The following is a 57,671-nucleotide window of genomic DNA, read 5'->3' on the forward strand; positions in this document are numbered from 1 at the left end:
CTAACCCCCATGACTTTGTTGCTTTTCATAGTAATTATTTCCAAGTGCTCGGTAAACATGGTTGGCTGGCGCTAATTTGCTTCCTTATGGTGTTTTATTCAAGTTGGAGATTAGCTAATCGAGTCATAAAATCGGTGCAAGATGAGCCTAGTTTGAAATGGGCTGAGCATATGTCTCGGATGCTTCAAGTATCTATCGTCGTCTATATGGTTGGTGGTGCTTTCTTGTCACTAGCATACTTCGATCTTCCTTATCATTTTGTTGTTAGTATCGTCGCCACAAAAATGATAGTCGATCGAGAACTAAAAAAACTGGCTGAAGAGCGCGGGCAAGTAGACGTTTTGCCAGCATGGCGGAAAAGGACTGTTTAAAGCATATGTTTACTTGGTTAATCAGTCGATTCTTATTCCCTTTGCACGAAAAATTAAAAGGTCACAGTTCACATAAACTAAAAAAGTCTTTAACGCTTACGCAGTTTAATTCTCCTGAGGATATCAAAGCGCAACAGGCTTATAGTCTTTATAAGTTTCTCAGAAAAATTACCAAGTCGACGCATTTTTATGGTTCCATCCGCAATGAACTTACATTATCTGACGAACAGCTTAAACATCTAGATATTCTCCAGCGATTTCCGATCGCGACTAAGTCGCTTATTCGTGACAACGAGGCGAGCTTTATTAGCAATAAAGCTAATGGCCTAAAATTTATGAAAACATCCGGTTCAAGCGGGCAACCTTTCAGGTTCGGATTGGGAATTGAACGCATCTCTCATGATATAGCAGCAAAATGGCGTTCAACGAACTGGTGGGGGGTCGATATCGGTGATAGAGAAGCTGTTATCTGGGGCTCTGATATTGAATTGGGTGGCCAGAGCCTTATTAAGCGATGTCGAGATGCCTTGTTTCGTTCAAAGTTATTTCCTGCTCAACATTTAGATGAAGCTGGTATCGAAAGACTCTTTGTTGACCTTCAAGATTTTAATCCCGTTATGATATATGCGTACCCATCAATCATGACATTGCTGGCAAATTATGCCAAAAAGCACGGTGTGTTATATCAAGGGCAAAGCCTCAAAGTCATCTTTTGTACGGCAGAGAAACTATATGAACATCAGCGGACTGTCATCCAAGAAGTTTTCGGTGTTCCGGTTGCTAATGGTTATGGCAGTAGAGATGCAGGTTTTATCGCACATGAGTGTCCTCAGGGTGGGATGCACATTAGTGCTGAAGATATTATTGTGGAAGTGGTAGATGAGGATGGCAAGCCTTGTCAGCCCGGAGAAATAGGTCGGTTGTTAGTAACACATACTCGAACGTCAGACTTTCCTATGGTGCGTTATGATACTGGTGATTTAGCTAAGCTAAGTACTACTCCCTGTGCTTGTGGACGAGGTTTGCCTTGTTTCGACGAAGTCGTGGGTCGATCAAATGATGTGCTGTATTCAGAGTTTGGTTCTGCTGTTCATGGCGCTTATATCGGAAATATTATCCGAGAAGATGATGCTATTTGCCAATTTCAGTTAATTCAAGAAAGTGCTATGCAATTTACTCTCTCTCTTGTTGCTTACCCTAACGCGTGCCCAGATATTGAAGAATTAATGAAAAAGCTGAAGACGATTTTAGGAGCTTCTGTCAATTTGGAGGTTAACTTACTGGCTAATATTGCAGCCGAACCTTCAGGTAAATACAAATATATTATCAATCGTGTTCAGAAGAATTCGGAGATTGAACAAAAGCAGCATTTGGAGATGGGCGAGTAAACTCTATGAGTAAAAAAAGGACTGAGGTTTGTATAACAATTGATACGGAGTTCAATATTGCTGGGCATTTCTCTGCACCACAAAAATACTTGCCAATATCTGATATTGCTGTGACTTGCCCTGTTGATGGAAAAGAGCAGGGCCTGGGTTTCTTGTTAGAGACTTTTGATCAGTTTGAGACAGATGCTACGTTTTTTTTAGAAACCGCTAATCATGCCTATTTTGGTGATGAACCTATGCAGAGCATAGCAAAGCGTATTCAGCAAGCTGATCATGATATTCAACTGCATGTTCATCCCGTTTGGTTGTCTTTTCTCAATCGAAATGACGAGGTATTGTTTCCTCGAAATGACAATTGCGCAGATAGATCATTTGACGATTTAAAGCGAGCATTTAGTTATTGTATCGAAATCTTTAAAAATTGGATTGGCTATAAGCCGCTGGCTTTGCGGACTGGCAGTCTTTGGGCAGACCTAAATGTCTATTCAGTTTTGGCTGAGCTTGAAATACCAATGGCGAGCAATTTAGGTTTGGGTATCTACACCCCCCCTGAACCAAGTCTTCAATTGATGGGTGGGCGGCATCGAATTAAAGGTGTAATGGAAATCCCGGTACTGACTTATCAAGATGCTAAGTTTGGTCGTAATCGACACCTTAAGTCTTTGCAAATAACGAGTTGTTCTTGGCCTGAAATGAAACGTATTCTATGGGCTGCACGCAAGCTTGGTGTGGAGCAAATTGTGGTGTTGACCCATCCTTTTGAATTTATCAAAAAAAGCGATTTTCGCTACACAAAAACAACAAATAACAAGTTGAATCAAAAGCGTTTGCAAAGGCTATGTGAGTTTATTCAAACCCATGATCAAGACTTTGTTTCGACCAACTTTAGTCAGTCAGCGAAAACTTGGACATCTACGGAAGTTGAGGATCCATTTGTTGCTATTCCTTCGATTTATAGTATTGGTCGTAAATTGGAAAATAAGCTTAATGACACCATTTGGTCGTATTAAGGTATAGGCCTGTGAGTATGAGTACGCAAGAAAGTAAGAATAAAATTATTGTCTACGGGGTTGATACTCAGATTGGCCTAGCTTTGATAAGAGAGTTGGGAGAACGCGGTTGCTGTGTTATTGCGATAGGAAAATCTGCCCATTCAATAGGATTAAAAAGCCGTTATGTTTCGGAAGGCTATGTACTAAAAGGTGATAATGACAAAGCTAAAGTTAACTTTTTAAATAGTGTGCATAACGACACGAAGGCAACTCATTTAATCTGCGTTTCTGAAGACGACATCTTATTCTTCAACCGTGTTAGGGCGGAAATCGCGCCAATCGTTCCCTTAGTCCCCGATTTACAATCAATAAACAAAGTGCTTTCCAAAGAATATACAGCTAATCAAGCTTTGCAGGTTGGTATTGATATTCCGAAAAGTTGGCAACTCAAGTCTGCGGCACAACTGAAAGATGTGCTACCTCAGTTACGTTTTCCTTTGATCCTTAAGTGGAGTAACCCCCACAGCGTTATGAGTGCTGCCAGAAAAGCAGGCTTAAAAATAGAAAAGCTTATATATTGTTATGATCAACAAGAGCTAGAAAAATGGGTGGTGTATTATGCCCCGCTTAACGATTGGCCGATGATTCAAGAGTATTGTAAGGGGCGAGGGTTAGGCCAGTTTTTCTATATGCACGAAGGAGAGGCACTTTTACGCTTTCAGCACATGAGAATCCATGAATGGCCTCCTGAAGGCGGCTATTCTACGCTATGCCAATCGATTTCCTTAGATAAGCATACTGAGCTTCAGAAAAAGTCTATTGAGCTTCTCAAGCGCATTAATTGGCGCGGTGTTGCTATGGTCGAGTACCGATTTGACCCTGATACGCAAAGAGCAGTTTTAATGGAAATTAATGGGCGATTTTGGGGCAGTTTTCCTTTGGCTTATCATTCTCGTATTCCTTTCGCTTGGTATACATATCAAATACAAGGGTTAAATAAGGTGCCAACGGCAGCGCATACCAACGAGGGGAACTTGCTCTGTCGGAATACGCTTGTAGATTTTAAACGTTTAAGCCGTATTATTTTTGCTCAAAATAAAATCAAAGATAAAAGCTTGCGATTTAATATATTTTCAGAACTAATGAGCTTTGTTTTTGGATTTTTTAACCCTTCGATGCGGTATTTTGTGTTCTCATTTAATGATCCTAAGCCTTTCGCTCAGGACATGAAAAATTTATTGTGCAAACTAGTTGGCCGCAGATAATGGAACAAGCAATGGTAGGTAAGACAGATAAACTAGCTCCCTTAGTTGGCGTGGTAATCCCTTTCTTTCAAAGGAAGGAAGGCCTCATCACTAAATGTGTGACCTCTATTTTACAACAGCGAGGATATGACAATTATCACGTTTTAGTTGTTGATGATGAATCGCCAATTTCCGCAGAGTCTGAGCTTAAAAGTCTACTGAATGAAACCAATAAAGTGACCATTCTTAAACAGCGTAACTCGGGACCTGGAGCTGCTCGAAATCGAGGCTTGGACAATTTACCTTCGGATACGAAATATGTCGCGTTTCTCGATTCTGACGATTGGTGGGAGCCTGACTTCTTAGTGCGAGCCGTTGAAGCTTTGGAAAAAGGTAATGATTTATTTTTTAGTGACAGCCAACGATATGGTTTTGATGAATCACGCTTTCAGTGGCAGGCGAGCAAAAACCTTAACTTAATCGCTAAGCAACACCAGTGCATAAACGAAGCGTCCAGCTTGTATAAGTTTAAAGGTGACTTTTTTAACTATGCACTCGTCAGAAGTAATATTATTAGCACTTCTGCGATGGTATATCGGCTGTCTTTAGCGCCTTCGCTGCGTTTTAACACTGAAATTTATAACGGACAAGATCGACTCTTTAAATTGTCTATCAGCCAGAGAACCAATGCTGTTGCATTCGCTTCCAAAGTTTTGGTTCAAGAGGGTGAAGGGATAAATATATTTGATAGTGCGAAATGGGGCACTCACAAATCGTTAGTATTAAATTCTAGTTATATAAAATTGTGTTGCACAATAATGGATAGCTTGAAACTAGAACCTGAGCACTTTGAGATTGTTAAGTCACAATTAGCAGAGTGTAGACAAGCAATGGTTTCTAGCACTTTACATCTATTGAAAACAAGACAGAAAGTTGATTGGGGATTGTATCGTAAAGCGTTTTCGAGCGATCCTAAGTTTGCATTGGCAATTATTCCAATAACATTGAAATTAGCATTTGGCCGTGTATAGCACTTGGCCGTGTATAGCACTTGGCCGTGTATAGTAAAGGTTGTCGTAACGACAGATGTATTTGATAGCAAAAGCCGGCAACCTAAAGTGTCACTATGGTATCGAGTATTGCACCGGTGAGCCTTAGTAGGCTCTTGAAAGTTCAAATTAAAGGGAGGTTTTTCGTATTTCTACTCGTAAACATATTGGCATAATGGGAATCGCAAACTTGCTGAATTTCGTATTGAATTTTGCGAGTGTCGTATTTGTTTCTCGTTTTCTGTCACCTGAAGAAATTGGTATATACTCAGTTTCCGTCGCTTTCGTTAGTTTCGCTTATGTTATTCGTGACTTTGGTGTTGATCAGTACTTAGTTCAGGTTAAGCAATTAGACGAGAGGGTAATTAGAGCGATATACGCGATATCAATATTGCTTTCGTGGTCGATAGGCATACTACTTATTTCTGCTAGCTATCCAATTTCGCGCTTTTATGAAAGTGAAGCGATGGCGACAGTTATTTTAATAGTATCTGTTAAGTTTTTTCTAATTCCTTTTTCTTCCCCTGTTATCTCAATGCTGCGCAGGGAATTAGAGTTTAAAAAAATCGCTATTATTAACGTGCTCACAACGTTAGTGCAAACGTTAAGTACTGTGTATTTTGCCTATAAAGGTGAAAGCTATTTAAGTATGGCTTGGGCTGCGGTGTTAGCGCAGGTATTCCAAATCGCCTTAGTAGCGTTTGTACATCAAGGTAAGAGTTTTTATTTCCCTAGCTTCAAAGGTTCAAAAGAAGTATTTAATTTTGGCTTTATAAGCATGCTGACCTCCTTTCTTGGCACCCTCTCTAACGCTGCGCCAGATATTATTTTAGGTAGAACTTTAGGATTTTCATCTGTCGCTATATTTAGTCGCTCGATTGGTTTGAAAAAGATGATTGTTGAACGGCTGCTTGGCTTGGTAAGGTCTGTGCACTTCCCAACGTTCGCGAAAGAAGTTAGAAATGGCAGAGATGGCGGCGAAATGTTATTACAAGCGACAGCTTATGTTTTATCGCTACTAGTGCCCGTTTTAATTGTGTTGTCCATCACATCAGAGCACCTGATATTATTTTTGTTCGGCGACCAATGGCAAGCTGCAACATATTTAGCGAGTTTAATTTGCCTTTTTAGTATTCTTGAAGCGCCGTATGCATTGCTAGGCTTTTCGCTAGTTGCCATTGGCCGAGTTAAAGAGCGCTTAAAAATGGTGAGCGTTGCTATTGTTCTTCGAATAGCAGTGTTGTCTACATCTTTTATTTATGGGCTTGAGCAAGTAGTAGAATTGTTGTTTTACTCTTATTTACTGACTTTCTTGTATTACCATTACATTGCATACAAAAACTTTGGTATTACGTTTAGAAAAGTGTTTCTTATAATTAGACCTGCGCTTCTTTTAATACCATTGAGTATTATTGGACCTATTTTCTTTAGCTTTTTTTGGGAAATTAAAGGTCCAATTGACTACCTTTTCTCACTTACCGGTTCGGGTGTGACTGCAATTACTGGTTGGTTACTTGGTGTGTATATAACAAACAATATCTATAAAAAAGAAGTAATTATTTTACTAGATGTAGCCAAGAATTTTTTCATGTCCACTAAAGCTCAGAGAAAAGCGTAAGTCTCTTTATGAAAACTTTACTTGTGATAGCGTATTACTACCCTCCACTAGGTGGAGCAGGCGTTCAAAGAACAACAAAGTTTATTAAATATATTCGTAAACTTGGTTGGCGGGTAATTGTATTGACGACTTCTGATCAATATTACCATGTAGTTGATAATTCTCTGGCAGAAGTAGAAAGCGAATCATTGCTGGTTTTCAGAACTCCGCCATTACGCAAATACAATGTTTTTCTTCGCTTACTTCGCAAAATACCGTTAGGTTGGCGACTAGCAGATTGGTTAAAGGGGCATATGGAGTTTCCCGATAACAGGGCACACTGGATTAAGCCTGCAGTATCGCTTGGCAAACAGCTAGTGAAGAACTATCAAGTTGATGCTGTTTACAGCACATCTTCGCCCTATAGCACTCATATGGTGGCGAAAGCACTAGCGGCCTGCTGCTCGACTCCTTGGGTAGCTGATTTTAGAGATCCCTGGATAGATATTCCAGAGTTGCAATATAAATATCAGTACTTGAACAAGAAAGCTGCTAAAGAGGAACACAAAGTAGCAAAGCTCGCAGATGCAGTTATCCTTAATACCGAAGAAACGCTGTCGTGTTTTATCGCCAAATACCCTGAGTTTAGTAACAAGTTTTGTTCTATTCCAAATGGCTATGATGAAAGTGATTTTGTAGGGCGTGAAGAGGTGTTGAATGAAAGGTATACGATAACGTATACAGGAAGCTTATACGGTAAAAGATCTGTAGGTAATTTGTTTAAAGCGATTAATATTATCGCCAATCGCCATCCTTCATTTATTGAAGATGCAAAGATATGTTTTTATGGTAATGTAAAAAACGCGTTAGCTGAAGCAGAGTTAAATGACGACTTAAAAAACATTATCTCGATAACACCGTATATTGAACATGAACATGTTATCGCTAAATTGCTTCAATCTCACTTACTATTGTTGTTTACGCACACAGATATTGTTGGTGAGTTGTGTATTCCAGGAAAGCTTTATGAATACGTAAGAGCTGCTCGGCCTGTTCTTGCATTCGGTGTTGGGAGTGGTATTAAAAGAGTGCTAGATGAGTCTAAATCAGGCCATATGGTTGCTCATGACGACATTGAACAAATTGTGAAAGAGATCGAGCAAAGTTACTTAGCATACAAAGCGAATAATCAATCTTATTTTTTGCTTAACAATCGTGCTCTCGTTCAAAAATATAGCCGCGAGAGTCTTGCTTCAGAGTTAGACGTTTTGTTAACTTCGAAAGTTCTAAAAGTGAAAGAAGGGATCTAAATTGTGGAGATATTCTCTAAAGTTGTCTTAAAGTTGAGCCTACTTTTTCTGAGCTTTTATACAGTGGCAGAAGAGTGTGGTGATGTTTTTGATCAGTATATACCCCCTAAAGATTATTCAACTGCGTCTAAAGCGGGTTTGGCTGTAGTAGAGCGTAGACACTTCACACGAAATGTTGAAATGCTTATCTCAGGCGAGAGCGGCACCATTATTGGCGACCTAAACTACACCCTTAACAAGTATCCTAATCATTATAGAGCTTTACTATCGCTCATTAATTACGATATTAAGACAGACGGGAAATTATCATCAAAGAATGGTTTTCCAGGAAGCGTTAGTTGTTATTTTGCCAGAGCTATCCAGTTTAGACCTCGAGATTCAAAAGTGAGGCAAATATATGGCATCTATATGTATAAAAATGGCAGATATAAAGAAGCGCTTAAAAAATTCCAAACAGCAGAGAAAATAGATAATAGTGCGGAAATTGAATATAACATTGCGCTAACATACATTGCTTTAAATGAACTGGATAATGCTAAAATTTATGCCAATCGGGCTTACAGCAATGGTTACCCTTTGCAAGGGCTAAGAACTAAACTTCTTCAACGTGGGATCGTTTTAGATTAATTGTCTATTAGGTTAGTTATCATAGATGTTCAGTAGGTCGCTTGTGATAGTTTCTCTGCTACTATCAATGATAGCTAACTCATTTTACAAACTGCCTTCAATTATTGATTGAATAGGCGAGAGTACTTCTTAACCGTATTGGCAGTTAGAAGGTGGTTTGACATTACCTTTTGATGCGCACACTTTGTAATGTTATCAAATTCACTTTTTCTCTCGATCATTTCTTTAATGGCTTCATATAAGCTATCTACGCTTCCTGGTGTGAACAGTATTCCTTCATTGTCATTAGAAACCAGCTCGCTAACTCCATTTACATCGGGACCAATAACAGGGGTCATACTTGCCATTGCTTCCATCATTGACAATGGAATACCTTCAGAGCGACTAGATAATACAAAAATATGAGAGGACTTTAAGTTTGATCTCGTTTCCTCTTGATTTAGAAAGCCCTTAAAGGTGACATGCTCTTCTATCTGTAGCTTGCGTGAAAGATGTTTTAGTTCGCTATGTAACTTACCGTCTCCAATTAATGAGAGCTTCAAATTCATGTTGTCATTGTGAATCAGTCTAGCGAGCGCTTCAAATAGTAAGTCATGTCCTTTAACAGGGTGAAGGCGAGCGACACAAACAATCTCAATAGCTTCTCCAGTCGATATAGGTTTGACCGTAAAATCTGAAAACAACGTTACATCGATGCCACAACGGCTTGTAACAACTTTATGTGAAGGCAAGCTATGTTTGTCTATGAGATATGCTCGATTAAAATCCGATACTGCAAAGACTGCTTTTGCATTCGTTGCCAAGTCCACATAGTTATCCGGAGGCCCAAAAAAAACATCGTAGCCATGAGTGGTTATAGAGTAATCAACTTTAGCAAAGGCGTTAATTGCATATGCAATTAGTGAAGAGTGCGCAGCATAGTGACAATGGATATGTGAAACAGAAGCCTTACTAATTTCATGCCAGTACACTAAAGCTTGCAGCTTATACCACCTTGGTAATCTCAACTTAATATAAGCTAACAACTTGAATGGATTTAAACAAAGCTTAGTTAACTCTATCAACTTGCGATATTTTTTAGGTGTATCAAGATAGGTAACAATCCCACTTTCAACTATCTGTTGCGCATTTTTGTGCAAAATACTATCTGGTTTTTCTAAGCTAAAAATTCTTACTTCACATCCTTGTTTTATGAGACACTCAATCTCGTCAGTAATAAAAGTTTCGCTAGAATTTGGAAACTTATTCAGAAGAAAAGTAATTCTTTCACCTTTAAACACAGCATTTGAGTACATATCTTAAAATCCCTTTGACGAAATTAACCTTCTTTTAGGAGGCGAAGCAGTCCCACTATGTATTAAGAAGTGGTTGATTATATTTTGCTTTTTGGGTGAAAATTAGTCGATTACATATTTGCTGTTTATAAAATATCTTATCCAAACAACAGATACAATAAAGTTAGCTGTACTTACATTTACCAGCTTTGTGGTATGTTGTTGAGCGCTACAGTATAAAAGTTAGGTATCTGGTGCTTTTAATTTATGTTTAATCTAGGAAATGCTTACGCCAAAGTTATATTGGCATTTTTTGTTGTTTAGTTTCTATAGAATTGATGTAAAGGGTACTGAAATAGAAAATAGATTGTGTTGCTGTAGCTGAAAAATTTGGCACATGTTTTCAAAACGCTATTTTCGTTTTTCATAGGTATGAATAATTTAGCGTTTATTTAAATAATCTGTTTCTATTTCGGCTAATAATGCCGGAAATATTAGTTGTTTGCTTTTTTGAGCAGTGTGGTTAGGGATAACAATAATTAGATGACAAATATTCACCCTCCAATAGCCTTAATCATAGGCCTTTGCAGCCATGGGCTAGCAATGGCGAGAGCACTTGCTAGCGCGGGCATTGAAGTTCATGCATTTGAAGCGAACTCAAAATTACCTGGTTCGGCTACTAATATTGCTAAGGTTCACTTTATCCGCAATATTAAATCAGATTCGCTGGTTGACGATCTTATACGCTTTAGAGCCGCGTTTGAACATTCTAGAGAAATAGTGCTATTTCCTACCAATGACAATAACGTAAAAATTATTGCTCAGCACATTACTCAGTTAAGCCCTCACTTTTTGTTGTCTTGGTGGGGGTGTGCTGATCAGGTACTGTCACTTTTACTCAAGAGCAATATTGAAACAAGGTGCAAAGAGGTTGGATTAAATTATCCACAGTCTTTTGTAGTGAGAGAAACATCAGATGTCGCTCAAGTTGGACAGAAATTTGAGTTTCCTATCATTGCAAAGCCTGTAAATCCTCAATCAGGCTTTAAGGCGATTAAATGTAAAGATATCAATGAACTCAGCCAATTACTGGAAACCTATCAAGCTGATTTACCCATTATTGTGCAGCACTGGATCTCGGGAACCGATGAAGATCTGTATTTTGGCGCTTTATACTTAGCTGATGGGGATGTTCAAACAGAGTTTGTCGGCAAGAAGCTTGAGTCATTCCCGCCTGCAATGGGGCAAACAACAGTCGCTGTAACTACCAATAACGATACAGTTATGGCAATCACTAAGTCATTTTTTGATGGCTTGAATATGTCAGGTCCTGTTTCACTAGAGTTAAAGAAAGATCGACAAGGAAGGTACTGGGTAATTGAGCCAACAGTTGGCCGCACAGATTTTTGGGTCGGGCTATGCATAGCGTCGGGGTGCAATTTACTGCTTGCAGAATATCAACATGCAACGGGGCAAGTTGTTTCAGATTTTTCCCCGAAAAAAAGCGTTATTTGGTTTGATAGCGAGCGAGATATAACCGCTTTCCCAAGACATCTTTCGATGTATATACCATTCTTCGGTAAAGGCTTTTCAACTGCCTTTTCATATTTGCAATATGGCGATTTAGCCCCTTTTAATGTTGCCGCAAAGAAATTAATTACTCGAGTTAAATATAAAATAGCTAAGCGGATCGGTTTCCAGCCTGAATTTAAGAATGTTTCTGACTATCACACCTTCGAAGTTAATAATGTAGATCTTTTGCCAGAAGACTTTAAGGATCTGTTGGATAGCCAATCAGAGTTAACGTTATTTAACAGCGCAGCATGGTATACCACCTTTTGCCAGCAAGTTGCAGACAAGCAGGGCGAAGTTAAATTTTACTGCATGGTTAATCAGCAAAACGAAGCTGTAGCAGTCATGCCGATGTGGCGTAATAAGAAAAAGTTAGCATTAACACTGAACATTAACGTTATAACTAGCTTAACTAATTATTATACCCCTTGTTACCGTATCGCTATTGATGAAAATAAAGTGCAAGCTAGCATCGCGTTAGAGTATCTGGTTGCTCAGCTTAATAGTATTAAGGAGTCTTGGCACTTAATTGACTTTTTCCCGTTGAAAAGCGATTTACTTGAAGCGATAGCAAATAACTCAAAGCGTAAGGGAAGTTATTTTTTTCCATATTGGATGACTAAGAATTATTACCAGTATATTAATGGGTCCTACCAAGATTACTTTACAGGGTTACCGAGCAGAGTAAAAAATACAATCAAGCGAAAGAAGAAACAGCTTGATAGTAAAACTGATTGGGATATCAAAATTGTTGATAGCAGCAAGGAAATTGAGTCTTATATTAATAAATACCATGCTGTTTATAACAATAGCTGGAAAAAGCATGAACCTTATCCAGAATTTATCAGTGCACTCATCCGTACTTCAGCTATTAATGGGCAACTGAGGCTAGGTGTTCTAACCATCGATAATGAGCCCGCAGCAACTCAATTGTGGTTGGTAGAAAACTCAAATGCATACATATACAAGCTGGCTTATGATAACAAATACAAAATGTTATCACCTGGCACAGTTTTAACGGCAGCTATGTTTGAGCGTGTGATTGATGTAGATAAGGTTGAAAAAATAGACTTTCTTACTGGCAATGATGCTTTCAAGAGAGACTGGATGTCGCAATCTAAAAATCTTTTTGGCATACAAATAATTAACCCTAAAAGCATAGTAGGGTGTTATCTTTTAGCAAAGAATAGGGCTTCGCAAATTAGAAAAAAGGTCTGTTCTTAGTCGTATCTAAAAATAAGTTAGAGAATAATAACTATGGCGTTAATTGATGAATTAAAAGAACTATTAAAAGAAACTTTACAGCTAGAGGAGGTTGAAAGCTGGGAGGCCGAAACGCAAGTATTAGGCGCTATTCCAGAATTTGATTCGATGGCAATTGTCACTACATTGACCATGATTGAAGATAACTACGGTATCTTAATCGAGGATGATGAGGTTAGTGCGGAAGTTTTTGAAACATTGGGCAGTATCGAGAGCTTTGTGCAGTCTAAATTATGATTGTAATAAACTTACTGTATAAATATATTGGATAACGGAAACATAATTAGTTTGGCAGAATTACACTAACCAACTTTCTTCACATATAAGTGTTTTTGCTTTTGTGTTAAGAGCACATAATGTTTGATCACTCATATTGTAGTTTTGCTATCAAACTAGAATGTGAGTGTTTGACGAGAAGTATTGCAATAAAGGGATTTTATGAACAATCAAATAGTTAATGTTGTACTTGTCCCAATTCTTTGTATTGCTGCATTCCTTACAAGTCAATTTTTACTTGGCAGTAATGCGTCAAATTTAGGATCAAATGAGGCTGTATATTTTGTTAATGCAATAAAACTAATAGATAACCAACTTTTCCTAAACGATTGGACAATCAGTAATACAAGCAATGCCTTTGGTTATATTTTCTCTATCTTCCTATCAATAATACTTTTCTTCAGTAATGATTTAGAAAGTGCGGCATTGATTGCTCGATTTATTCAGCAATCATTTGTAGTTTGTTGTTTTTTGTATCTTGCTCGAACCCTGAATGTCCCTCTAGTTATTGCTGGGGGAGCGTTGATATTTTTTATATTTGATCAAGACTTAGCAGCAGGTGCATGGGTATTTAGAGGTGCAGAACAAAAGGTATTTGCATACGGTTTTGTCTTTCTGAGCTTGGCCTTTGTAAATGAAAGCAAATTTAAATTGGCAGGTTTAGCCGCTGGTTTAGCATTTATTTCTCACGTCATTGTTGGTGGATGGTCTGCGTTAGTGCTTGGAGCTTTGCTTTTGTTTCGAGTGAAAAGAGAGAGTTGGCAGCCGTTACTTAAATTTGCTTATACCTCACTACCGTTTGCAGTATTTGTCGTTATTTTATTACTTTCTAACGGGCCAAGTGCCACCCATGCAGGCGCAGATACTATAGACGTTGCTCGCTCTCTAGTGGAGTTTAGAAATCCCCATCATTTAGATCCTTCTTTTTTTCTTGACCTTAAATCGCTTCTGATAATTTTTCTTTTGGGCGGTGCACTGCTTGCTCTTAAGTTTACCGCATCAAATACACAGTATCAGTCGTTCCAACTGTTGCTCTCATTCACTTTGGGGCTTTGGGTCATATTCATAATTGGAGTGGCAGCTAAGTATTTCAATATCTATGAGCTGCTAATCATTTATCCTTTTAGGCTTTTTGATTCTTTGTTTCTGCTTTTTAGTACCTTACTTATCGGCTATGTGCTTTATCAAATAATTTTTATAAGAGAGTTTATCAATAAGCGCTTGATTGCCATTAGTGCTGGAATAGTCTTATTGATATGGTCCCCTCTGGGTCTAAACAAGCTAAAGCTTTTGTACTGGAAAACACTCAGCCTTCAAAATAAGACTGATGTGGTAGATGTAAATTCACAATCCAAGGAAATGATGAATTGGATTAAGTTACACACAGACAAGCAAGACATCTTCATTGTTAACCCTTGTAAAGGGAATTTTTGGGTTGAATCCAATCGAGGCATGATAGTCAATTATAAACTCACGCCAGTGGGGGGAAATTACTCTGAGTGGCTTGCAAGACTAAAAGCTCTCAACAATGGTGAAGATTTCTCTTCTGTTGGCTTTAAAGTGTGTAGAGAAATTGACAATAACTATAACGAAATGTCTCATGATAAATTTATCGAACTAGCAAAAAGATATAGTGCAAAGTATTTATTACTAGACGAGGTGCGCACTGATTGGCATCAACAGCCAGATATCGTTTTTGGACGTAATGCCCTCTACAAGCTGCAGTAGGAAAATGGCTCAGTACTTGGGGTACAGATACTTTTGCAACACTGAAAAATTACAAAATTTTTTATTAAAATTGAATGTTTATGGTTTAAAAAGCACTTCATTAATTTGTAGTGTCGTTTATCAAATAATAAGGATTAGTACCTAAGGAAGCGCAGTGTTTAAAATATCTATTGTTGTACCCGTTTTTGGCTCTCCAGACTCACTTCGCCCATTGTATGAAAGGGTTGCTAAGGTCATGACTAGCAATAATTGGGCGTATGAACTGATTATGGTTAATGATAGTTGTCCACACAATTCATGGCAGCACATTCGCGCCCTATGTGACCATGACCAAAGTGTTAAAGGCGTTAATCTGAGTAGAAACTTTGGTCAGCACTATGCCATATCTGCCGGGTTGGCTGAAGCATCGGGTGACGTAGCCATTGTAATGGATTGCGACTTGCAAGACCGTCCAGAAGAGATCCCCAAGCTTGTTAATGCTATGTCAGATGAAAACGACATAGTTTTTGGTCGCTCAACAATTCGGGGTAAAGAAAGCTTCCTTACCCAAATTACATCAAAAGCATTCTATAAAATATTTTCTGTTCTAACTGAAAACCGAGATTTTTCTTTTAATGTAAGCTTTGTCGCCATGTCTAGAAAAGCATACACAGCAATCAATCAGTTAGAAGAAAATAAGCGCTTATTTTTAGGGTTATTACAATATGTAGGCTTTCGCTATGTTGTTGTTGATGTGGAGCATGATGAAAGATTTGAGGGAGAAAGTAGCTATAACTTTTTTTCCCGCCTGGCGATGGCGTTTAGAGGTATTACTAATAGTTCAACCAAGCTACTAAGAGCAGGAATCGGTATCGGCATGTTGTCATCATTTTCTTCATTCGTTTATGGTGTTTATTTGATTTATACAAAGCTAATGTACGACGCAACCATTCCCGGTTGGACGAGCTCGATTGTATCAACATTTTTTGTTGGTGGTGTTGTAATGGTGCTAATTGGTATTTTGGGGCTTTATATTGAAGTTATCTTTTGGGAAGTAAAGAATCGCCCAGCATATTTTGTTAAGGAAAAAAGAAACCTTAATGGAGCTGTAAAGAATGTTAGGTAATAAGTGGCGGCGCCTAGGTCGGCTTATTGAGCCTAATAAAGATATATGGTGGATGACCCACTTCTGTGGACCCACCTTCGCGTCAGTTAATGAAGACGGTATCGAATTATATGTGGTTGGCAGGGATGAGCATGGAATTTCCAGAATAGGAGTTGCTTTGTTAGATAAAAGTGATCCTAGTCAAGTGCTCAATATTTCAGCTGAACCTGTTTTTGATGTGGGAGAGGTTGGTTGCTTTGATGAAAGTGGAGTTTCATACCCATGGATAGTTTGTGATGGCGAAAGAAAAAAACTCTATTACGGTGGCTGGCAAGCTGGAGGGATTGGAGGTTTCCAAGTCAATATTGGCGAAGCGATTTATGACAAGGCGACAAAACAATTTAAACGAGTCAGTCGAGCACCAATATTACCTCGTATAGATGAAGAACCGATTTGCACTGGCTCATTAAGTGTTCATAGGACTAGTACAAAATGGGTGATGTATTATACCTGCTTCGAGCGATGGGAAAAAATGTCCAATGGTTCATACAAGCACTTTTATCAATTAAAGGTTTGCTATTCAGAAGATGGGGTCAACTGGCAACGGCCAGGTAAAGTTATCACTCCATTCACGGGTGCCAATGAGCATGTTATTTGCAAGCCTATGTTGATTAAAGAGCACAATACAATGCGAATGTGGGTTTCATATAGAGGTGATTTTTATCGAATAGGCTATGCCGAATCTGAAGATGGTGAACATTGGACGCGCAAAGACCAAGAGTTCCAATGGCATGAATCAACGCCCGCTATAAAAGGTTTTGATGATGTTATGCAAGAATATGCATTTATTTTTGATGCTGGTGGGCACAGATATATGACTTACAACGGTAATGGGTATGGCAAGACCGGCGTTGGCTTAGCTATTTTAGATGAGTAATGGCCATGGAAAAAGTTATTTTTGTAATCACTGGTGGACAATGGCAAGTGCCGATTATTAGAGAATGCCAGTTATTGGGTTACAAGGTATTGAACACTAATTTATATAGCCACACTCCAGGAGCTCAGGTAGCTGATTTTTTCGTTGAAGCAGATGTAAAAGATGTTGATAAAAATCTAGAAGTAGCTAAGCAGTATAAGCCATGTGCTGTACTAACAGATCAGTCGGATATAGCTGTTGTGACAGTCGCTCACGTGGCTGAGCAACAGAAGCTGCCTGGTATTGGTATTGAATGCGCTTTAAGGTTTACAGACAAATTGCTGATGCGTCAATTAGCAAGTGAAATAGGTGTTCCTTGCCCGCCCTTTTATGAACTCAAACAATATGAACCGCTAGAAAGAATAGTAAAAGAAATTGGCTTTCCTTTAGTCGTGAAACCGAGATCAAGCCAAGGGAGTCGAGGCGTTACAATAGTACACTCTGAAAGTGAGTTAAGAGGTGCAGTAAAGCATGCTTTTGCCGCAAGCTTCGAGCAACAAAGTATACTGATTGAAGGTTTTATTGACGGCACAGAATACACGGTCGAGGGCTTTAAAGACCACACAAAGCACCATAGCTTAGCGATCTCACAGAAACAAGGCTATTCATCCTGCCCCACTGTATCTGAACATATCCTTTATAAACAAGAGTTTAAAGGTATAGATGTTTACGCGCTTAAGGAACAAAACGATAAATTAGTTGAGGCTTTGGGGTTGCCATTTGGCATTACGCATGCTGAGTACAAGTATGTCAATGGAACCTTTTATCTCATCGAAATTGCTGCTCGTGGCGGTGGTAATAATATTTCCTCTCACTTGGCCAAAGGAATGAGTGGCATCAATCTAAATCAATATCTTGTCAGGTATGCGTTGGGCGAAACTCCTTTAATCAACTCTTGCGATATAAAGTTGCAAAAATGCCAAGTTATGAAACTTGTTTGGCTAAAATTCACAGCAGGAAAGGTGATACAAAGAACGTCGCCTAACAAAATTCTGGAGATAGAAGGGGTTATTGATTTCAATTACAATTTTGAGCTAGGAGATGAACTAGTTGCTATTACAGATGATACAACACGCCATGGTCACGTAATTATCAAAGCCCAAGACGAAGAGCAATTAGACAATATCGTTTCTGAAGTGCAAAAGGAGATTTGTATTGAATATCAATGATGTACCTTTGTTTGATTGTCTTACTCATCCTATGCCAAATGGCAACTGGATGCATACCGCATATGATGGAAAAAACTCTATACAAGTTTTGTTAGAAAGTATGGAACGAGCCAATGTCAAATGGGCTTTGGCCGTAGGCATGGGAACTGATATTGGCGGATATAAAGAAGCGACTTATGCTGATTTTGTTCGCAGCCATTCTGAGAAACTTTTTCCTATTGCCTATTTGGATGTAATGGCTGTTAAGGATTATTCTACGGCAAGCTTATCTGCTTACTTTAAATCACTTAAGAAGGCTGGTTATGTTGGTATTAAGATGCATCCTAGGCTTGGTAAGTTCTCACTGTGTGATGAATTCTTAGTTACTGCGATTCGGCTTGCTGTCGATCACAAACTTTGCCCTATGTTGTGCACATATTGCTGGGAGAACTCCCCAAGAGCACATTTAAGTCACCCGTATGCGATGATGGATTTGCTTAACAAACTAGATAACGTACCGATTATTCTGGTCCATGCTGGTGGCGTTCACCTATTACAATATATTGAAATAGCCCGTGCTTTTAGCAATGTGCTATTGGATCTTTCGCTTACTCTTTGCAAGTATGAAGGCTCATCCATTGATCAAGATATTCGTTTTGCATTTAGTTTGTTTGATCGACGGATATGTGTCGGCTCAGATGGGCCTGAATACAGTGCTGAAAAGATGAGAGCGAGGTTTAACCTCTTTACTGAAGGATTGTCTGAAGATAAAGTGAACAATGTCGGTTATTTAAATTTACAAAAGTTTATCCATAATTTGTCTGGAATCAGCTTCTAATTTAAGCAAAGTTATAAAACAGCTTATTAATATCTAATTGGGCAGGGATTTAAATTGGCATATTTGTATATAGTAGGCTGTATTTTTTTTACGGTTTATGGGCAGCTAGTTTTAAAGTGGCGTATGAATTTAAATGGAGATTTGCCTGAAAATCTCTTCGATAAAGCCGTCTACTTAATCAAGCTGATTGTTTTTGACCCATTTATTCTAAGTGGTTTTTTATCAGCTTTTATTGCTAGCTTATTTTGGATGGCGGCAATGACTAAGTTTTCACTCAGTTTTGCTTACCCATTTATGAGCACCGCTTTTGTTATCGTAATGATATTTTCTGTATTACTATTTGGTGAGTCACTGAACATACATAAACTAGTAGGTACAGGATTGATTGTTCTAGGAATCGTGGTCTTAAGTCAAGGTTATAAAGTCTTGGATTAGCGTATTATAAACAGGGAGTATGATGGCTACTATTTTGGTTACAGGTGGGGCGGGTTTTATTGGTTCAGCTGTTATTCGGTATCTAATTGAAAGTACAGACCATACTGTTGTTAACCTTGATAAGTTAACATATGCGGGCAATTTAGAGTCTTTGAGCAAGGTTGAGGGTAACTCCCGATATAACTTTGTAAAAATGGATATTTGTGATGCCGAAAAATTAGGTGTTGTATTCGAAGAATATCAGCCAGCAATCGTCATGCACCTTGCCGCAGAAAGCCATGTTGATAGGTCAATAGATGGACCTGCAGAATTTATCCAAACCAATATTGTTGGAACTTATACACTTTTAGAGGCTGCGCGCAACTATTGGCAAGGGCTGAGTAATTCGCTCCAACACTCTTTTAAATTTCACCATATTTCAACTGATGAAGTATACGGTGATCTCGCAGACGGGAGTTATTTCACAGAGTCCACAGCTTATCAGCCTAGCTCTCCTTACTCCGCCAGCAAAGCTTCTTCAGATCACCTTGTCAGGGCTTGGCATCGAACCTATGATTTACCAATAGTTATCACGAATTGCTCCAATAACTATGGCCCTTATCATTTTCCTGAAAAGCTTATTCCACTGACGATATTGAATGCGCTTGAAGGTAAACCATTGCCTATTTATGGGGACGGAAAGCAGATCAGAGATTGGCTGTTTGTCGAAGATCATGCTCAGGCTTTAGTCAAAGTTGCCACTGAAGGTTTAATTGGGGAAACCTATAACATTGGCGGTTTCAATGAGAAAGCAAACATTGAAGTCGTGCAGTTTATTTGTCAATTACTTGAAGAAATGGCGCCAGAAAAGCCAGCAGGAATAGGGGCTTATAGTGAACTTATTACCTTTGTTGCTGACCGCCCTGGCCATGATTTGCGTTATGCTATCGACGCATCAAAAATAGCCAATGCTCTTGATTGGCAGCCTCATGAAACGTTTGAAACAGGTATGAAGAAAACCGTCGCATGGTATCTAGACAACCTTGAATGGTGCGAACGTGTTCAAGATGGTTCGTATCAAAGACAACGACTGGGCATCTAATTAGACAGGGAGCTTTGGAATGAAAGGAATTATTCTTGCAGGTGGAAGTGGTTCAAGGTTAAGTCCAATTACGATTGGTGTATCTAAACAGTTAATACCCGTTTACGACAAGCCGATGATCTACTACCCGTTATCAGTACTCATGTTGGCTGGGATAAAAGACGTTTTGATTATTTCAACGCCAGCGGACTTACCTCGTTTTAAAGACTTGCTCGGCGATGGTAGCCGCTTCGGTGTGAAGTTTAACTATAAGGTACAAGCAAAACCGGATGGCATTGCTCAAGCATTTATTTTAGCCGAAGAGTTTATTGAGCAAGACAGGGTCTGTTTAATTTTGGGCGATAATATTTTTTATGGCCAAGGCTTTTCGGAAAAGCTTGTGGAGGCAACACAAAGGACAGATGGTGCAACTGTGTTTGGTTACAACGTTAAAGATCCGGAACGATTTGGTGTTGTCGAGTTCGACCAAACAATGAAAGCGAAGTCGATAGAAGAAAAACCGACAAAACCTAAATCTAATTGGGCGGTCACTGGATTGTATTTTTACGACAATAAAGTGGTTGATATTGCAAAGTCGTTAACCCCGTCCGCACGTGGTGAGTTAGAAATTACAGATATTAATAAAGTGTACTTAGAAACTGACGATTTAAATGTATCCTTGTTAGGACGAGGGTTTGCATGGCTGGATACAGGCACACAAGACAGCTTACTTGACGCTAGTCAGTTTGTGCAAACTGTTGAGCGTCGCCAAGGCTTTAAAATTGCCTGCCCAGAAGAGATTGCTTATCGCAATGGTTGGCTATCTAAAGAAGATGTTATCAGTTATGGTCAAGCAATGAAGAATTCCCCATACGGTCAATATCTAATTGATATTGTTCATCGTGAGTACTAGTTTCAAGGGCGACAGTTAACGTGGTTGAGAAAACAATAAAGTTTAACGAACCTTTTATTTCTGAAAAGGAACAAAAGTACGTTGCCCAAGCGTTAGCTAGAGGGGAGCTTGCTGGTGATAAAAGCTTTACGCACAAGTGTCAGCAATTGATGCAACAGAGATTCGGAGCTCAAAGGGTACTGTTAACGACTTCTTGCACATCAGCGCTAGAAATGGCAGCAATTCTATGTGACATTCAAGCTGGCGACGAAGTAATAATGCCAAGTTTTACTTTTGTATCTACTGCTAATGCCTTTCTCTTACGTGGTGCAAAGCTTAAGTTTATTGATATCAGACCTGACACGTTAAACATGGATGAGAGCAAGATAATTGAGGCGATAACAACGCGCACCAAGGCTATTGTTCCAGTTCACTATGGCAGTACAATTTGCGAAATGAATGAAATTAATCGTATTGCTAAGGCATATGGTTTGTATGTCATAGAGGATGCTGCACAAGCTGTCGACACTGCTTATCACGGAAAATATGCGGGGACTATTGGCGATGCCGGGGCTTATAGTTTTCATGAAACGAAAAATTTTGTAGCAGGCGAAGCTGGTGCTTTGGTGATAAACCGTGAAGACTGGTTGGAACGAGCAGAGGTTATTAGAGAAAAGGGCACTAATCGATCGCAATTTTTCCGTGGTCAAGTGGATAAGTATACTTGGGTCGATATTGGCTCTTCATATGTACCCTCAGATCTATTAGCGGCCTTATTATTTGGACAATTAGAGTCCATGGAAAGTATTACGAGCAAACGAGCTTTGCTTGCAGATGCTTATTTAACTGGCTTAGCCTCAATAATAGAGGCTGAGAAAGTTAAATTGCCTGTGTTACCTGAACACTGCTCCAATAATCATCATATGTTTCCTTTGATATGCCAAAGCGAAGCTATCCGAAATGAATTATTGGAGTATTTAGAATTAAACCAAGTCAAAGCAACTTTTCATTATATGCCATTGCACAACTCCCCTTATGCTAAGCAGCAAGGCTTTTATCAAGGTCCTTTACCGATAACCGAAAGGGTATCCTCGACACTAATTCGGCTGCCAATGCACCCTAATTTAACAGTAAATGATGTAGCCCATATTACAAAGTTAATTACATGCTTTTATGATGCCCCACATAGTTAGTTAAGAATGATGTTACAAGGCCACTTTATACCGTCTATTAAAGGCAGAGTTTTCGTTAGTCAGTTTGGAAATCAAAAAGGAGATACTGCGGTTTTATGTTTGCCCTCGATCGTTGAGGAGCTCAACCTTTCTCGGGCTGTATTAGCAAAACAGTGCCAAGCTTATGCCGCGCAAGGACTTGACAGTTTTATCCTTGATTACTTCGGAACGGGTGATAGTGAAGGCGAGTTCGAAGAGAGTTCTCTTGATGATTGGCGAGAGGATATTTTAGTTGTTGGTAAATGGCTTCAATCTCTTGGCTACAAAGAACTTATCCTGCTAGGAGTAAGGGTGGGTGCCATGCTGCTTGGGGCCAATCAGAAGGCTATTCATGAGCGGCTACCCGTTTCTGGGCAGATACTTTGGAAACCTGTCACTAATGGCAAGATATTCGTCAGCCAATTGATTAGGGTTAAGCAAGCTAATCAAATGATGAATAGCGACACTGACAAAGTGAATTGGCGTAATGAAATACTTGCGGGTAAAGATGTTGAAGTGGCTGGTTATGTTCTAACAAAAGCATTTATTGAAGAAATGGAAGCTATTACAATTTTGCCTGAGCATGAATGGCAAAGCCCGGTCAGTTGGCTGGAATTGGCAAGTGAGAACGTAATGCCAGCAACGAAAAAGTTTGTTGAAGCAAGTGATGCTATTTCTGTTCATACAATGCAAACACCACCTTTTTGGCAAGTGCCAGAAATTTTTGATCTGCCTGAGCTATCTGCGTTAGGCGTATTACTCACCGAAAAATTGCTAAGGAAGTAATGGAATACGCTTATACTTTTTCCACCAATAACCAACAATTACTGTCAATTATTCATGCTGGCGAGGAACGCAACGAGACAGGCGTTTTGATTGTTGTAGGTGGGCCACAATATAGAGTCGGCAGTCATCGCCAGTTTGTCCAACTAGCTAGAAGCTTGGCACGAAGTGGTTATACTACCATGCGTTTCGATTACACTGGGATGGGAGACTCGCAGGGTAAAAAAGCTGAATTTGATAGCATAAACGATGATATTAATGCCGCGATAAATGCATTGTTAGCGCAGCAGCCTCAGTTAAAAAAAATTGTCATTTGGGGGCTTTGTGACGCAGCATCTGCGGCATTGATTTATGCCCATCAAGACCCACGTATTGCCGGTATAGTACTTCTTAATCCGTGGCTTAAAAGTGAGCAAGCAAAGGGTAAGGCAATGTTGAAGTTTTATTATCTGCAGCGTTTATTGTCAAAAGAGTTTTGGCGAAAGTTGTTAGCTGGCCAAGTTAATGTTTCAGCTAGTGCACGAGAAGTTAGAAGCTTTGCTAAAGATAGTGTGACAAAAAGTAAATCAAATGAATTGAGTTATCAGCAGCGAATGGTAAAGGGCTTGAAACAGTATCAGGGAAAGGTGCTGTTGATCCTAAGTGGCAAAGACCTAACGGCAAAAGAATTTGAACAACAAGCATTCACGCATAAAGACTGGAAAAAAATAAAATCAACCCACTGTGTTACGCAAAGGCTTGCATCATCTGACCATACGTTTTCAACGAGAGAATGGAAGCGACAAGTGGAAAACTATACGGTCGAGTTTTTGGATACGATTTGATTGGGGATATATGAAATTTTTAAGACCACTGTTTCAAAAGGAATACGGTACAGAGCGTGGCTTTGTGCGTCACTCTTTAGCACTATTTGATTACTACTTTGGACGAATTGAACAGTTTAAGAGAATTGAACACTCCAAAGTAAGCCGAGTGGTCTTTGTGTGTTTAGGAAATATTTGTCGAAGTGCGTACGCTCATCACTATGCTCAAGCCCATGATCTTGGTCTTCCTATATCTTCACTGGGCTTATTTACGACAACTGGTGTTAACGCAAATGATGTTGCTATGTTGGCTGCCAACAATCGCGGTGTAAATATGGAGCACCATCTAGCGACTGATCTGAAAGACTTTGAAGTAAGAGCAGGAGACTTATTTTTAGTCATGGAAGTTAGACAAGCGAACAAACTGTCTCTCCAACTTGCTAACTATAAAAATATTCAAATAGGATTATTGGGTAATTACTGTAAACCAGTGCATCCTCATTTACACGATCCGTTTTCGCTAAGCTTGGAGTATTTTGACCATTGTTTTGGTTTGATTGAAAATGGGGTGATGAATTTAAGCCGCGAGCTTAAAGAGTCGCTTTCGATAGCAAATGTGAAACTAGATGACCAGACAGGCGCCCACAGTGGAAGTCGATACAGCAAAGATACTTAAAAAAAGGAGGCCAATTGAGTTACGTGAGAAAAGTAACTCGTATGTCTTGAGCAAGCTAGACAAGGCTTTTTTACTGCTTCTCCCCAGCTTTATTATTTTAGTTGATTTAAGTTCTTGGACAGGACGACTTGTTTTCAATGAATTTGATTTCCTAATTGCACCACTGGCCATATATTTGGGAATCAAAGGCCTTTTAAGAAAAAAGATCGCGAAGCGTTACTTATTATTTCCCATTTTACTATTGAGCATTATCGTATCGAACGTTGATTTTGCAGGGCTTTATCAGCATGTCGCTGAGCCCTTGTATACTAATGTTTATTACTCCTCTGCATATGCATTTAAAATTGCCAAAGGTTTCTTCTATGGCTTTTTACTTGCCGTTTATCTGGCCTCAATTGATCAATCAGAGCTTGAAAGCCTTACTTCGACACTTATTAAAGGTGCATTGATTGGTTCCATTTTCTTGTTTTTAGTTATTCTGTGGGAGCGCGGCGTTTTATATCGGATGCTCTCATTTAGCAGTATTTGGGATATAGCAGGCTCGTTTCTAAACTTTTCAACAACATACCGCGTGACGGCGTTAAGTTCTGACATGCATACTGGTGGTGAAGCTTATGATGGCTTGCTACTTTATTTGATGCCTCTGTCATTCATGGGCACACAGTATTTTAACGACAAACGATTAAATTTATTGTCGCTAGTGGCAGTATTTTGCTTGAGTTATTGCGTGATGGTTGGCTTTACAAGGGCAACTTATTTTGCTGTTGGATTGGTTATTCTTTATTTAGTGTTAAGCCACTTTCGCCATCACTCAGTAAGGGTAAATAAAAATAGCATCATTTTGTTTATTGGGCTTACTCTAGTGTCAGTCCAATTGTTTGTATCAAAGGGATATTCTGGCCTTATTGCTATTTATTTTGTGATGTTAGTGTTCTCTTTGGTACCTAACATTTTGCGACGTATTAAGGTTTCATATGAGCTTGAGATAAGCGCAATCATATCTTTACTGGGCTCTCTGGTTTATATATCCACAGCAGAAAGTAAGTGGATCAGCGAAGAAAGTGTTCCCTATATTAGTGCACTTTGTTGTGTTTTATTAGTTGTTATATGTTTCATGCAAGCCAAACTCACTGAAAGGCTTTCTTCGCCGCTGGACAATCTATATCGCGTGATTGGGCAACTGGGCATTATCTCCATCGCATGCATTTTATTTACAGGTTACCAGTTTAATGCTCGTATGGAGACAGCAGCCAGCGACCTTAAATCTAGGTTTGACCATTGGTTGAAAATAGCAGAATCGAGCACGGCAACGACTACCAGCTTTCTGTTTGGTAATGGCATCGGAAGTCTGCCGATAAACTATTTAACCACTCACCCAGAAGTAGTGGCAGAAGTTGGCACTTTTACCATCAGAGATAATTCATTAATACTATCTCGGGGGCATGATCTTACCTTTGGTCAGCGCGTTGATGTAAAGCCACACACCACGTATCAAATAAAGTTGGACATAGAAGGCTATAAGCCAACCAGAATACCCGTCTCAATATGTGAGCGAAACATTATATATTCTTCCAATTTTGCACCTGTATGTGCTGGCGGAGTAACCAATTATGATAGCGCCTCAGATAGTTATACCTTGGAAGTCGATTCAGGTACGTTAGGAAAAGGCGGGTTTTCGTTTTTAAAATGGCCAGTTACTTTCGTAATTAAAAACAGGTATGGAAAAGAGCCGATTAAAATCAAAAGTATAGAGTTGGTTGAACAATCATCATCACGAGGTAATGAAAACTTATTGAAAAACGCTCGTTTCGAGCAAGGTATGGATCATTGGTATTTTTATAATGACTTCGAGCATTTACCATTTCATATTAAAAATATCTACTTAGGCTTTTTCTATCAATTTGGGATTGTTGGTTTGTCTATGGTGCTACTGATGATCGCTACGGTAGTTATAACCTCACCTAGCAGCGCTGCTCAAAAAAACATAAAGCACCTAATTTTAGCTTACTTTATTGGATTATTTTCTTTTGGCCTTTTTGGCGACCCTTTAGACTCTGCCAGAGCAAATATTTTGTTTTCGGTGTTTTTCTTTTATGGCTTTTTCTTGCTTTCTAAAGAAGTGCTCAACAAAAAGAAACTTAAAATCTTATTTGCTAGTGTTGTAGGCTTTACCCTAGTGCTCGCCGCTGTTTCATACCAATCTCCGTTATCTCTGTATGTTGATCAATTTAAAAAAGTGAGTACGGAAAACTCTGTGTTTAAGGGAGAGAGTACCAAGATTTACAAAAAACCAACAGATTTAAAGGGAGTTGGTAGTGACATTGCTTTTTCAAAAATCCCTGTTGCCGATAGAGAGATTATAGTTACAAACGAACAGGAGTTTAAACAAGCGATAAAGACAGTTTCCCCAGGAGAACATATTGTATTGATGAAAGGGGTTTACCGTTTTTCTGGTCGCTCCCCCAGTATTAGACGCTCTGGCGAGCCTAGCAATCCTATCGTCATACGTGCAGCAAAATTAGGCGATGTGACATTTGAGATGGATTTAGTCGAAGGCTTATTGATCAGAGCGTCACACCTTTATCTTAGTAACATTATTTTCAGAGGAGTTGAAGGAGCTGATACTAAGATAGAGCATGCTATTCACATTGTTGGTAACGCAGATTTTATTACAGTTATCAACAACCAGTTTATTAATTTCAATTCTCATATCAAAAGTAATGGCCACCCTAAACGAGATGGAAGCATCGATTTTCCTGACTACTTGAAAATAGTTAATAACGACTTTTATAACGAATGGCCAAGACAAACAAAATCGCCTACAGCTCCATTGGATATCGTTGGTGGTGATTCCACCTTAATTAAAAGCAACTTTATTGCTGACTTTGCTAAAGCGTCAAAAGAGGGGTATTGGGTATCTACTGGCGCATTCTTAAAGGGCGGAGGAAGCCATGGAGTATTTGATAACAACGTTGTTATGTGCGAAATGAACTTACCTCATTCATCACCTAGAGAAGTTCGAATTGGTTTGTCATTTGGAAATGGCGGCACTGGCCGACAGTTTTGTGCGGACAAAAAGTGTGAGTATGAACATTCCAATGGAATCATGACCAACAATACGATTTTGAATTGTGTAAATGATGTTGGAATATACCTAAATAAATCTCGAAACACTCTTATTGAAAACAATGCCATACGCTCAAGTTATGGAATTGACGTTCGGTTTAAAGAAAGTGACGCAATTGTAAGAGGTAACGTGATTGAAGGGCGAGTCAAAGCAAGAGAAGGCGCGACAATTCATCTTGAGGACAATATCATTGAATAATTATATTTTTATCGTCATAAGCTTGTGCCACAATAAATCCATAATAATAAAGTGAAGGTAAGGGAATAAATGAGCTCACTAGCAAAAAGCAAAATTGCAATTATTGGCTTAGGTTATGTTGGCCTGCCATTGGCAGTAGAGTTTGGCAAACAGCACCAAACCATTGGCTTTGATATTCATCAACAGCGGGTTGACGAGCTAAATGATGGTTTAGACCGCACTAATGAAGTTGACGCCGAAGAATTAAAGCAAGCGAGCAAGCTGGTATGTACCACAGATAAAACGCTGCTCAAAGGTTGTGATTTCTATATTGTTACTGTACCAACCCCTATTGATAAACATCGCCAACCGGACTTAACTCCCTTGCGCAAAGCATCAGAAATGCTTGGCAGTGTAATTGGTAAAGGTGCAACTGTCGTTTATGAATCAACCGTTTATCCGGGGGCAACGGAAGAAGACTGTATTCCGATTATTGAAAAAATCTCTGGTTTAACGCTGAACCAGGATTTCTTTGCTGGTTATTCCCCTGAGCGTATTAACCCTGGCGACAAAACTCACCGCTTACCGACAATTTTAAAAGTCACTTCGGGCTCAACTCCTGAAATCGCTGATAAAGTCGATGCCCTCTATGCATCAATTATCACGGCAGGCACCTATAAAGCTTCGTCTATTAAAGTAGCTGAAGCTGCTAAAGTCATCGAGAACACGCAGCGTGACGTTAACATCGCGTTAATTAACGAGCTATCGGTTATTTTCAATAAGCTTGATATTGATACGTTAGAAGTGTTGGAAGCCGCGGGCACCAAGTGGAACTTTTTACCGTTTCGCCCAGGCTTAGTCGGTGGGCACTGCATTGGGGTTGATCCTTACTACCTAACACACAAAGCGCAATCAGTGGGCTACCACCCTGAAATGATTCTTGCAGGGCGCCGCCTAAATGATGGTATGGCGCACTATGTGGTTTCACAGCTTATCAAAGGTATGTTGAAAAAGCGTATTCAAGTAGAACAGGCTCATGTGTTGGTGATGGGCTTAACCTTCAAAGAGAATTGTCCTGATCTTCGCAATACCAAAGTGATTGATATTGTTGAGGAACTTAAAGAGTACAACGTAAATGTTGATATTGTTGACCCGCTATGTGCTTGTGAAGAAGCGCAAGAAGAATACGGTATTAAGCTTACTGCCGAGCCTAAAAAAGGTGATTATGACGCGGTGATTTTGGCGGTAGCACACGACGAGTTTAAAGCGATGGGGGCTGAGCAAATTCATGCGTTAGGTAAAGCGACACATGTCTTGTATGACTTAAAGTGTGTGCTTCCCAAAGACCAAGTTGATATGCGTCTATAGAGCAGAGTGTATGAATAAGTACGAACAAATATGCCAAGAATTGAAAGCGCAGCCTAAAACTTGGTTAATTACAGGTGTTGCTGGCTTTATCGGTTCTAACCTTTTAGAAGCCTTACTAAAACTAGATCAACGAGTTGTTGGTCTTGATAACTTCGCCACAGGCTATCAAAAAAACCTGGAAGAAGTGAAACAACTCGTTTCATCAGAGCAATGGCAGGCGTTTACGTTTGTAGAGGGCGATATTCGCGATGTTAGCACCTGTTTACAAGTATGCGATGGTGTTGATTATGTTTTACACCAAGCAGCTTTAGGCTCTGTGCCGCGCTCACTGGCAGATCCAATTACCTCTAATGCAGCCAATGTTACAGGCTTCTTGAATATGCTTGAGGCAGCAAAACAAGCAAATGTTACGAGCTTTACTTATGCCGCCAGCAGTTCTACTTATGGTGATCATCCGGCATTGCCTAAAGTTGAAGAGAATATTGGCAGCCCACTTTCCCCTTATGCGGTAACAAAATACGTTAATGAGCTTTACGCGAATGTCTACGCTAGAGCTTATGAATTTAATTGTATTGGTTTACGCTACTTCAATGTGTTTGGTTGCCGGCAAGATCCTGATGGCGCATATGCGGCGGTAATTCCAAAATGGACTGCTGCCATGATTAAAGGCGACACTGTGTTTATCAATGGTGATGGCGAAACCAGCCGTGACTTTTGCTATATCGACAATACCGTACAAATGAATATTCTAGCGGCCACCGCGCCCGCTGAAGCGAAAAACGCGGTATACAATGTTGCACTTGGCGATAGAACGACGCTCAACGAGCTTTATGCATCTATCAAGCATGCCTTATCAGATAATAGTGTTCAGATTGCAACAGAGCCTGAATATCGAGATTTTAGAGCGGGTGATGTTAGACACTCGCAAGCTGATGTTTCTAAAGCAAAGTCAGCACTAGGATACGATCCAAGCCATCGTATTCAACAAGGTATTCTTGAAGCTATGCCTTGGTATTTGGCGAATGTAACCTAGCCTTTTGGGAATATTGCAAGCCAGCATATTCTCTCGCCTAGATCGTGCGTTTTAAATTGGTCTTGCATATCCATACAGTGTGTATATACTTACAGTAATGCTGTATGGATATCAGGAGAGGACCTGTATCGCTATGAAGCCATTAACCGCACGACAATCTCAAATATTTGAGCTTATCAAAGATAAAATTGCTGATACTGGCATGCCACCAACACGAGCTGAAATTGCCGACTTCTTCGGTTTTAAATCAGCTAATGCTGCTGAAGAGCACTTAAAAGCACTAGCAAAGAAAGGCTACATTGAAATGCTGCCAGGTACTTCACGTGGTATCCGGTTAGCCGATGCATTTGTTGAAGAATCTGGTTTACCGTTAATTGGTCAAGTTGCAGCTGGTGAGCCAATATTGGCGCAAGAGCACGTAGAAGATCGTTATCAAATTGATGGCAATTTATTCCAACCGGCTGCAGATTACTTGCTGCGTGTTAACGGCGAGAGTATGAAAGACATCGGTATTATGGACGGTGATTTATTGGCAGTGCATCAAACAACTGATGTTCACAATGGCCAAGTCATTGTCGCGCGGGTAGAAGATGATGTTACTGTGAAGCGCTTTAAACGCGAGGGTAATGTGGTTTATCTGCATGCAGAGAACGAAGAATTCGCACCAATAGAAGTTGATCTAACCAGTCAGCACTTTAACGTTGAAGGTATTGCTGTTGGCGTTATTCGAAATGCAGATTGGATGTAAGATAAAGCATCTCTTTTCAAGGTTTATTTTTTTATCATTAGCTAGACGAATAGATTGATAGTCTTTTGTTTAGTTACCTGACCTATATTTTTCTAATTAAGCCAGCGAATTTCGTTGGCTTTTTTATGTCCAAAAAACCTATCACTACTAAACTTTCTAGTTGACTGCATCCCCTCTCAAGCGCTTGATAGCACATAATTTAATCGACGCGGGGCTCTTTTATTAGAGCTCATACTCTACTGATAAATAAGGAAAAAATAATAAGAATTGATCATAAATCACTAGATCTTGATTAAAAATTGAGTAATTCTAGGTTGTAAAGTGCGCAAACAATAATAACGAATAAAACATAAGAATAAGTGATGTGCGCACAACAACTACATTACAACATACATCACAACACGATCTGCAAAGTAAGCCCACGTCGAAAGTTTTACTATCGACGGCTTTGATGTCTTTGTTATTCAACAGGGTAGAGGAGATGTCGAGTGAAAAGACGTAACCTAGGTTGGCTGTTTTTGGGGAGCATTTTTAGTAGTACGTTGTTTTCCAGCACAGCTTGGGCGGAGATGGAGCTGAACTTAACCAAAGGGGTTACCGCAATCAGCAATGAGGTTTATGACCTTCATATGCTGGTACTGTGGATATGCACCGTAATTGGTATTTTAGTGTTCGGCGCAATGTTTTGGTCGATGGTATTCCATCGCAAATCAAAAGGCGTTAAGCCTGCAACTTTCCATGAAAGTACCAAGGTAGAAATACTTTGGACTGCCATTCCCATTGTTATTCTCATCGCGATGGCAGTGCCTGCCACTAGCACATTGATTGAGATGGAAGATAATGATAACTCAGACATTACCATCTTAGTTACAGGTTCTCAGTGGAAGTGGCATTACAAATATTTTGACCAAGGTATTGAGTTCTATTCGGTGCTTTCGACACCAAGAGAACAATTTGACAATCGCGATGGCAGTGGTCAAACAAAAGGTGAAAACTACCTATTGGAAGTAGACAAACCATTAGTTATTCCCACTAATAAAAAAGTCCGCTTCTTAATTACTTCTGACGATGTTATCCATTCTTGGTGGGTACCTGCTTTCGCAGTTAAGCAAGATGCCAACCCTGGTTTTATCAATGAAGCGTGGACTAGAGTAGACGAGCCTGGTGTCTATCGAGGCCAATGTGCCGAGCTTTGCGGCAAAGATCATGGCTACATGCCAATTGTTGTCGAGGTTAAATCTGAGGCAGACTATGCCACTTGGGTGAGTGAGCAAAAGCAATTGATTGCTGATGCCAAAGCCGCGGAGGCTGCCTCGCTTAACGCCAATGTTTCGATGGATGAGCTAATGCAGCTCGGTGAAACCACATATACCGCCTACTGCGCCGCTTGTCATCAGCCAACAGGCTTGGGTTTACCGCCAGCATTCCCCGCACTTAAAGGCAGTGTTGTTGCAACTGACCCAAATCAAATCGACCAGCATATTGCGATTATCCTCAACGGTAAAAACGCTATGCCAGCCTTTGGTAAACAACTGTCGTTAAAAGAAGTTGCGGCGGTCGTGACCTACGAGCGTAATGCTTGGGGTAACAATACAGGAGAGAGTGTTCAAGCGAGCGACGTCAATGCATTAGCTGGCGGCGAAAGCGCTGCGGCAACTGTCGAGCAAGAATTAGAAACTATGTCGCAAGTAGTAAATGCTGCTACCAGCGAATTAGAAACCTCACAACCGGCAACTGAAGATTTAAGCAAAACCTACACACGTGATGAATTAATGGTGCAGGGTGAGGCGGTTTACATGAAAGCCTGTGTTGCTTGTCATCAGCCAACAGGTGCTGGCTTACCACCAGCTTTCCCTTCATTGATTGGCAGCCCAATGATCCTGGGAGATGTTACTGCGCATATCGATATTGTGTACAACGGTAGTAAGAAAAATCCCGCTATGCAGGCATTTAGCGGTCAGCTCACGAAAACAGAAATCGCCGCTGTGGTGACCTACGAGCGCAATGCTTGGGGCAACAACACGGGCGATGTCGTGCAACCTGCAGACGTTGATGCTGTAAGTGCTAAGTAGTCGTATAGCTAGGGAGGAAAGATTATGACAACTGATGTAATTCATGATGATCACCACCACGGCGACCATCACGATCACAAGATAACAGGTATTAAGCGCTGGCTATATACCACTAACCACAAAGACATAGGCACGCTCTATTTGTGGTTCTCATTTATTATGTTTTTAACTGGCGGCGCTATGGCTATGGTGATTCGCGCCGAGTTATTCCAGCCAGGCTTACAAATTGTAGAGCCAGACTTTTTTAACCAAATGACCACTGTGCATGGTTTGATCATGGTGTTTGGTGCCATCATGCCGGCCTTTACGGGCTTGGCAAACTGGATGATTCCGATGATGATAGGTGCCCCTGATATGGCACTTCCACGTTTGAACAACTGGAGCTTTTGGATATTGCCATTTGCATTCAGTATTTTACTGGCATCCTTCTTTATTGGCGGCGGAGCACCTAACTTCGGTTGGACCTTCTACGCACCGCTATCCACCACTTACAGCAATGGCAGCACGGCATTCTTCGTGTTTGCTGTCCACATTATGGGGATATCCTCCATTATGGGGGCGATTAATATTGTTGTTACAATCATGAATATGCGCGCGCCAGGCATGACTTACATGAAGATGCCGCTGTTTGTTTGGACCTTTTTTATTACTGCTTACTTACTTGTTGCGGTAATGCCGGTGCTCGCGGGTGTTGTCACTATGGTGTTAACTGACACCTATTTCGGCACAAGCTTTTTTGATGCTGCCGGTGGCGGTGATCCGGTCATGTTCCAGCATATTTTCTGGTTCTTTGGTCACCCCGAAGTTTACATTATGATCTTGCCGGCTTTTGGTATTGTCTCAACCACCATTCCAGCGTTTTCTCGCAAGCCGCTCTTTGGCTATAGCTCCATGGTATACGCTACGGCTTCTATCGCGTTCTTATCGTTTATTGTTTGGGCGCACCACATGTTCACAACGGGCATGCCACTCTTTGGTGAGCTTTTCTTTATGTACTGTACGATGCTAATTGCGGTGCCAACTGGGGTTAAAGTCTTTAACTGGGTAGCGACCATGTGGCGCGGCGCAATGACTTTCGAAACCCCCATGTTGTTCTCTATCGCGTTTGTCATTTTATTTACTATTGGCGGATTCTCTGGGCTGATGCTGGCGATGACTCCAGTTGATTTCCAATATCACGACACCTATTTCGTGGTTGCTCACTTCCATTACGTGCTAGTGACTGGCTCGTTATTCTCAATTTTTGCTGCCGCTTACTATTGGTTGCCGAAATGGACGGGGAATATGTACAACGACGCACTGAGTAAATGGCATTTCTGGTGTTCACTGATTTCCGTAAACCTACTGTTTTTCCCTATGCACTTCTTGGGATTAGCCGGTATGCCGCGCCGCATTCCAGATTATGCACTGCAATTTGCTGACTTTAATAAATGGGTCAGTATTGGCGGCTTTGCGTTTGGTTTGTCGCAGTTAATTTTCTTGGCTGTGGTTATCAAGTGTATTCGCGGTGGTGAAAAAGCCGAAGCGAAACCTTGGGACGGTGCTGAAGGGCTCGAGTGGACAGTGCCTTCACCTGCGCCATACCACACCTTTGAAAAGCCGCCGAAAATAGATTAGCAGGAGTCGGTCATGACAAACGCATCACAGCAAAATATTCAAAAAACTGCGAAAAAGCTCGTTTTAGTCGTATTCGCTATGTTTGGTTTTGGATTTGCCATGGTGCCTTTGTATGACGTGTTTTGTGAAATCACCGGACTGAACGGCAAAACCGCTGATACTGCGGCACAAGTCAACGACAAAGGTGTTGACGAGAGCCGACTGGTAACTGTGCAGTTTATTAGCCATCTTGCCAAAGGAATACCTTGGCAATTTGAGCCTATGGTGCGCGAGATTCAAGTGCATCCCGGTGAGATGAAATTAGTGAAATTCTACGCTAAAAACGAATCACAAAGTCCTATTATTGGTCAGGCAGTACCTTCGGTATCGCCCGGTCAAGCGGCGCTTTATTTTCAGAAAATAGAGTGCTTTTGCTTCAATCATCAACCGTTACAAGCAAGTGAAGATGTCGAAATGGCGTTGCAGTTTTATGTTGATCCCGAACTACCAGACGATATTTCAACATTGACCTTGTCTTACACTTTATATGATGTGACAGCAAATGCTGATTCATAAGCGTTAGCCGTACCTGCACCCGCTTAATTGCGAGGTGCAGGCGAGTACGACAGGAAAGATTACGGGGAATAGCGATGACAACAAAAGAATATCAAACTTATTACGTACCCGCGCAAAGCCATTGGCCAATCGTTGGTGCAATTGCCTTATTTTTGATTGCCATAGGTGCTGGGCAATATGTATCAACATTGGCTAGTGGTGAGTCTAGTTGGGGCGGCTGGGTCTTGCTTGCAGGTATGGCTACCTGTATTTACATGGTCTATGGCTGGTTTAGTAATGTGATTGACGAGTCGATGTCGGGTTTATACAGCAACCAACTCGACAACTCGTTTAAACAAGGTATGAGCTGGTTTATTTTTTCCGAAGTGATGTTCTTTGCGGCATTTTTCGGTGCATTGTTTTATGCGCGCATGTTTGCTGTGCCTTGGTTAGACGGAGCAGGCAATAATGCCATGACAGGGGAAGTGCTATGGCCTGAGTTTACCGCTTCTTGGCCATTACTTAAAACGCCAGATGGCACAGAAACAACGGCCATGGGGTGGTATGGCTTGCCACTGATTAACACCATGATCCTGCTAACGTCATCGGTCACTGCACACTTTGCCCATGTCGCGTTAGAACAAGACAAACGCAAACAACTGAAAGTGTGGCTGGGTCTGACAATTCTATTAGGTCTAATTTTCTTATTCCTGCAAGTAGAGGAGTATGCGCACGCCTATTCAGATGAAATGAAGCTGTACTTAGACAGCGGTATTTATGGCAACACTTTCTTTATGTTAACTGGCTTTCACGGCCTACACGTAACGCTTGGCACTATCATGTTAATTGTCGTGTTCTTGCGTGTATTGAAAGGTCACTTTAGCCCGAAAAATCACTTTGCTTTCCAAGCTGCGAGTTGGTATTGGCACTTTGTTGATGTGGTGTGGGTATTGCTGTTTTTCTTTGTTTATATTTTGTAAGCATAGGTCGAGCGGTGAGGCTTGTCTCACCCTTGCTTTGCCTTGGTTCACATCGGGCGGGGGTTGGGCGTGATTACCCCAGTTAAAATACCTAGTAATAACAGCAGTACGATGACAACAGATGTTAGTACGCGCCGACCAATAAATTTAGACATTGGTGGGCCATTGGGATCTTGTTTGTTCATGATCATTAGCGCTCGGAATAAGTTGTAAACCATCCAAGCGAGTAAACTAATAATGAGTATTTTGAACAGCATCATGGCTCCAAATATAGTAGCTCCGAATGAGAGTAGCTCCGAAAAAATGGCTTCGAAAAACACGGTCAAAGAGGGTGAGGTTCATTGAGCATTAACAACACAGTTAGCGCCAAAATTTCACCACTTTGGGTACTGGTTACCTTGCTGGTTTTTTCGGCATTAATCAAGTTGGGTCTGTGGCAAAGCGAACGAGCACAGCAAAAAGAGCAGCGAATACTGCGTATGGAGCAATTGATGGGGGCAGAGCCTAAGCCACTGCATCAGGTACTCAACAGTATTAACACACTAAATGATGAGAGCTTGATTGATCCAGCGTTAGAAGAAACTCGCAATGAAATGCTTAACGATCAGCCAGTAGTGTTAAATGGCGTGTTTAATGACGAAGTTTTATTGCTCTTGGATAACCAAACGCTAAATGGTCAATTGGGCTATCGCGTTTATCAGGTTTTTTATCATCAGCAGCAGTTACCAGTGTTAGTTAATTTGGGTTGGATTAGCGGTAGTCGTAATCGCAATGAATTACCTATGGTTGAGCCGATAACAGGCCACCATCAAATAACGGGCAATATTCGCGTTATCGAGCCCAACATTGTACTGGCTGAACAAGAATATGATCAGTTAGCCATGCCGATGCGAGTACAACAAATAGAAGTAGATAAACTGTCAGACGTGTTAGGTGTGCAATTGCAACCATTTGCCATTTATTTGGATAGCAATGAAGTCATTGGTTATCAAAAAACTTGGCAGCCGATTGTTATGCCGCCGTCGAAACATCGCGGGTACGCATTTCAGTGGTTTAGCCTAGCCGCAGCTTGGTTGATTTTGATGATTTGGGCTGCGATTAAAAATAATAAGAAGGTGGTATCAGATGCAGACTGATGTACAGCATAGACCCGAAACAAATTCCCAAGCCAATACAAACGCTAAAGTGGGTGTCAGCGAAGTGACTCAAACGGGTAAAAAGGGTAATGGGCGTAAGCACTTTGTGATGGTATGTGTTGCATTTCTATTGCCCGTCATTTTGGCGAAGATGGCACTGGAACAACAGTGGTTTAATTATGGGGTGACAAATCAAGGACAACTGCTAGCTGAGCCGGTTTCACTTTCGCAACTTTCCCTAACAGACATTCAAACGGATAAGCATTGGCTACTTGTTTTTAACTCACCAGCGCCATGTGAAAAGGCCTGCCAGCAATCAGTGAATGCCTTATCGAATACGTATTTAGCACTGGGTAAAGAAATGCCGCGCGTGCAGCCAGTGTTGCTTAACTATACCAAGAGTGCCAACCAGACCGAGACTAATACCACGCTCGATATCACGACGACTGCTGACACGGAAAGTGTCGGCAAAGCTCAATCTGATATTGATGTATCACGCTGGCAAAAATTCAACGTGCCAGAGCTTTCTCATCCAGAATTACAACGCGGCAAAGTGTTTATTGTTGACCCTTTGGGAAATGTCGTGATGACACATCAACCGCCGCAAACCGCAGATGCCTTGCCAGCGTTTGGTAAAGCGATTGTGGCGGATATGAAAAAACTATTGAAGTATTCAAGGATAGGTTAACTATGTTCGAAATAAGGCGTTTAGTTTTTGTCAGTATTCTTTTGGCACTTGTGGTTGTTAGCTTAGGTGCTTATACCCGCTTAACTCATGCTGGGTTGGGCTGTCCTGATTGGCCCGGCTGCTATGGGCTAATTGACGTGCCACAAACTCAGGAACAAATAGCAAAAGCAGAAGCGGCGTTCCCAGAACGACCGGTTGAAATACAAAAAGCATGGAATGAAATGATTCACCGTTACTTCGCGGGCGCGTTGGGGCTTTTAATCCTGTGGATCGCCATTGTCTCAGTTAAAAAACGCAAGCAGGGAACCCCCGTATTTCTGCCGTTATTGATATTAGCCATAGTGACTTTTCAGGCTTTGCTCGGGATGTGGACAGTTACCATGAAATTGATGCCTGTCGTGGTGATGGCGCATCTATTGGGTGGTTTTACAACACTATGCTTGCTGTTCTTACTGTATTTGCGGCTCAGTAATTATCGAATTCCAGGGGGGGATTGGTCGATAAAAAAATATGCTCGATTTGGGCTCTTGGGCGTAGTACTGCTGACTGCGCAAATAGCGCTTGGCGGCTGGACGTCATCAAACTATGCCGCACTTCACTGTACTGAGTTACCGATTTGCCAAACAGGCTGGCTTGAGCAACTTACTTTTGAAAATTCGTTTGACCTTGTCCCCCCTGCAAAAGACACCTATGAATTTGGTCATTTAGACCATGATGAGCGCATTACGATTCATGTCATGCATCGCATTGGCGCGATTGTGACCTTTTTATATCTTGGTTGGTTAGCGTTAGTGGTTAGGCACAAAGCACAAAGTTCTTTCTTTCAAACCGTGCCACTTGTGCTCTTGTTTATCTTGTTTATTCAAGTGGCATTAGGGGTAAGTAATGTGGTGATGTCACTGCCGCTTGGCATCGCAGTGAGCCACAATGTTGTCGCTGCATGTTTGATGATGGCACTGATCACTTTAACTTACAGCTTACAACGAAAAACCTAGGAGGCGAACATGGCAAAAGCTGCTTTAATCAATTCTCCAGCCAGTGTTGTTGATGTAACACAGCGCACCTCTTGGCGTGACTATTACGAAATAACAAAGCCCAGAGTGGTTGCGTTATTGGTGCTAACTGCGTTGGTTGGTATGTGCTTGTCGGTACCGGGTGTTGTGCCTTGGCAATTGTTGATCCCCGCAATGTTAGGGATTGGCTTTTTATCGTCAGCGGCAGCTGCGATTAATCATATTGTCGACCAACGCATTGATAAAGAAATGGCGAGAACGCATAACCGCCCGCTGGTCAATGGCCGGTTGAACCAACGCAATGCCATTGGCTTTGCTGCCATGCTGGCACTTGCGGGTTTTGTTATGCTTTATGGCTTGGTTAACCCACTAACCGCTTGGTTAACCCTATCTGGGTTAGTCGGTTATGGCTTTATTTATACCTTGTATTTGAAACGTGCAACGCCTCAAAACATCACCATAGGAGGCTTAGCCGGCGCAATACCACCATTATTGGGTTGGACAGCAATGACCAATGAAATTCACGGTCATGCGTTGCTGCTTGTGTTGATTATTTTTACATGGACGCCACCCCATTTTTGGGCACTCGCTATTCATCGTCGCGATGACTATGCCAAGGTCAACATTCCAATGTTGCCCGTTACCCATGGCATAGAATTTACCAAAACGCAGATCTTACTTTATACCGTCTTACTGTTTGTTGTGGGCTTATTACCCTATTTAGTGGGTATGAGTAATTGGCTGTATTTAGGCGGCAGTGTGGTACTTAATTTGATCTTCTTTGCTTACGCTTGGCAATTAAAATTTAACCCCAAAGAAAATACCGCGATGGCAACATTCAAGTTTTCTATCATTCACCTGATGTTATTGTTTATCATATTGCTACTAGATCACTACTTGTTGCCAGTTTCGTTTAGCTAGTTACTGGTTGAAAATATTATTATGAATAAGCTGCTTTATATTATTGTTGCCCTTGTTTCTCTGGTATGTGGTGTATTTATCTACCAAGCGATAAATCAACCAGAGCTACCTAAAACTGCGCTGTATTATCAGCAGCCAAGAACGGTAGAACCCTTTTCGCTAACTAGCCACACTGGTGATGCGTTTACCAAACAGGAGTTATCAGGTCAGTGGTCTTGGGTGTTTTTTGGCTACACATCTTGCCCTGATGTTTGCCCAACGACACTGCAAAAGCTGAATTTTGTTTATGATGAGCTAAAAGCCGTAACGCCCAATACCCAAGTATTGCTTGTCTCGGTAGACCCTAACCGCGATACAGTTGATAAGCTTTCTCAATATATTGGCTATTTCAATAACGAGTTTCGTGCGCTGCGCGGCGATCATGGCGCGTTATTCCCATTTGCCCGCAATTTAGGGCTAATGTATGCCATTGCTGATGATACTTCACAGAAAAATTATTTAGTCGACCATAGTGCGTCAATTGTCTTGATCAACCCGCAAGGTGAGATAGCGGCGATATTTAAACCCCAAGAAGCCTTGGGGCAAATACCGACCGTTAATGAAGATGATTTAGTGGCCGATTTTCAACGCATTGTCGCTTTAGCAGCTTCTTAAATAAACCGCTTGGCAAAGAACAGAACGATTACAATGGGTACCATGAGCCGTTGGTATTAAGAATAAACCACGGCTTAGAATACCAATAATAGCGACCTGACTGGCTCAAGCTAGGGGCTGTGCAGTTACAGCGAACGCGACCAACGGGTAAGTGATCGCTAAATGTGATTTGAAAGCTGCTGTCTGTTAACCAATTCACCTTTTGTTTACCAAGGCCAGACACATAACAGTTGAGCTGGCTTGGCTTAAAATCTTCCACGTCAACATGAAAAGTCACAGAGCTTAATGTTTGGTGACGATAAATGGTTTGATTGTCTTGTTCACTTAATGAGATTGAGAACGGCAATGCATTGAGCTTATCCCTTAGGCCGGTGAGTTTATCGTAGGGCTGAGATGCAGGGAAACGCGGGATAGCGGTTAAGTCGGTATTTGGGCCAACAGCACCAGATTGCTGACTAAAGCCAACAAACTTGTTCTCTTTTAACCACAATTGAATTTCAGGAGTGTATTCACCGTAAGGGTAAGCAAAATAGCGATAGCTTTGCCCAACCTTGTCGTTAATCAATTGCTCGGCTCTACGCAGGTCTTGCTCGTATTGCGCAAGCCACATATCAGGGGCAATGCCATCAGGTACTCTTGTTAATGACTGATGTTGCCAGCCGTGATTGGCAATAATGGCGCCTTGTTCGGCCATCATTTTTAACTGTTGCCAATTTAAATAATCAGGTTGCTTTGCTTCAACTAGGCTCGGGTTGACGAAAATCGTGTAGGGATAATTAAAAGCGTCCAGTATCGGTTTACCGTTGGTAAGAATATCAAGATAGGCGTCATCAAAAGTAATCGCGACTAGCTTTTCCGAGTTATCAAGGCTGCCTGACGCTGCCTCTTGATTTTTAACGCCATTTACAATCGTTGACAGTGGCACTACCGTGAAGCCTCTGTCTTTGAGGTAGCGCATATGATTTTCAAACTGCTGAGGTGAAATGCTGGTGCTTGGTGGCGTGTCTGTACTGACGTGGTGATATTGTAAGATCACCGCAGCTTGTGCGCTCGATACGGCACAGCCTACTGTAATAGCGGCTGCAAGTGGAAAAATAAGCGAGAGGAATAGGTTTTTCATTGGGTTCATCATGATCACGCGCCAAGTATCGGCAGATAGCTATTAAAGTAGCGTGTTTTTGGGCTAAACACCAAGTAAACTTTGGCCACTGCGCGCTTAGACATACCTATTTTTGAAAATTTTATTTTGAAAAGCTTAGACCGAAAAATAATCGCACTTGCTGTGCCAATGATTTTGTCCAATATCACAGTGCCCTTGTTGGGAATGGTCGATACCGCAGTTATTGGGCACTTACCTCATGCCTATTATCTTGGCGGCAGCACAGTTGGTGCCATGATCATCACCTTTATTACATGGCTTTGTGGTTTTTTAAGAATGTCGACAACAGGTCTGGCTGCACAAGCACTAGGCCGACAAAATAGTGATGATGCAACCTTAGTATTGTTACGTGGTTTAATGGTGGCAGCCGCAATTGGTCTAGTGTGTATTGTACTGCAAACTCCCTACTTCCAGTTAAGCCTGTGGCTAGCCGGCGGCAGCGAACAAGTGCAGTTTTATGCCAAACAATATATGGATATTCGGGTGTGGGGACTACCCGCTGCACTTGCCAACATTGTTATGCTGGGTTGGCTGTTGGGGCAACATCAAGCAAAAGCGGTGATGTGGTTGCTGATCCTGATCAATAGTATCAACTTATCGCTAGACCTACTGTTTGTCCTAGCGTTTAACTGGCAAGTGCAGGGTGTTGCTGCGGCCACTTTAGTTGCTGAGTATTCAGGGCTAATGGCGGGTTTAGGCTTTATACTTCATCGCTATTATCAAGCGAGCATCAGTCAGCTATTTAGCCGGAAAGTGCTTACTGAGGTCATGAACGTGAGTCAGTTAGCTGCTTATTTTAAGCTTAATCGCGATATTCTTATTCGTACTTTGTGTTTAGAAGTATGCTTTGTTTTTATGACCTTCCAAGGCGCCCGATTAGGCGATAATGTTGTTGCTGCCAATGCGATTTTAATGAACTTTTTGCTGCTGATTTCATTTGGCTTAGACGGCATTGCTAATGCCGCCGAAGCTATGATTGGTAAGGCTAAAGGGGCGGGTGCAAACAATGAGCTGGCATTGATTTTAAAACGTTGTACCTTGTGGACCTTAGTGTTTGCGCTTGCATACAGTACTGCTTTCGCCTTAGCGGGGGATTGGCTCATAAATCAGATAACCAGTATTACTGATGTTAGGACAGAAGCTGAAAAGTATCTGGGTTGGATTGTGCTATTACCTCTGATTGGCTGTTGGTGCTATTTGTACGATGGGGTTTATGTTGGGATGACTCGGGCAGATATTATGCGTAACAGCATGATTGTAGCGACCTTTGCGGTATTTTTTCCTTTGTGGTGGTTGTTCCAAGGTCTATTTTCTCAACCTTCATTCATACAAATATCATTAAACCATGCGCTTTGGTTGGCATTTTCTGGCTTTATGTTAGCGCGGGGTGCAACATTGGGTTGGCATCTTTATCGACGGTTATTACCGCAATCGATTGCAACGTCCCTATAGCAAGCCAAAACAGAAGAAAGCCAAAACAAAAAAGTCGGCGTGAAGCCGACTTTCTGGAAACATAGTTATGTTAGGCCGCTAAACCTATGCGCGAGTGAGTTGTTTTAGTAGTAAGAATGCTCACCGCGTTGGTGCTCAGTGGCGTCACGAACACCTTTAATTTCACCACCCATAATTTCAAGCAACTGACTTTCGATACCGTCTTTTACGGTGACGTCAATTTGACTACAACCATTACAACCACCACCAAATTGAAGTACAGCATAGCCATCTTCAGTGATCTCCATCAGGTTACATTCACCACCGTGGCCTGCTAACTGCGGATTGACTTCTGCTTTAATAAAGTAGTCAACACGGTCAAATAGTGGTGCGTCGTCAGCAACTTTTCGCAATTTAGCATTTGGTGCTTTTAATGTTAGTTGTGAGCCCATTTGATCCGTCACAAAATCAATTTCAGCTTCTTCTAAAAACGGTTGACTCTCGGCGTCAACATAAGCTGAGAAACCATTGAACTTGAGCTCTAAATCGTCTGTTTCAACAGCATCGGTTGGGCAGTAAGAAACACCACATTCAGCTTTTGCTGTGCCTGGGTTAACCACGAAAACACGAATGTTGGTACCTTCCGCTTGTTGCGATAATAGTTTAGCGAAGTGTGCTTGGGCTGATTCTGAAATGCTGATCATGAGTTACTCACTTAAAATCTAAAAATGTCATACCTGAGTAAATTAGTCAGGTATGGGTATTTTACTCTGCAAGCTACCAATAGGCTAGGGGTCGACAAAATTAATCATCACAATGCGACAAATCGACTAGTGCCCTTTGCCAGATTTTGATAGCGTTAGGCACATAAATGTGGGGATAGATAAATGTTTTTTCAACAAATTTTAAACAGGTGTTTAACTGTTAGTACGGGCTTTTTACTTAGCCTTTTTACGCTGACAGCGAATGCTGCTGAGCTAAGTTATTACTTGCCAAACAAGAATAATTACGCAGCACAAATCAGTAAACCATCGCAAATATTGGGATTTGGTGTTGGCGAGCGCCATTTAAGGCATGATCAATTGCTAGATTATATGTCACAGCTTGCTGGGCAATCTGAACGTATCAAGTTCACCGAATTTGGCCGTACCTATCAGCAACGTAAACAGGTGTTGCTGACAATATCATCGCCAGAAAATTTGGCGAAGTTAGATAGTATTCTAACTAATCGCCAAAACAATAAAGTCGGTGATGACGACCCGCTTGTGGTTTGGTTAGGTTACAGTGTTCATGGCGACGAAATCAGTGGTGCCCATGCTTCGATGTTGGTTGCTTACCACTTGGCTGCATCACAAAGCGACGAAGTAAAGCAATGGCTTGATGATATGGTGATTGTTATTGAGCCGAGTGTGAACCCCGACGGTATGGACAGATTCGCTAACTGGGTTGCAACATTCCGTGGTCACGCGGCAAATAGTGATCCTAACCATATTGAACACAATCAAAGTTGGCCGACGGGGCGCACCAATCATTATTGGTTTGACTTAAACCGTGACTGGTTGCTACTTAGCCAAGTGGAAAGTGTTAATCGCCTGAAGATGTATCACCAATATCAGCCTAATGTCTTAGGTGACTTTCATGAAATGGGCGCGAATAGCAGCTATTTCTTCCAGCCAGGTATTCCTACGCGAACAAACCCATTAACGCCTGCTAAGAATGTCGAATTGACTCAAAAGTTAGCGGAGTTTCATGCTAAGGCGCTCGATGAAGAGCAGCGTTTGTATTACACCCAAGAAAGCTTTGATGATTTTTACTACGGCAAAGGCAGTACCTACCCTGATGTCAATGGTGCGGTGGGTATTTTGTTTGAGCAAGCGTCTAGTCGCGGTATGCAGCAAGATACGGTAAACGGCTTGTTGACCTTCGAGTATGGTATTAAAAACCAATTGTTAACTTCGTTTTCTACGTTGCGCGGTGCTTGGCAGCAACGAGGTGCATTGGCTGAGTATCGAGAAACTTTCTACGAATCAGGCCTTAAAGCGGCGAAAAAAGAGAAATATGCGGGCTATTTGTTTACCGAAAGTGACGATAACACGCGTTTAAATTTGTTCTTATCAAAGCTAGCACAGCATCAAATTGAAGTGTTCCCACTAAGCGAAGATTTTCGCTTGAATAATCGCGTATTTAGTGCCGAACATAGTTATTTTGTCCCTTTGGCTCAGCGCCAATATCGATTAATTCAAGCCTTATTCACTAAGCAAACGGAATTTACTGATAACACTTTCTATGATGTATCTGGTTGGACGTTACCGTTAGCCATGAATATTGATGTTAGCGAAGTAGCGCGCACTTGGGGCTTAAAGCTGGCGAACAAGCCATGGCAACAAAAGGCGCAACAGCCAAGTGAGCTTGAAGGTGCTGCCTATGCCTACGCGATAGAATGGCAAGACTATCTGGCACCTAAGCTATTAAACAAGCTACTTGCCAAAGGGCTGCAAGTAAAAGTCGCTACCAAGTCTTTTAGTAACCTTGATGCTGGAACAGAGCAAACATTTGCACCTGGTACTTTGCTAATTGCTGCGGGTATTCAACAGCAAGATGACTGGTTTGATATCTTAAAGGCAGAGAGCGAAGCACTAGCATTACCCGTATATCCACTAAATACAGGATTAACAATTAATGGTATCGACTTAGGTAGCCAATCATTCAAACTGATTGAGCCTGCCAAAGTATTATTGATTGGTGGTTACGGCGTATCTCAGTATGAGGCGGGTGAGATTCGCTACTATTTAGATCAAGAACTTAAAATTCCAGTTTCTATTGTTGATAAACAGCGTTTGAGCAAGGTTAATTTTGATGATTACAGCCATGTTGTTATGGTTGATGGTCACTATGGTGATTTATCAAAAAGCGTTACTAAGAGACTGTCAAACTGGTTGCATCGAGGGGGCGTTGTTTTTGCCCAGAAACGTGCTGCCAAGTGGTTAGCAGACAAAGAGCTACTGCAGGCAAGCTTTGCTACCAAAGAACAACTTGATCAACTATTCGATACCGATAATTTAAGTTATCAAGACAAGCAAAGTTTAACGGCTCGCAAACGCATTGCGGGTACAATTTTTAACGCAGAAATTGATACCAGCCACCCGTTAGCGTTTGGCTTTAAGAGCAATAACTTACCTGTGTTCAAGAACAGTAGCCTGATCATGAATAAGCCGAAAATGCCATTCGCAACCGTGGCTAAATTTGGCCAGTCACCTTTACTCAGTGGTTATGCTGACGAGAATTTGGTGAATCGATTAGCACATAATGCCTCGCTGGTTGCCCATAATGTCGGTCGTGGCAGAGTGGTTGCGACAACCGAGAACTATACATTTAGAGGCTATTGGCAAGGTACAGCAAAAATTTTGGCGAATACTTTGTTTTTTGCAACGGCATTTGATGTCGCGCCTAAGTCTAAATAAGCCCCAATAGTCTAGAGGCTAAGCGCTAAACAGTAGACACTCACCTTAGCGACATTAGCCGCTTTCAATAGGCGGCTAATTTCACTTACCGTTGCCCCTGTGGTGACAACATCATCAACCAGTGCAACGTGCATGCCCTCGAGCTTTACACGCTTGTCCGTTACTTCGTTGCTTGTTTCATTGCTTGTTTCGTCAGTGACTAACGCAAAGTTGTTTTTCAACTGCTTACGCCGCAGTTGACCGGATGCTTGCGCTTGCGAACCTGTTTGAGTTTGCCGTACCAAGCAACCTGCGTTGCATTGAACCTTGAATACCTTGGCAACAGTTCGTGCTAACGGTAAGGTTTGATTGAAACCTCGATGCTGCCAGCGATTAATGTGAATGGGGACAGGCATCACAATATCTGGCGGGCGAAAGTCGCTTAGCTTAAGCAGCTCATTTAAATGAAAGTGCAGTACTCTGCAGCAAAGCCGTTGGTACTGCCAACGGCCTAAGTATTTGAACTGTTTTAACCAGTCGCTCATGGGATATTGATATGGTGAAATCGCGACTAGGTGATCAAATGCACATTTGCTGTAAAGCCCGTAGATTTCAGGTCGATTTAGCAAGTCACCGTTAAGGCTGTCTAACTGAAAGCGTGGGATTAATGATACGCAGTGGTCGCATAAAGCAACTTGTTGGTAAATAGGCTGCTCACACAACTCACAATAATTAAAGAGATGTATTAATTGTGTCGCTTTGGCGACAAGTTTTTCGATAGTGTCAGTTATCACAGGCAATCTTTGCCACAGCTAGCTAATCCTAGAATTCAGAAAGATTAAAGCCAACTAGGTTCTTGCCTAAACAGGAATGCTGCTATCAAAGCTAGGCTGGCGCTACTGCTTTCGTTAAACTAAGTTATTAACTTATTATTTATAAGCAAGCATGGCACAAAGTTTAAAATTTTCGAGTATTGGACAGGGGACTCCTATTGTTTTGTTGCATGGGTGGGGGCTAAATAGTGGTGTTTTTGAGCCACTCGCAGTTAAGCTCGCCGAGCGCTTCAAAGTGATATCAATTGATTTGCCGGGCTATGGTGACAATGTTGATTGCTTACCTGCACATTATGAATTGGCTGAGCTCGCCGAACTTGTTTATCAGTCCGTTGCCGAGCCTGCTGTTTATTTGGGCTGGTCACTAGGCGGTTTAGTGGCAACCCAAATTGCTCGAACAGCTTCGCAAACCGATGTGCTGGGTTTAGTGCATGTTGCGACTTCTCCTTATTTTGTTGAAAATCACGATTGGCCCGGCATTAAGCCTGAATTGTTAGCAACTTTTCATCAGCAGCTTGCCAAAGATATCGGCAAAACCTTATCAGGCTTTTTGAAGATTCAAGCAATGGGCAGTAGTCATATCAAAGAAGACATCCGTCAAATCCAGCAGTTGGTGATGGCGAAACCACTTCCTGATAAAAAAGCTTTGGAGCAAGGTTTGCATATTCTGGCAAGTGCAGATACAAGAGCAGAGTTGGTTCAAATCACAATGCCTTTCCTGCGCATTTACGGAAAAATGGATAGCTTAGTTCCGAAAAAAGTGATTAATTTGGTTGATAATTTAGCCACAAATAGTGATTTGGTTGTTTTTGATAAGGCGTCACATGCACCATTTATTTCGAATTTTCAGGAGTTTGTTGAACATTTGAACGCTTGGTTAAGCGATAATACGGGTCACTATTAAATTATTCACACCCCTTACCCTGATTGACTTTTAGGCAGGCCTGCTCGATAATTGAACAAACATGTCAGTCGTCTGACTAAGTAGTAATACACAGTGTTGTTTATGTTGCGACTTATGTACCGATAAGTATTGCGACAAGTGTTGCGATAATCACTGTGAGTTTTAGTTAATAAGACAGATTTTAGGAGTAGGTGATGGATGTTCAATCAGCCTTTAATGCAGGCTTACAAGGGTTTACGAACGCAAATCAACGTTTAAATGAAACTGCAGCCAATATTGTTGATGCGACAACAATCACCGAGCAAGAGCGCAGTGAATTTGAAAGCCAAGCAGCACAAGCTGGTTTAGCTGGTGAGTCTGAGCCTAATCTTACCGAAGAGGTTGTTAACCTTCGCGTTGCTGAATTCCAAGCTCGTGCCTCAGCAGAAGTTATTCAAACGGCCGATGAAACACTCGGTACGTTACTTGATGTTACTGCCTAGTACCTAGCATATACCTCGCGATGAATATTACGACGCAAGTTAATCAGTTACCTTTAGCGACAGTGGTCAACCCGCCCACTGACAGCTTGCGTCGTGACAATGTTCAGCGAGAAGTTATTACACAAGCACCAGCGCTTAGTCAGAGTGCTGCTGAGAAAGGCGTTGCCAGTGAGCGTGAACGTGCCAGAACACCGGCACAAAATGTTGAAGAAGGTATTGATTTTGCTGCTATTCAAGAGCAAGCAGAGCGAGAAAGTGCCAGCATCAATGAGCGTCAACGAGGTCAAGATCAATCTGGTGAGCAGCCAGGTCAACAAGAACAAGGGCAAAGTGCTAATGCCCAAGCGGAAGATGAGAGTAGCGGTGAGGACTCCAATACCAACAGCCGTGAGTTAACGCCCGATGAACAACAAGCGGTGCGTGAACTTAGTGCCCGTGATTTGGAAGTTCGTACTCATGAGCAAGCGCATGCAGCGGTAGGTGGTCCATACACTGGCGCGCCAAGTTATAGCTTTGAAGTAGGCCCTGATGGCCGCCGTTATGCGGTTGAAGGTGAGGTCTCGGTAGATTTATCTGAAGCCGGCTCACCACAAGAAACAATTACCAAGATGCGTAGGGTTTATGACGCTGCGCTTGCTCCTGCGAATCCTTCGACGCAAGATTTACGTGTTGCGGCAGAAGCTTCTCGTATTATTGCTCAAGCGCAGGCAGAAGTACTCAGGCAGCAAAGAGTGGAAGAGGGTGAAGAGCAATCACCACAACCATCAGGTGATGGTCGACCAACAATCAATAGCTTTGGCTCAGAGCGCACTGCTGAACTTGGATCTGATGACGCGAGCACTAACCTTGATTCTGCAGTATCGGCAACGCCAGCGGTTAGTGTGCCCAGCTCAAGCTTTTCAAATCTAGATGCAGATACAGGTGCAAGTTCACAGCAAAGTGATTTTGCCCGCGATGACTTCGATAGCTTTGTCCAATCAACAATTCAGGCGCAAGAATCAATTTCTCCGAGTTTGCCACAGCGGCCTGAAGAAATTGACCAAAGAGCAGGGGTGATTGAGTCGCGTTATTTGGCGATCAACCAAGCCTATGACTTGCCACCTAGAAGCCAGTTTGTCTTGCAAGCATAGTGAATTACGTTCGGTGATTATGCGCTACGGAGCAAGTCACGTATGATCCATTTTCTTTTCCATAGACTCCCACCGTCGATTAATGCAATAAGCAGGTACTTGTTACCTCTGTGCATCTTACCGATGACCAGTTTTGCTCAGCCAGATAAACCAATGCCAGATAAAACCATGGATGTAAGTCAAACAATGACAGCACAAGAATATCAGCAGCAGGGTTGGAAAACCGGTAAAGTGCATTACCTAAACTTTGAAGGCGGCTTTTATGGCATTGTTACCGATCAAAATGAAAAGCTTCTGCCAATGAACTTGCCTAAAGCATACCGAATAGAAGGTACAGTGTTAGCGTTGAAGGGGGAATTTATGACCGATATGCTAACGACCCAGCAATGGGGCAAACTCTTCAAAATTAGCGACTACAAAGTGCTGGAACTTGGCGTAGGAGCCAACACTCACTAGCGACATCGCAGCGATTGAGTCAGATCAGTCACTACCATATCCGTAATCTCGTTGTTCTGATCAGTGGTTATGACGACCTGATATAGATGGCGGAAATTATCTTCTGGAATTTTGTCAAAAGCCTTGCCGGTGAGCAGTGACAGTAGCATGGGAGTGGTATTACTGTGCCCGACCACAAGCGTATTCAATTGTTTTTGTTTAAGCACTCTTGCTAATTGTTCAAGTCCATTGGGTGCATATTGAGTCACACTGAGATTTTTAGCCCTCGCTGTTGGTTGGGCAGTTGCCAACGTTCTTTGGTAGCTGGTGCTATAAATTGCATGAATTTCAACGTTGCTGAGTGTGTCAGCAAGTAACATAGCTCTTTGTTGGCCGCAGTTTGTCAGTAAAGGGTCGGCACTGTTTGATTGTTTCTCTGCGTGTCGTGTCAAATATAAACTGAAACTTTCTGCGAGAGCCGGTGGCGCTAGAGCAGATAAAAATACCTGCCCAGCAAAAATTGCACTTAGTGATAACTTAGGCAACAACTTCATCGCACTAAAATAGGCGATTTAAGCCATTGAGCGCCGCAACGCGATAAGCTTCTGCCATTGTTGGATAGTTAAAGGTTGTGTGAATAAAGTATTCAATGGTATTCGCCTCGCCTTTTTGCTGCATAATGGCTTGGCCGATATGCACAATCTCAGCAGAGCGTTCACCAAAGCAATGAATGCCTAAAATTTCTTTGGTATCGCAGTGGAAAAGAATTTTTAAGCTACCAACAGGACTAGCACCAATTTGTGCGCGAGCTAAATGTTTAAATGAGGCCCTGCCAACTTCATAAGGGATTTTTGCGGCAGTGAGCTCTTGTTCATTTTTACCTACTGACGACATCTCTGGAATGGTATAAATACCCGTCGGGATATCTTCAATTAACTGGCCTTCAGTAGAGATATTGAGAATGTAGTCAGCGGCAATACGACCTTGATCATAAGCGGCACTAGCAAGGCTAGGGTAGCCAATAACATCACCAATGGCGTAAATATTATCAACCTCGGTTTTGTAGGTGCTATCAACGGTCAATGATCCACGTGAATTCGCCGTTAAACCGATATTTTCAATGCCGAGCTTGTCGGTATTACCGGTTCGGCCGTTGGCAAATAGTATGCAGTCAGCTTTCATGCGCTTGCCTGATTGTAGGGTTAATACAACACCGTCATCTCGACCTTCAATTGCTGAGTATTCTTCACCGTGGCGAATCACGATACCGCTATTCCAGAAATGGTAGCTTAGCGAATCTGTCATCTCTGCATCCATAAATGACAATAGGCGATCGCGGGTATTGATTAAATCAACTTTACAACCTAAACCTCTGAAAATTGATGCGTATTCGCAACCAATAACACCAGCACCATAAATGATGATCGACTTTGGTTCATGTTTTAGCGACAAAATGGTATCAGAGTCATAGATACGAGAATGAGTAAAATCAACATCTGCAGGTCGATAAGGACGTGAACCGGTAGCGATGACAATTGTTTTGGCGCTTACTTGCTCACTTGAACCATCTGGGTACTGAATGTGTAAATTGTGCTTATCAATAAAGGTAGCTTCACCGTGGTAAACCTTGACTTCATTTCGGCTGTAGAAACCGCCGCGCAAACGCACCTGATCACGAATCACTTTTGTGGTGTGTTGTAAAATATTATCGAAGGTTAAAGTCGCCGCTTTTTCAGATTGATTGAATAACGGATTACTGTTGTACTCAACCAAGCGACTGACGGAGTGACGCAGCGCTTTCGACGGAATGGTGCCCCAATGCGTACAGCCGCCGCCAACCTCATTATGTTTTTCGATAACTGCAACTTTCTGGCCTGCTTTGGTTAGGTTCATTGCTGCGCCTTCGCCACCTGGACCTGTACCAATGACGATTGCGTCAAAGTCGAATGTGATTTTTGATGTAGATTTTGCTTTAGCCAAGTTACCTTCCCCAGAAAACAGTTTGGTGAAATTTTACCAAGAATTAGTAGGATAGGTAACTAATTATACGCGTTCTGATTGAAGATGCTGAAATTGGCTGCGAAAGAGATAGGATAATATCGAGAGGCAGTTTGCCGAAATGGTCACCCGTTTCGGCAAACTGTAACAGCTACAATAAGAATACTATGCAAGTTTTGCGGTTAGCAGTTGCCAGCTCTTACGCTGATCAGCAAGTGTTTGCTTAAGCTCTGTAAATTGCTTGATCAGCTCTGAATTTTCAACTTCTGAAAGCAACTTATCTTTCTTGTTCACTAATACCTGCTTTTTAAGCTCGTAGAATTCATTTAATTTAGCAATTAATAAATCATACTCAGCTTGTAGCTTTTGACGCATTTCTTCGGCTTGAGGGTGCGCACTTAAACGCTGTTGACTGCGCTTTAAGGTCATTGCCAATTTTGCTTTTTCGACCTTATCTTCCGGTGAGGTACGCAACTTCGAGGTTAAGCCAATATAATTACAACCTTTGATTAACCACTTGGTTGGATCGAACTGGTACCAGCGAATGCCATTGCGATAGTCATTTTCAAAGATATGGTGATAGTTGTGGTAACCCTCACCAAAAGTAAAGAAAGCTAACACGCCGTTATCACGAGCAGTGTTTTTATCTGTGTAGGTTTGCTTACCCCAGATGTGAGCTAGTGAGTTAATAAAGAAGGTTGTGTGGTGGCTCATTACTAAGCGGAAGAAACCAACTAACAACAGGCTGCTGATCACGTCGCCATGCCATAAACCAAATGCCAATGGCACACCAAAGTTCATCGCTAAGGTTAGGGCAAGGTAGTGTTTGTGTTGCCACATAACAATTTTATCTTTTTGTAAGTCACGCACATTGTCATAGTTATTATAACGGTGTGCTTGGTACTCACGAAGCATCCAGCCAATGTGTGAATACCAGAAGCCGCGTTTCGCTGAGTATGGGTCTACATCATTGTTGTCGACGTGCTTATGATGAATACGATGATCTGAAGACCAATGCAAAATACTGTTTTGTAGGGCAAATGCACCACCTAGTGCATAAATCAGGCGTAAGCTCCAGTGTGCCTGATAAGTCTTGTGTGACCACAGTCTGTGATACCCTGCTGTGATTGACATACCACAATAGATAAAGCAGACAATTGCCATAGTTATTTCAGCACCGTCGAATCCATGGGTTATAGCACGGTATGGCACGGCGATGGCAGCAAACAAGAAAGTGATTAAAAACACTAAAACGTTTAGCCAAATAATACGAGGCTTATTCATTAATTTTCCGATTTAGATATTTGAGCGTACAAGTGTTCACTATTTTAGCTGGCGCAGATATTGAGTCAAGCCGAGAAATGTTGATCTGTGATAAACTTCACCCAATTGTCATCACCTGACAACGGAATTTCAATTAAGTATTATGACTAAGTCTATAAAAACAAAGGTAATCTAATGGCAGGAATTCGTGCCCAGCAAAAAGAGAAAACTCGTCGACAATTAATTGATGCAGCTTTAGGGCAATTAAGTGCAGATCGCAGCTTTTCGAGTTTGAGCTTACGCGAAGTGGCCAAAGAGGCGGGCTTAGCACCAACTTCGTTTTACCGTCACTTTTCTGATATGGATGAACTTGGGTTAACGCTAGTTGACGAAGCTGGCTTAACGTTACGTCAATTGATGCGTCAGGCACGGCAACGCATTGCCAAAGGTGGCTCGGTTATCAAGATATCTGTTCATACCTTTATGGAATTTATTGAGAACAACGGCAATATTTTTCGATTACTATTGCGTGAACGTTCTGGCACATCAGCGGCTTTTCGTGCGGCGGTTAATCGTGAAATTCGTTATTTCACGCTTGAACTAAGTGACTACTTGCAAGAAGCCAATAAGCTAGATGCACAAGTTGCGCTACTCCAAGCAAAAGCTGCAGTAACGATAGTGTTCAGCGCTGGCGCTGACGCCCTAGATATAGATTTGAAAGAGCGAGAGGAGTTAGCCGAAAATGTGGTGCAACAGTTGCGATTTATCGCGCGTGGAGCCAGTGACTTTTCTGCTCGATTAAGAGTTAAAGAACAATTGTAAATGCGCTGGACGGCAACTGCTTTTTTAATCTTTGTAGCGGTAGCTATTGTTGTTAACTCTCTATTGCAATGTTCTAAGGATAGGCAAAATATTGTTAGCATAGGCGATAAAGAGGACACAACTTTAATAGCACTAGAGCACAAGTTTAGCGACACTGCTGATGTCTGTTTACATGATAGTAATGAACAAAGTTGCCCAGAAAATTCAAACGCCTTAAATACTGAGATTAACGGTCAACCTATAGAAGAGCTAACAGGTATTGAAAGGCAATCAACCAGTAGCTGGAAGTTATCAACGCCACTGCATACTCAATTAGCTCAACTTGAATACTTGAGCGAAAATGGAAATTTGCAGGCTGCATTTATACTTGCCAAAAACCTGAGATACTGTTTTTACACTCCCAGCGATGAAGCGAGTTACCAAGATAGAGTAAATGAAGCGCTCGATAACAATGAAGCTGATAATTACCTAGCCAAACTCGCAGAAAACTATGAATATTGCCAAGGGGTAATGCATGCGACCAAAAAGCAATTTGCTCATTATTTAGCGGTTGCAGCAAACCAAGGTCATCTTGACGCCATGCTTGACTATGGTTTCGCTAATACCGAGCTATTAGTAAAGGTAGAAAGTGAAACTCGCCCTGCATTGACTGCTAGAGCTGAGGTGCTGGCGGCTCAGCAAGAGTATTTAAAAACTGCAGCATTGCAAGGGCATGTGAAAGCCATCGCGCGTTTGTCTGATAATTTATGGCAGCAAAAGTTTGGAAATAATGACGGTAGCCAAGCTTTAGCGTATCTCTATCTGTTGTTGGAATTAACAGACGATAGTCAACTATATAGTCGATACCAATGGCAAGAACAGCGCATGAGCAAGCAACTTTCACCAGAAAAAGTGGCTCAAGCAAGAGAGTTAAGCCAAGATTTACTGAGCAATATAGTTAGTGATATAGAAAGTGAGCTAAAAACTCGTTAGCTCACTTTAGTTTAGAAAAGGTGGTCTAAAAAATGTGGTTTGCAATAAACGCTATCTATGTAGGTTAGCGCGTTGCTAAGATTAACGGCGTTTAAGGATAACACCCGTTTCAACATGGTGGGTGTAAGGGAATTGATCAAATAAGGCAAACCGTTCTATATGATGAGTTGTCGTTAGCGCCTGTAGGTTGTCTTTCAGTGTTTCCGGATTACAGGAAATATAAACAATTAAATCAAATCGTCTAACTAATTCAACGCTGTCTGGGTCTAAACCGGCACGCGGTGGATCGACTAATACCGTATCAAATTTGTAGCTGGTTAAATCAAAGCCATCCAATCGTCTAAAGGTGCGCTCGCCATTCATTGCTTGAGTGAACTCTTCACTCGACATACGGACAATGTCAACATTATCTATATTGTTCGCTTTGATATTGTATTGCGCAGAATTGACCGATGTTTTCGATATTTCCGTGCCTAAAACACGATCAAAATTCTCGGCTAAGGCAAGGCTAAAATTCCCATTTCCACAATATAGCTCAATCAAATCGCCGCTACGACCTTGGGTTGCGTGTTTTGCCCAACTCAACATATGCTGGTTTACGCCGCCATTTGGCTGCGTAAAGCTATTTTCAACTTGCTGATAATGATATTGCTTACCATCAACGGTGAGCGTTTCAACTACATAATCTTTATCAAGAATAACCTTTTGCTTACGTGCACGGCCGATAATGTCTGTTGGTGCGATTTTGGCAAGCTCAGCTTTCAATGCTTGCGCTTCTGCTTGCCAAGCATCATCTAACTGTTTGTGGTAAAGCAGGCTTACTAACAATTCACCACTTAATGTTGAAAGAAAATCAACTTGAAATAGTTTACGGCGTAACAATTCATTCGCTTTAACAAACTGAATCAAAGCTTGCATTGCATCATTGATCAAAACGCTTGCTACTGGAAATGTCGTCAGCTTAAACTTTTCTTTCGTTTCACTGTTGAACATGATGTAGTCAAGGTCATCACCATCATGCCAAACACGAAACTCAGCACGTAAGCGGTAATTTAGCGGTTCAGATTCAAAACACTCAAACGTTGGAAGTGTGAATTCAGCAAACATTTCGCGGATTTGCTGTTGTTTTTGTTCAAGTTGTTGTGGGTAATTATCAGGATGAATATGACTAAACATAGAAACGCCTCAATTTCAGGGAGCGCAGATTTTAACCGTAACTGCGCATATGTCTAGTATTATGGCTGATAGTTAAAGCGACTACTTAGCTTCTTCTGTAATATTGGCAAATTCGTCAGGCTTTGCGCCACCGGCTAACGCGGCATCAATTGCAGTGGCTTGGTTCATACCATTGGCAATTGCTGTATCAACAATCTTGCGGTTATCAATGTGCTTATTCTGACTTACGGCAGTCGCTACAACCTCTTCACTCTGTTCTGGCACAATTCCCAATGCAGTAGAAACGAAAGTCGTGATTTGGTCAGGTAAGGCTTGAATTGCGCCTGATAGTATTTCAGCGAATTGCTCAGGGAAACTAGATATGGTGGACTCAACAATTGCATCTTGATGGAAGTCGCTGGTACTAATGGCAACTCTGACAATGTTTTGAATTTCTGCAATATCATGCGAAGCAGCCGTTTCGACTATTTCACTGGCATAAGCTGGATCTGACTCTACTGCAATACGCACGATTTCCTGACTATCCACTAATTTACTTTCAATTGCCGCAACAACCACATCGCAGGCCAGTGCTGGTTCTGCATTAATGGCACCGCGAACAATCTGTTCGTATTTATCAGGGTATAGTTCTAAAGCCACTGGAATAACTAAATCTACCTGTTCAGGATAACGACCTAAAATAGTACTAACACTTCTTCCTATATTAACGTTGGCTTTTGCTTGTTGTTTTATGAATCCTGCAATTATACGTTTGCTTTTAGCATCCTTACTTGGGTCACTTGCATAACTGCTAAAACTAATAACTATAAATAACCAAATAAAAACTAGGGTACGCATCATTATTCTCTTTTTTGTATTTGCGTTTGCTATATTGCTACGACTAAGGATACTGCTGTTCATATACAACTCATTGACTATAAGTGAATCGAAATGTTTTCGCCTCTGTGTATTTATCCAGCGA

53 protein-coding genes (1 of these 53 only partly in view) are annotated in these 57,671 nt (G+C 41.4%); 43 read left to right on the plus strand and 10 right to left on the minus strand.

The window, feature by feature from the left end; genetic code table 11:
* From ACSLUR_RS16855 to ACSLUR_RS16890, 8 genes are all read left to right on the plus strand, one after another.
* Positions 1-371: the 3' portion of a putative O-glycosylation ligase, exosortase A system-associated gene (locus ACSLUR_RS16855; RefSeq protein ID WP_448556473.1), read on the plus strand. The gene continues 940 nt to the left of window position 1, outside the view; the window shows 371 of its 1,311 coding nt (coding positions 941-1,311); its start codon lies off the left edge, out of view; the stop codon is at positions 369-371.
* 5 nt (positions 372-376) lie between these two features.
* Positions 377-1,759 carry a phenylacetate--CoA ligase family protein gene (locus ACSLUR_RS16860; protein ID WP_448556475.1) on the plus strand — a complete coding sequence of 461 codons (1,383 nt, stop codon included), beginning with the start codon at positions 377-379 and terminating at the stop codon, positions 1,757-1,759.
* A gap of 5 nt (positions 1,760-1,764) precedes the next feature.
* Positions 1,765-2,769, plus strand: a complete 1,005-nt coding sequence (locus ACSLUR_RS16865; protein WP_448556477.1) for a polysaccharide deacetylase family protein — start codon at positions 1,765-1,767, stop codon at positions 2,767-2,769.
* A 17-nt stretch (positions 2,770-2,786) separates the two neighbouring features.
* The gene (locus ACSLUR_RS16870; RefSeq protein WP_448556479.1) at positions 2,787-4,016 is read left to right on the plus strand and encodes a carboxylate--amine ligase; all 1,230 of its coding nucleotides are present in this window, start codon (positions 2,787-2,789) and stop codon (positions 4,014-4,016) included.
* Positions 4,016-5,026, plus strand: a complete 1,011-nt coding sequence (locus ACSLUR_RS16875) for a glycosyltransferase family 2 protein (RefSeq protein ID WP_448556481.1) — start codon at positions 4,016-4,018, stop codon at positions 5,024-5,026. Before ACSLUR_RS16870 ends, ACSLUR_RS16875 begins: the two co-directional genes overlap by 1 nt.
* A gap of 190 nt (positions 5,027-5,216) precedes the next feature.
* Positions 5,217-6,662 carry an oligosaccharide flippase family protein gene (locus ACSLUR_RS16880; RefSeq protein ID WP_448556542.1) on the plus strand — a complete coding sequence of 482 codons (1,446 nt, stop codon included), beginning with the start codon at positions 5,217-5,219 and terminating at the stop codon, positions 6,660-6,662.
* An 8-nt stretch (positions 6,663-6,670) separates the two neighbouring features.
* On the plus strand, positions 6,671-7,951 hold the full coding sequence (locus tag ACSLUR_RS16885) for a glycosyltransferase (RefSeq protein ID WP_448556483.1): 1,281 nt from the start codon (positions 6,671-6,673) through the stop codon (positions 7,949-7,951).
* Between the two features lie 3 nt (positions 7,952-7,954).
* Positions 7,955-8,578: a tetratricopeptide repeat protein gene (locus ACSLUR_RS16890; protein ID WP_448556485.1), complete on the plus strand. Its 624-nt coding sequence runs from the start codon at positions 7,955-7,957 to the stop codon at positions 8,576-8,578.
* Positions 8,579-8,679: 101 nt separating this feature from the next.
* Here ACSLUR_RS16890 and ACSLUR_RS16895 read toward each other — a convergent pair whose 3' ends face one another.
* Positions 8,680-9,873 (minus strand): glycosyltransferase family 4 protein, encoded by a 1,194-nt coding sequence (locus tag ACSLUR_RS16895; protein ID WP_448556487.1) that lies wholly within the window; start codon positions 9,871-9,873, stop codon positions 8,680-8,682.
* Between the two features lie 522 nt (positions 9,874-10,395).
* Here ACSLUR_RS16895 and ACSLUR_RS16900 point away from each other — a divergent pair.
* From ACSLUR_RS16900 to ACSLUR_RS17005, 22 genes are all read left to right on the plus strand, one after another.
* Positions 10,396-12,648 carry a GNAT family N-acetyltransferase gene (locus ACSLUR_RS16900; RefSeq protein ID WP_448556489.1) on the plus strand — a complete coding sequence of 751 codons (2,253 nt, stop codon included), beginning with the start codon at positions 10,396-10,398 and terminating at the stop codon, positions 12,646-12,648.
* A 33-nt stretch (positions 12,649-12,681) separates the two neighbouring features.
* On the plus strand, positions 12,682-12,924 hold the full coding sequence (locus ACSLUR_RS16905) for an acyl carrier protein (RefSeq protein ID WP_448556491.1): 243 nt from the start codon (positions 12,682-12,684) through the stop codon (positions 12,922-12,924).
* Positions 12,925-13,125: 201 nt separating this feature from the next.
* A complete protein-coding gene (locus ACSLUR_RS16910; RefSeq protein ID WP_448556493.1) occupies positions 13,126-14,691 on the plus strand; it encodes a DUF6798 domain-containing protein in 1,566 nt (521 codons plus the stop codon).
* A gap of 154 nt (positions 14,692-14,845) precedes the next feature.
* Positions 14,846-15,796 carry a glycosyltransferase family 2 protein gene (locus ACSLUR_RS16915; RefSeq protein WP_448556496.1) on the plus strand — a complete coding sequence of 317 codons (951 nt, stop codon included), beginning with the start codon at positions 14,846-14,848 and terminating at the stop codon, positions 15,794-15,796.
* Positions 15,786-16,712: a glycoside hydrolase family protein gene (locus tag ACSLUR_RS16920; RefSeq protein WP_448556498.1), complete on the plus strand. Its 927-nt coding sequence runs from the start codon at positions 15,786-15,788 to the stop codon at positions 16,710-16,712. Before ACSLUR_RS16915 ends, ACSLUR_RS16920 begins: the two co-directional genes overlap by 11 nt.
* 5 nt (positions 16,713-16,717) lie before the next feature.
* Complete coding sequence (locus ACSLUR_RS16925) at positions 16,718-17,920, plus strand: ATP-grasp domain-containing protein (protein WP_448556500.1); 1,203 nt, start codon at positions 16,718-16,720, stop codon at positions 17,918-17,920.
* Positions 17,907-18,737 (plus strand): amidohydrolase family protein, encoded by an 831-nt coding sequence (locus ACSLUR_RS16930; RefSeq protein WP_448556502.1) that lies wholly within the window; start codon positions 17,907-17,909, stop codon positions 18,735-18,737. The genes ACSLUR_RS16925 and ACSLUR_RS16930 overlap by 14 nt, the downstream gene beginning before the upstream one ends.
* Before the next feature lie 123 nt (positions 18,738-18,860).
* Positions 18,861-19,172 (plus strand): EamA family transporter, encoded by a 312-nt coding sequence (locus tag ACSLUR_RS16935; RefSeq protein WP_448556504.1) that lies wholly within the window; start codon positions 18,861-18,863, stop codon positions 19,170-19,172.
* 19 nt (positions 19,173-19,191) lie between these two features.
* Positions 19,192-20,253, plus strand: a complete 1,062-nt coding sequence (rfbB, locus tag ACSLUR_RS16940; RefSeq protein WP_448556506.1) for a dTDP-glucose 4,6-dehydratase — start codon at positions 19,192-19,194, stop codon at positions 20,251-20,253.
* Positions 20,254-20,272: 19 nt separating this feature from the next.
* Positions 20,273-21,145: a glucose-1-phosphate thymidylyltransferase RfbA gene (gene rfbA / locus ACSLUR_RS16945; protein WP_448556508.1), complete on the plus strand. Its 873-nt coding sequence runs from the start codon at positions 20,273-20,275 to the stop codon at positions 21,143-21,145.
* Positions 21,146-21,165: 20 nt separating this feature from the next.
* Positions 21,166-22,317, plus strand: coding sequence for a dTDP-4-amino-4,6-dideoxygalactose transaminase (gene rffA, locus ACSLUR_RS16950; RefSeq protein ID WP_448556510.1), 1,152 nt, complete (start codon positions 21,166-21,168; stop codon positions 22,315-22,317).
* 6 nt (positions 22,318-22,323) lie between these two features.
* Positions 22,324-23,121, plus strand: coding sequence for an alpha/beta hydrolase family protein (locus ACSLUR_RS16955; RefSeq protein ID WP_448556512.1), 798 nt, complete (start codon positions 22,324-22,326; stop codon positions 23,119-23,121).
* Positions 23,121-23,942: a hydrolase 1, exosortase A system-associated gene (locus tag ACSLUR_RS16960; protein ID WP_448556514.1), complete on the plus strand. Its 822-nt coding sequence runs from the start codon at positions 23,121-23,123 to the stop codon at positions 23,940-23,942. Before ACSLUR_RS16955 ends, ACSLUR_RS16960 begins: the two co-directional genes overlap by 1 nt.
* 10 nt (positions 23,943-23,952) lie before the next feature.
* A complete protein-coding gene (locus ACSLUR_RS16965) occupies positions 23,953-24,597 on the plus strand; it encodes an arsenate reductase/protein-tyrosine-phosphatase family protein (protein WP_448556516.1) in 645 nt (214 codons plus the stop codon).
* A complete protein-coding gene (locus tag ACSLUR_RS16970) occupies positions 24,569-27,922 on the plus strand; it encodes a right-handed parallel beta-helix repeat-containing protein (protein WP_448556518.1) in 3,354 nt (1,117 codons plus the stop codon). The genes ACSLUR_RS16965 and ACSLUR_RS16970 overlap by 29 nt, the downstream gene beginning before the upstream one ends.
* Positions 27,923-27,991: 69 nt before the next feature.
* Positions 27,992-29,269, plus strand: a complete 1,278-nt coding sequence (tviB, locus tag ACSLUR_RS16975; RefSeq protein ID WP_448556519.1) for a Vi polysaccharide biosynthesis UDP-N-acetylglucosamine C-6 dehydrogenase TviB — start codon at positions 27,992-27,994, stop codon at positions 29,267-29,269.
* Positions 29,270-29,279: 10 nt separating this feature from the next.
* Positions 29,280-30,302, plus strand: a complete 1,023-nt coding sequence (locus tag ACSLUR_RS16980) for an NAD-dependent epimerase/dehydratase family protein (RefSeq protein WP_448556520.1) — start codon at positions 29,280-29,282, stop codon at positions 30,300-30,302.
* A 133-nt stretch (positions 30,303-30,435) separates the two neighbouring features.
* On the plus strand, positions 30,436-31,050 hold the full coding sequence (lexA, locus tag ACSLUR_RS16985; RefSeq protein ID WP_115998681.1) for a transcriptional repressor LexA: 615 nt from the start codon (positions 30,436-30,438) through the stop codon (positions 31,048-31,050).
* A gap of 569 nt (positions 31,051-31,619) precedes the next feature.
* On the plus strand, positions 31,620-33,122 hold the full coding sequence (coxB, locus tag ACSLUR_RS16990; protein ID WP_448556543.1) for a cytochrome c oxidase subunit II: 1,503 nt from the start codon (positions 31,620-31,622) through the stop codon (positions 33,120-33,122).
* Between the two features lie 24 nt (positions 33,123-33,146).
* A complete protein-coding gene (gene ctaD / locus ACSLUR_RS16995; protein WP_448556521.1) occupies positions 33,147-34,739 on the plus strand; it encodes a cytochrome c oxidase subunit I in 1,593 nt (530 codons plus the stop codon).
* Between the two features lie 12 nt (positions 34,740-34,751).
* Positions 34,752-35,294: a cytochrome c oxidase assembly protein gene (locus ACSLUR_RS17000; RefSeq protein ID WP_448556522.1), complete on the plus strand. Its 543-nt coding sequence runs from the start codon at positions 34,752-34,754 to the stop codon at positions 35,292-35,294.
* Between the two features lie 74 nt (positions 35,295-35,368).
* A complete protein-coding gene (locus tag ACSLUR_RS17005; protein WP_448556523.1) occupies positions 35,369-36,253 on the plus strand; it encodes a cytochrome c oxidase subunit 3 in 885 nt (294 codons plus the stop codon).
* A 47-nt stretch (positions 36,254-36,300) separates the two neighbouring features.
* On the opposite strand, the gene ACSLUR_RS17010 is transcribed toward ACSLUR_RS17005, so the two are convergent.
* Entirely contained in the window at positions 36,301-36,510 is a 210-nt protein-coding gene (locus tag ACSLUR_RS17010; protein WP_116002244.1) for a DUF2909 domain-containing protein, read from the minus strand.
* 84 nt (positions 36,511-36,594) lie between these two features.
* Here ACSLUR_RS17010 and ACSLUR_RS17015 point away from each other — a divergent pair, with 84 nt between their 5' ends.
* The 5 genes from ACSLUR_RS17015 to ACSLUR_RS17035 are packed head-to-tail and all read left to right on the plus strand — an operon-like array spanning position 36,595 to position 40,665.
* Entirely contained in the window at positions 36,595-37,389 is a 795-nt protein-coding gene (locus tag ACSLUR_RS17015) for an SURF1 family protein (protein ID WP_448556524.1), read from the plus strand.
* Entirely contained in the window at positions 37,379-38,077 is a 699-nt protein-coding gene (locus ACSLUR_RS17020) for a redox-active disulfide-containing membrane protein (protein WP_448556525.1), read from the plus strand. The genes ACSLUR_RS17015 and ACSLUR_RS17020 overlap by 11 nt, the downstream gene beginning before the upstream one ends.
* Before the next feature lie 11 nt (positions 38,078-38,088).
* The gene (locus ACSLUR_RS17025; RefSeq protein WP_448556544.1) at positions 38,089-39,072 is read left to right on the plus strand and encodes a COX15/CtaA family protein; all 984 of its coding nucleotides are present in this window, start codon (positions 38,089-38,091) and stop codon (positions 39,070-39,072) included.
* Between the two features lie 9 nt (positions 39,073-39,081).
* Positions 39,082-40,011 carry a heme o synthase gene (gene cyoE / locus ACSLUR_RS17030; protein ID WP_448556526.1) on the plus strand — a complete coding sequence of 310 codons (930 nt, stop codon included), beginning with the start codon at positions 39,082-39,084 and terminating at the stop codon, positions 40,009-40,011.
* A gap of 21 nt (positions 40,012-40,032) precedes the next feature.
* Positions 40,033-40,665 carry an SCO family protein gene (locus tag ACSLUR_RS17035; protein WP_448556527.1) on the plus strand — a complete coding sequence of 211 codons (633 nt, stop codon included), beginning with the start codon at positions 40,033-40,035 and terminating at the stop codon, positions 40,663-40,665.
* 28 nt (positions 40,666-40,693) lie between these two features.
* Here ACSLUR_RS17035 and ACSLUR_RS17040 read toward each other — a convergent pair whose 3' ends face one another.
* Entirely contained in the window at positions 40,694-41,797 is a 1,104-nt protein-coding gene (locus ACSLUR_RS17040; RefSeq protein ID WP_448556528.1) for a polysaccharide deacetylase family protein, read from the minus strand.
* A 114-nt stretch (positions 41,798-41,911) separates the two neighbouring features.
* Here ACSLUR_RS17040 and ACSLUR_RS17045 point away from each other — a divergent pair, with 114 nt between their 5' ends.
* A complete protein-coding gene (locus ACSLUR_RS17045) occupies positions 41,912-43,276 on the plus strand; it encodes an MATE family efflux transporter (RefSeq protein WP_448556529.1) in 1,365 nt (454 codons plus the stop codon).
* Positions 43,277-43,380: 104 nt separating this feature from the next.
* Here the strand turns inward: ACSLUR_RS17045 and nfuA are convergent, their stop codons facing one another.
* A complete protein-coding gene (gene nfuA / locus ACSLUR_RS17050; RefSeq protein ID WP_115998691.1) occupies positions 43,381-43,959 on the minus strand; it encodes a Fe-S biogenesis protein NfuA in 579 nt (192 codons plus the stop codon).
* Positions 43,960-44,142: 183 nt separating this feature from the next.
* Here nfuA and ACSLUR_RS17055 point away from each other — a divergent pair, with 183 nt between their 5' ends.
* Positions 44,143-46,716 carry a M14 family zinc carboxypeptidase gene (locus tag ACSLUR_RS17055; protein WP_448556530.1) on the plus strand — a complete coding sequence of 858 codons (2,574 nt, stop codon included), beginning with the start codon at positions 44,143-44,145 and terminating at the stop codon, positions 46,714-46,716.
* Positions 46,717-46,727: 11 nt separating this feature from the next.
* On the opposite strand, the gene ACSLUR_RS17060 is transcribed toward ACSLUR_RS17055, so the two are convergent.
* Positions 46,728-47,489: a ComF family protein gene (locus tag ACSLUR_RS17060; protein WP_448556531.1), complete on the minus strand. Its 762-nt coding sequence runs from the start codon at positions 47,487-47,489 to the stop codon at positions 46,728-46,730.
* Between the two features lie 151 nt (positions 47,490-47,640).
* On the opposite strand from ACSLUR_RS17060, the gene bioH reads away from it, so the two are divergent.
* From bioH to ACSLUR_RS17080, 4 genes are all read left to right on the plus strand, one after another.
* Positions 47,641-48,432: a pimeloyl-ACP methyl ester esterase BioH gene (bioH, locus tag ACSLUR_RS17065; RefSeq protein WP_448556532.1), complete on the plus strand. Its 792-nt coding sequence runs from the start codon at positions 47,641-47,643 to the stop codon at positions 48,430-48,432.
* Between the two features lie 194 nt (positions 48,433-48,626).
* Entirely contained in the window at positions 48,627-48,914 is a 288-nt protein-coding gene (locus ACSLUR_RS17070) for a hypothetical protein (protein WP_115998695.1), read from the plus strand.
* Positions 48,915-48,934: 20 nt separating this feature from the next.
* Positions 48,935-50,044 carry a putative metalloprotease CJM1_0395 family protein gene (locus tag ACSLUR_RS17075; protein WP_448556533.1) on the plus strand — a complete coding sequence of 370 codons (1,110 nt, stop codon included), beginning with the start codon at positions 48,935-48,937 and terminating at the stop codon, positions 50,042-50,044.
* Positions 50,045-50,086: 42 nt separating this feature from the next.
* Positions 50,087-50,500 (plus strand): hypothetical protein, encoded by a 414-nt coding sequence (locus ACSLUR_RS17080; protein WP_448556534.1) that lies wholly within the window; start codon positions 50,087-50,089, stop codon positions 50,498-50,500.
* Here the strand turns inward: ACSLUR_RS17080 and ACSLUR_RS17085 are convergent.
* The 3 genes from ACSLUR_RS17085 to ACSLUR_RS17095 form a co-directional block, all read right to left on the minus strand.
* Positions 50,497-51,024, minus strand: coding sequence for a phosphoglycerate mutase family protein (locus ACSLUR_RS17085; RefSeq protein ID WP_448556535.1), 528 nt, complete (start codon positions 51,022-51,024; stop codon positions 50,497-50,499). The two genes, ACSLUR_RS17080 and ACSLUR_RS17085, sit on opposite strands and share 4 nt — an antisense overlap.
* A 13-nt stretch (positions 51,025-51,037) precedes the next feature.
* On the minus strand, positions 51,038-52,459 hold the full coding sequence (sthA, locus tag ACSLUR_RS17090; protein WP_281269061.1) for a Si-specific NAD(P)(+) transhydrogenase: 1,422 nt from the start codon (positions 52,457-52,459) through the stop codon (positions 51,038-51,040).
* Positions 52,460-52,642: 183 nt separating this feature from the next.
* A complete protein-coding gene (locus ACSLUR_RS17095; protein ID WP_448556536.1) occupies positions 52,643-53,761 on the minus strand; it encodes a fatty acid desaturase in 1,119 nt (372 codons plus the stop codon).
* A 174-nt stretch (positions 53,762-53,935) separates the two neighbouring features.
* Here ACSLUR_RS17095 and fabR point away from each other — a divergent pair, with 174 nt between their 5' ends.
* Complete coding sequence (gene fabR / locus ACSLUR_RS17100) at positions 53,936-54,562, plus strand: HTH-type transcriptional repressor FabR (RefSeq protein WP_115998700.1); 627 nt, start codon at positions 53,936-53,938, stop codon at positions 54,560-54,562.
* Positions 54,563-55,534 carry a hypothetical protein gene (locus ACSLUR_RS17105; protein WP_448556537.1) on the plus strand — a complete coding sequence of 324 codons (972 nt, stop codon included), beginning with the start codon at positions 54,563-54,565 and terminating at the stop codon, positions 55,532-55,534.
* An 81-nt stretch (positions 55,535-55,615) separates the two neighbouring features.
* Here the strand turns inward: ACSLUR_RS17105 and trmA are convergent, their stop codons facing one another.
* Both trmA and ACSLUR_RS17115 read right to left on the minus strand, forming a co-directional pair.
* Positions 55,616-56,710 (minus strand): tRNA (uridine(54)-C5)-methyltransferase TrmA, encoded by a 1,095-nt coding sequence (trmA, locus tag ACSLUR_RS17110; RefSeq protein WP_448556538.1) that lies wholly within the window; start codon positions 56,708-56,710, stop codon positions 55,616-55,618.
* Between the two features lie 81 nt (positions 56,711-56,791).
* On the minus strand, positions 56,792-57,550 hold the full coding sequence (locus ACSLUR_RS17115) for a hypothetical protein (RefSeq protein WP_448556539.1): 759 nt from the start codon (positions 57,548-57,550) through the stop codon (positions 56,792-56,794).
* Positions 57,551-57,671 lie beyond the last annotated feature (121 nt).

This window comes from Thalassotalea montiporae (assembly GCF_053485855.1).

What these genes read in the sequence shown, in the direction of transcription:
- ACSLUR_RS16955 (WP_448556512.1), top strand. Translation starts at nt 22,324, where the DNA reads ATGATGTTACAAGGCCACTTTATACCGTCTATTAAAGGCAGAGTTTTC.
- ACSLUR_RS17055 (WP_448556530.1), top strand. Translation starts at nt 44,143, where the DNA reads ATGTTTTTTCAACAAATTTTAAACAGGTGTTTAACTGTTAGTACGGGC.
- rfbB (WP_448556506.1), top strand. Translation starts at nt 19,192, where the DNA reads ATGATGGCTACTATTTTGGTTACAGGTGGGGCGGGTTTTATTGGTTCA.
- ACSLUR_RS16895 (WP_448556487.1), bottom strand. Translation starts at nt 9,873, where the DNA reads ATGTACTCAAATGCTGTGTTTAAAGGTGAAAGAATTACTTTTCTTCTG.
- tviB (WP_448556519.1), top strand. Translation starts at nt 27,992, where the DNA reads ATGAGCTCACTAGCAAAAAGCAAAATTGCAATTATTGGCTTAGGTTAT.
- lexA (WP_115998681.1), top strand. Translation starts at nt 30,436, where the DNA reads ATGAAGCCATTAACCGCACGACAATCTCAAATATTTGAGCTTATCAAA.
- ACSLUR_RS17115 (WP_448556539.1), bottom strand. Translation starts at nt 57,550, where the DNA reads ATGATGCGTACCCTAGTTTTTATTTGGTTATTTATAGTTATTAGTTTT.
- ACSLUR_RS16965 (WP_448556516.1), top strand. Translation starts at nt 23,953, where the DNA reads ATGAAATTTTTAAGACCACTGTTTCAAAAGGAATACGGTACAGAGCGT.
- ACSLUR_RS16925 (WP_448556500.1), top strand. Translation starts at nt 16,718, where the DNA reads ATGGAAAAAGTTATTTTTGTAATCACTGGTGGACAATGGCAAGTGCCG.
- ACSLUR_RS16960 (WP_448556514.1), top strand. Translation starts at nt 23,121, where the DNA reads ATGGAATACGCTTATACTTTTTCCACCAATAACCAACAATTACTGTCA.
- ACSLUR_RS16870 (WP_448556479.1), top strand. Translation starts at nt 2,787, where the DNA reads ATGAGTACGCAAGAAAGTAAGAATAAAATTATTGTCTACGGGGTTGAT.
- ACSLUR_RS16905 (WP_448556491.1), top strand. Translation starts at nt 12,682, where the DNA reads ATGGCGTTAATTGATGAATTAAAAGAACTATTAAAAGAAACTTTACAG.
- ACSLUR_RS16885 (WP_448556483.1), top strand. Translation starts at nt 6,671, where the DNA reads ATGAAAACTTTACTTGTGATAGCGTATTACTACCCTCCACTAGGTGGA.
- trmA (WP_448556538.1), bottom strand. Translation starts at nt 56,710, where the DNA reads ATGTTTAGTCATATTCATCCTGATAATTACCCACAACAACTTGAACAA.
- cyoE (WP_448556526.1), top strand. Translation starts at nt 39,082, where the DNA reads ATGGCAAAAGCTGCTTTAATCAATTCTCCAGCCAGTGTTGTTGATGTA.
- ACSLUR_RS17075 (WP_448556533.1), top strand. Translation starts at nt 48,935, where the DNA reads ATGAATATTACGACGCAAGTTAATCAGTTACCTTTAGCGACAGTGGTC.
- ACSLUR_RS17105 (WP_448556537.1), top strand. Translation starts at nt 54,563, where the DNA reads ATGCGCTGGACGGCAACTGCTTTTTTAATCTTTGTAGCGGTAGCTATT.
- fabR (WP_115998700.1), top strand. Translation starts at nt 53,936, where the DNA reads ATGGCAGGAATTCGTGCCCAGCAAAAAGAGAAAACTCGTCGACAATTA.
- ACSLUR_RS16875 (WP_448556481.1), top strand. Translation starts at nt 4,016, where the DNA reads ATGGAACAAGCAATGGTAGGTAAGACAGATAAACTAGCTCCCTTAGTT.
- nfuA (WP_115998691.1), bottom strand. Translation starts at nt 43,959, where the DNA reads ATGATCAGCATTTCAGAATCAGCCCAAGCACACTTCGCTAAACTATTA.
- ACSLUR_RS17080 (WP_448556534.1), top strand. Translation starts at nt 50,087, where the DNA reads ATGATCCATTTTCTTTTCCATAGACTCCCACCGTCGATTAATGCAATA.
- ACSLUR_RS16910 (WP_448556493.1), top strand. Translation starts at nt 13,126, where the DNA reads ATGAACAATCAAATAGTTAATGTTGTACTTGTCCCAATTCTTTGTATT.
- bioH (WP_448556532.1), top strand. Translation starts at nt 47,641, where the DNA reads ATGGCACAAAGTTTAAAATTTTCGAGTATTGGACAGGGGACTCCTATT.
- ACSLUR_RS16860 (WP_448556475.1), top strand. Translation starts at nt 377, where the DNA reads ATGTTTACTTGGTTAATCAGTCGATTCTTATTCCCTTTGCACGAAAAA.
- coxB (WP_448556543.1), top strand. Translation starts at nt 31,620, where the DNA reads ATGGAGCTGAACTTAACCAAAGGGGTTACCGCAATCAGCAATGAGGTT.
- ACSLUR_RS17040 (WP_448556528.1), bottom strand. Translation starts at nt 41,797, where the DNA reads ATGATGAACCCAATGAAAAACCTATTCCTCTCGCTTATTTTTCCACTT.
- ACSLUR_RS17000 (WP_448556522.1), top strand. Translation starts at nt 34,752, where the DNA reads ATGACAAACGCATCACAGCAAAATATTCAAAAAACTGCGAAAAAGCTC.
- ACSLUR_RS17005 (WP_448556523.1), top strand. Translation starts at nt 35,369, where the DNA reads ATGACAACAAAAGAATATCAAACTTATTACGTACCCGCGCAAAGCCAT.
- ACSLUR_RS16865 (WP_448556477.1), top strand. Translation starts at nt 1,765, where the DNA reads ATGAGTAAAAAAAGGACTGAGGTTTGTATAACAATTGATACGGAGTTC.
- rfbA (WP_448556508.1), top strand. Translation starts at nt 20,273, where the DNA reads ATGAAAGGAATTATTCTTGCAGGTGGAAGTGGTTCAAGGTTAAGTCCA.
- ACSLUR_RS17010 (WP_116002244.1), bottom strand. Translation starts at nt 36,510, where the DNA reads ATGCTGTTCAAAATACTCATTATTAGTTTACTCGCTTGGATGGTTTAC.
- ACSLUR_RS17070 (WP_115998695.1), top strand. Translation starts at nt 48,627, where the DNA reads ATGGATGTTCAATCAGCCTTTAATGCAGGCTTACAAGGGTTTACGAAC.
- ACSLUR_RS16935 (WP_448556504.1), top strand. Translation starts at nt 18,861, where the DNA reads ATGAATTTAAATGGAGATTTGCCTGAAAATCTCTTCGATAAAGCCGTC.
- ACSLUR_RS16900 (WP_448556489.1), top strand. Translation starts at nt 10,396, where the DNA reads ATGACAAATATTCACCCTCCAATAGCCTTAATCATAGGCCTTTGCAGC.
- ACSLUR_RS17020 (WP_448556525.1), top strand. Translation starts at nt 37,379, where the DNA reads ATGCAGACTGATGTACAGCATAGACCCGAAACAAATTCCCAAGCCAAT.
- ACSLUR_RS16920 (WP_448556498.1), top strand. Translation starts at nt 15,786, where the DNA reads ATGTTAGGTAATAAGTGGCGGCGCCTAGGTCGGCTTATTGAGCCTAAT.
- ACSLUR_RS17035 (WP_448556527.1), top strand. Translation starts at nt 40,033, where the DNA reads ATGAATAAGCTGCTTTATATTATTGTTGCCCTTGTTTCTCTGGTATGT.
- ACSLUR_RS17095 (WP_448556536.1), bottom strand. Translation starts at nt 53,761, where the DNA reads ATGAATAAGCCTCGTATTATTTGGCTAAACGTTTTAGTGTTTTTAATC.
- ctaD (WP_448556521.1), top strand. Translation starts at nt 33,147, where the DNA reads ATGACAACTGATGTAATTCATGATGATCACCACCACGGCGACCATCAC.
- ACSLUR_RS16980 (WP_448556520.1), top strand. Translation starts at nt 29,280, where the DNA reads ATGAATAAGTACGAACAAATATGCCAAGAATTGAAAGCGCAGCCTAAA.